The 55,655-nt window shown below is 63.1% G+C and carries 61 protein-coding genes and 1 tRNA gene (2 of these 62 running past the window's edge); 23 read left to right on the plus strand and 39 right to left on the minus strand.

Annotation, left to right across the window (positions count from 1 at the left end):
• The 16 genes from V8J83_RS14960 to V8J83_RS15035 all read right to left on the minus strand — a co-directional run.
• Positions 1-463, minus strand: partial view of an FAD-dependent oxidoreductase gene (locus V8J83_RS14960; RefSeq protein WP_339987236.1) — the 5' end (the start) only. Its footprint begins 1,598 nt before the window's first position; 463 of the gene's 2,061 nt are visible here — the first part of the coding sequence; it begins with the start codon at positions 461-463; its stop codon lies beyond the left edge, outside the window.
• A complete protein-coding gene (locus V8J83_RS14965; protein ID WP_339987237.1) occupies positions 460-1,356 on the minus strand; it encodes a helix-turn-helix transcriptional regulator in 897 nt (298 codons plus the stop codon). The genes V8J83_RS14960 and V8J83_RS14965 overlap by 4 nt, the downstream gene beginning before the upstream one ends.
• A gap of 1 nt (position 1,357) precedes the next feature.
• Entirely contained in the window at positions 1,358-1,789 is a 432-nt protein-coding gene (locus V8J83_RS14970; protein WP_339987238.1) for an acyl-CoA thioesterase, read from the minus strand.
• Complete coding sequence (locus V8J83_RS14975; RefSeq protein WP_339987239.1) at positions 1,790-2,248, minus strand: flavodoxin domain-containing protein; 459 nt, start codon at positions 2,246-2,248, stop codon at positions 1,790-1,792.
• Between the two features lie 47 nt (positions 2,249-2,295).
• Complete coding sequence (gene boxB / locus V8J83_RS14980; RefSeq protein ID WP_339987240.1) at positions 2,296-3,744, minus strand: benzoyl-CoA 2,3-epoxidase subunit BoxB; 1,449 nt, start codon at positions 3,742-3,744, stop codon at positions 2,296-2,298.
• 115 nt (positions 3,745-3,859) lie between these two features.
• Entirely contained in the window at positions 3,860-5,518 is a 1,659-nt protein-coding gene (gene boxC, locus V8J83_RS14985) for a 2,3-epoxybenzoyl-CoA dihydrolase (protein ID WP_339987241.1), read from the minus strand.
• 89 nt (positions 5,519-5,607) lie between these two features.
• The gene (locus tag V8J83_RS14990; protein ID WP_339987242.1) at positions 5,608-6,375 is read right to left on the minus strand and encodes an alpha/beta fold hydrolase; all 768 of its coding nucleotides are present in this window, start codon (positions 6,373-6,375) and stop codon (positions 5,608-5,610) included.
• Positions 6,375-7,889 (minus strand): benzoate-CoA ligase family protein, encoded by a 1,515-nt coding sequence (locus tag V8J83_RS14995; protein WP_339987243.1) that lies wholly within the window; start codon positions 7,887-7,889, stop codon positions 6,375-6,377. The genes V8J83_RS14990 and V8J83_RS14995 overlap by 1 nt, the downstream gene beginning before the upstream one ends.
• Positions 7,890-7,958: 69 nt before the next feature.
• A complete protein-coding gene (locus V8J83_RS15000; protein WP_339987244.1) occupies positions 7,959-9,146 on the minus strand; it encodes a thiolase family protein in 1,188 nt (395 codons plus the stop codon).
• A complete protein-coding gene (locus V8J83_RS15005) occupies positions 9,146-10,900 on the minus strand; it encodes a feruloyl-CoA synthase (protein WP_339987245.1) in 1,755 nt (584 codons plus the stop codon). The genes V8J83_RS15000 and V8J83_RS15005 overlap by 1 nt, the downstream gene beginning before the upstream one ends.
• Complete coding sequence (locus V8J83_RS15010; RefSeq protein WP_339987246.1) at positions 10,881-11,393, minus strand: MarR family winged helix-turn-helix transcriptional regulator; 513 nt, start codon at positions 11,391-11,393, stop codon at positions 10,881-10,883. The genes V8J83_RS15005 and V8J83_RS15010 overlap by 20 nt, the downstream gene beginning before the upstream one ends.
• A complete protein-coding gene (locus tag V8J83_RS15015) occupies positions 11,390-12,142 on the minus strand; it encodes a crotonase/enoyl-CoA hydratase family protein (RefSeq protein WP_339987247.1) in 753 nt (250 codons plus the stop codon). Before V8J83_RS15015 ends, V8J83_RS15010 begins: the two co-directional genes overlap by 4 nt.
• Positions 12,139-12,903: an SDR family oxidoreductase gene (locus V8J83_RS15020; protein WP_339987248.1), complete on the minus strand. Its 765-nt coding sequence runs from the start codon at positions 12,901-12,903 to the stop codon at positions 12,139-12,141. The genes V8J83_RS15015 and V8J83_RS15020 overlap by 4 nt, the downstream gene beginning before the upstream one ends.
• 62 nt (positions 12,904-12,965) lie before the next feature.
• Entirely contained in the window at positions 12,966-14,555 is a 1,590-nt protein-coding gene (locus V8J83_RS15025) for a TRAP transporter large permease (protein WP_439649795.1), read from the minus strand.
• Between the two features lie 8 nt (positions 14,556-14,563).
• Positions 14,564-15,148, minus strand: a complete 585-nt coding sequence (locus tag V8J83_RS15030) for a TRAP transporter small permease (RefSeq protein WP_339987250.1) — start codon at positions 15,146-15,148, stop codon at positions 14,564-14,566.
• 53 nt (positions 15,149-15,201) lie between these two features.
• A complete protein-coding gene (locus tag V8J83_RS15035; RefSeq protein WP_339987251.1) occupies positions 15,202-16,248 on the minus strand; it encodes a TRAP transporter substrate-binding protein in 1,047 nt (348 codons plus the stop codon).
• Between the two features lie 219 nt (positions 16,249-16,467).
• Between V8J83_RS15035 and V8J83_RS15040 the strand changes: the two genes are divergently transcribed.
• Complete coding sequence (locus V8J83_RS15040; RefSeq protein WP_339987252.1) at positions 16,468-16,947, plus strand: MarR family winged helix-turn-helix transcriptional regulator; 480 nt, start codon at positions 16,468-16,470, stop codon at positions 16,945-16,947.
• Here V8J83_RS15040 and V8J83_RS15045 read toward each other — a convergent pair.
• Positions 16,932-17,711 carry a hypothetical protein gene (locus tag V8J83_RS15045; RefSeq protein WP_339987253.1) on the minus strand — a complete coding sequence of 260 codons (780 nt, stop codon included), beginning with the start codon at positions 17,709-17,711 and terminating at the stop codon, positions 16,932-16,934. The two genes, V8J83_RS15040 and V8J83_RS15045, sit on opposite strands and share 16 nt — an antisense overlap.
• A gap of 5 nt (positions 17,712-17,716) precedes the next feature.
• Complete coding sequence (gene paaZ, locus V8J83_RS15050; protein WP_339987254.1) at positions 17,717-19,729, minus strand: phenylacetic acid degradation bifunctional protein PaaZ; 2,013 nt, start codon at positions 19,727-19,729, stop codon at positions 17,717-17,719.
• Between the two features lie 92 nt (positions 19,730-19,821).
• Here paaZ and paaI point away from each other — a divergent pair, with 92 nt between their 5' ends.
• The 8 genes from paaI to V8J83_RS15090 all read left to right on the plus strand — a co-directional run bounded on the left by paaI (position 19,822) and on the right by V8J83_RS15090 (position 25,778).
• Positions 19,822-20,247, plus strand: coding sequence for a hydroxyphenylacetyl-CoA thioesterase PaaI (gene paaI / locus V8J83_RS15055; protein WP_339987255.1), 426 nt, complete (start codon positions 19,822-19,824; stop codon positions 20,245-20,247).
• Between the two features lie 3 nt (positions 20,248-20,250).
• Positions 20,251-21,564: a phenylacetate--CoA ligase PaaK gene (paaK, locus tag V8J83_RS15060; protein ID WP_339987256.1), complete on the plus strand. Its 1,314-nt coding sequence runs from the start codon at positions 20,251-20,253 to the stop codon at positions 21,562-21,564.
• A 207-nt stretch (positions 21,565-21,771) separates the two neighbouring features.
• Positions 21,772-22,749 carry a 1,2-phenylacetyl-CoA epoxidase subunit PaaA gene (gene paaA, locus V8J83_RS15065; protein ID WP_339987257.1) on the plus strand — a complete coding sequence of 326 codons (978 nt, stop codon included), beginning with the start codon at positions 21,772-21,774 and terminating at the stop codon, positions 22,747-22,749.
• Positions 22,749-23,204: a DUF3291 domain-containing protein gene (locus tag V8J83_RS15070; protein WP_339987258.1), complete on the plus strand. Its 456-nt coding sequence runs from the start codon at positions 22,749-22,751 to the stop codon at positions 23,202-23,204. Before paaA ends, V8J83_RS15070 begins: the two co-directional genes overlap by 1 nt.
• The gene (gene paaB / locus V8J83_RS15075; protein WP_339987259.1) at positions 23,201-23,491 is read left to right on the plus strand and encodes a 1,2-phenylacetyl-CoA epoxidase subunit PaaB; all 291 of its coding nucleotides are present in this window, start codon (positions 23,201-23,203) and stop codon (positions 23,489-23,491) included. The genes V8J83_RS15070 and paaB overlap by 4 nt, the downstream gene beginning before the upstream one ends.
• A 35-nt stretch (positions 23,492-23,526) precedes the next feature.
• Positions 23,527-24,249: a 1,2-phenylacetyl-CoA epoxidase subunit PaaC gene (paaC, locus tag V8J83_RS15080; RefSeq protein WP_439649796.1), complete on the plus strand. Its 723-nt coding sequence runs from the start codon at positions 23,527-23,529 to the stop codon at positions 24,247-24,249.
• Positions 24,243-24,704 (plus strand): 1,2-phenylacetyl-CoA epoxidase subunit PaaD, encoded by a 462-nt coding sequence (gene paaD / locus V8J83_RS15085; protein ID WP_439649797.1) that lies wholly within the window; start codon positions 24,243-24,245, stop codon positions 24,702-24,704. Before paaC ends, paaD begins: the two co-directional genes overlap by 7 nt.
• 12 nt (positions 24,705-24,716) lie before the next feature.
• Positions 24,717-25,778, plus strand: a complete 1,062-nt coding sequence (locus tag V8J83_RS15090) for a 2Fe-2S iron-sulfur cluster-binding protein (protein ID WP_339987262.1) — start codon at positions 24,717-24,719, stop codon at positions 25,776-25,778.
• A gap of 137 nt (positions 25,779-25,915) precedes the next feature.
• On the opposite strand, the gene V8J83_RS15095 is transcribed toward V8J83_RS15090, so the two are convergent.
• The gene (locus V8J83_RS15095) at positions 25,916-26,269 is read right to left on the minus strand and encodes a hypothetical protein (protein ID WP_339987263.1); all 354 of its coding nucleotides are present in this window, start codon (positions 26,267-26,269) and stop codon (positions 25,916-25,918) included.
• A 109-nt stretch (positions 26,270-26,378) separates the two neighbouring features.
• Between V8J83_RS15095 and V8J83_RS15100 the strand changes: the two genes are divergently transcribed.
• Entirely contained in the window at positions 26,379-27,329 is a 951-nt protein-coding gene (locus V8J83_RS15100) for a LysR family transcriptional regulator (RefSeq protein ID WP_339987264.1), read from the plus strand.
• Positions 27,330-27,498: 169 nt separating this feature from the next.
• Here the strand turns inward: V8J83_RS15100 and pcaF are convergent, their stop codons facing one another.
• The 5 genes from pcaF to V8J83_RS15125 form a co-directional block, all read right to left on the minus strand.
• On the minus strand, positions 27,499-28,695 hold the full coding sequence (gene pcaF / locus V8J83_RS15105) for a 3-oxoadipyl-CoA thiolase (protein ID WP_339987265.1): 1,197 nt from the start codon (positions 28,693-28,695) through the stop codon (positions 27,499-27,501).
• Between the two features lie 108 nt (positions 28,696-28,803).
• Positions 28,804-28,880 (minus strand) — tRNA-Arg (locus tag V8J83_RS15110).
• Positions 28,881-28,926: 46 nt separating this feature from the next.
• On the minus strand, positions 28,927-30,312 hold the full coding sequence (locus tag V8J83_RS15115; protein ID WP_339987266.1) for a sensor histidine kinase: 1,386 nt from the start codon (positions 30,310-30,312) through the stop codon (positions 28,927-28,929).
• A gap of 54 nt (positions 30,313-30,366) precedes the next feature.
• Positions 30,367-31,785, minus strand: a complete 1,419-nt coding sequence (locus tag V8J83_RS15120) for a dihydrolipoyl dehydrogenase family protein (protein WP_339987267.1) — start codon at positions 31,783-31,785, stop codon at positions 30,367-30,369.
• A gap of 4 nt (positions 31,786-31,789) precedes the next feature.
• Positions 31,790-32,524, minus strand: coding sequence for a TVP38/TMEM64 family protein (locus tag V8J83_RS15125; protein WP_339987689.1), 735 nt, complete (start codon positions 32,522-32,524; stop codon positions 31,790-31,792).
• 149 nt (positions 32,525-32,673) lie between these two features.
• Here V8J83_RS15125 and V8J83_RS15130 point away from each other — a divergent pair, with 149 nt between their 5' ends.
• The 4 genes from V8J83_RS15130 to yidD all read left to right on the plus strand — a co-directional run bounded on the left by V8J83_RS15130 (position 32,674) and on the right by yidD (position 34,082).
• Positions 32,674-33,201 carry a 2-thiouracil desulfurase family protein gene (locus V8J83_RS15130; protein ID WP_339987268.1) on the plus strand — a complete coding sequence of 176 codons (528 nt, stop codon included), beginning with the start codon at positions 32,674-32,676 and terminating at the stop codon, positions 33,199-33,201.
• 119 nt (positions 33,202-33,320) lie between these two features.
• Positions 33,321-33,458: a 50S ribosomal protein L34 gene (rpmH, locus tag V8J83_RS15135; RefSeq protein ID WP_025311815.1), complete on the plus strand. Its 138-nt coding sequence runs from the start codon at positions 33,321-33,323 to the stop codon at positions 33,456-33,458.
• A gap of 22 nt (positions 33,459-33,480) precedes the next feature.
• Complete coding sequence (rnpA, locus tag V8J83_RS15140; RefSeq protein ID WP_339987269.1) at positions 33,481-33,864, plus strand: ribonuclease P protein component; 384 nt, start codon at positions 33,481-33,483, stop codon at positions 33,862-33,864.
• Positions 33,861-34,082 carry a membrane protein insertion efficiency factor YidD gene (yidD, locus tag V8J83_RS15145; protein ID WP_339987270.1) on the plus strand — a complete coding sequence of 74 codons (222 nt, stop codon included), beginning with the start codon at positions 33,861-33,863 and terminating at the stop codon, positions 34,080-34,082. Before rnpA ends, yidD begins: the two co-directional genes overlap by 4 nt.
• Before the next feature lie 8 nt (positions 34,083-34,090).
• Here yidD and V8J83_RS15150 read toward each other — a convergent pair whose 3' ends face one another.
• Both V8J83_RS15150 and V8J83_RS15155 read right to left on the minus strand, forming a co-directional pair.
• Positions 34,091-34,978 carry an alpha/beta hydrolase gene (locus V8J83_RS15150; protein ID WP_339987271.1) on the minus strand — a complete coding sequence of 296 codons (888 nt, stop codon included), beginning with the start codon at positions 34,976-34,978 and terminating at the stop codon, positions 34,091-34,093.
• Between the two features lie 72 nt (positions 34,979-35,050).
• Positions 35,051-35,581 carry a DUF3833 domain-containing protein gene (locus V8J83_RS15155; protein WP_339987272.1) on the minus strand — a complete coding sequence of 177 codons (531 nt, stop codon included), beginning with the start codon at positions 35,579-35,581 and terminating at the stop codon, positions 35,051-35,053.
• 76 nt (positions 35,582-35,657) lie between these two features.
• On the opposite strand from V8J83_RS15155, the gene ttcA reads away from it, so the two are divergent.
• The 8 genes from ttcA to V8J83_RS15195 all read left to right on the plus strand — a co-directional run bounded on the left by ttcA (position 35,658) and on the right by V8J83_RS15195 (position 43,694).
• The gene (gene ttcA / locus V8J83_RS15160) at positions 35,658-36,521 is read left to right on the plus strand and encodes a tRNA 2-thiocytidine(32) synthetase TtcA (RefSeq protein WP_339987273.1); all 864 of its coding nucleotides are present in this window, start codon (positions 35,658-35,660) and stop codon (positions 36,519-36,521) included.
• A 61-nt stretch (positions 36,522-36,582) separates the two neighbouring features.
• Complete coding sequence (locus V8J83_RS15165; protein WP_339987274.1) at positions 36,583-38,112, plus strand: EAL domain-containing protein; 1,530 nt, start codon at positions 36,583-36,585, stop codon at positions 38,110-38,112.
• A 176-nt stretch (positions 38,113-38,288) separates the two neighbouring features.
• Positions 38,289-40,178, plus strand: a complete 1,890-nt coding sequence (yidC, locus tag V8J83_RS15170) for a membrane protein insertase YidC (protein ID WP_339987275.1) — start codon at positions 38,289-38,291, stop codon at positions 40,176-40,178.
• Positions 40,175-40,912: an MOSC domain-containing protein gene (locus V8J83_RS15175; protein ID WP_339987276.1), complete on the plus strand. Its 738-nt coding sequence runs from the start codon at positions 40,175-40,177 to the stop codon at positions 40,910-40,912. The genes yidC and V8J83_RS15175 overlap by 4 nt, the downstream gene beginning before the upstream one ends.
• Positions 40,909-41,559: a ribosome biogenesis GTP-binding protein YihA/YsxC gene (yihA, locus tag V8J83_RS15180; RefSeq protein ID WP_339987277.1), complete on the plus strand. Its 651-nt coding sequence runs from the start codon at positions 40,909-40,911 to the stop codon at positions 41,557-41,559. The genes V8J83_RS15175 and yihA overlap by 4 nt, the downstream gene beginning before the upstream one ends.
• A 127-nt stretch (positions 41,560-41,686) precedes the next feature.
• Positions 41,687-42,544 carry an acetylglutamate kinase gene (gene argB, locus V8J83_RS15185; RefSeq protein WP_339987278.1) on the plus strand — a complete coding sequence of 286 codons (858 nt, stop codon included), beginning with the start codon at positions 41,687-41,689 and terminating at the stop codon, positions 42,542-42,544.
• A gap of 5 nt (positions 42,545-42,549) precedes the next feature.
• Positions 42,550-43,197, plus strand: coding sequence for a ferredoxin (locus tag V8J83_RS15190; RefSeq protein ID WP_339987279.1), 648 nt, complete (start codon positions 42,550-42,552; stop codon positions 43,195-43,197).
• Complete coding sequence (locus V8J83_RS15195; protein WP_339987280.1) at positions 43,194-43,694, plus strand: SixA phosphatase family protein; 501 nt, start codon at positions 43,194-43,196, stop codon at positions 43,692-43,694. Before V8J83_RS15190 ends, V8J83_RS15195 begins: the two co-directional genes overlap by 4 nt.
• 91 nt (positions 43,695-43,785) lie before the next feature.
• Here V8J83_RS15195 and V8J83_RS15200 read toward each other — a convergent pair whose 3' ends face one another.
• The 11 genes from V8J83_RS15200 to V8J83_RS15250 all read right to left on the minus strand — a co-directional run bounded on the left by V8J83_RS15200 (position 43,786) and on the right by V8J83_RS15250 (position 54,346).
• Positions 43,786-44,583 carry an amino acid ABC transporter ATP-binding protein gene (locus tag V8J83_RS15200; protein ID WP_339987281.1) on the minus strand — a complete coding sequence of 266 codons (798 nt, stop codon included), beginning with the start codon at positions 44,581-44,583 and terminating at the stop codon, positions 43,786-43,788.
• A 14-nt stretch (positions 44,584-44,597) separates the two neighbouring features.
• Positions 44,598-45,920 (minus strand): amino acid ABC transporter permease, encoded by a 1,323-nt coding sequence (locus V8J83_RS15205; protein WP_339987282.1) that lies wholly within the window; start codon positions 45,918-45,920, stop codon positions 44,598-44,600.
• Between the two features lies 1 nt (position 45,921).
• A complete protein-coding gene (locus tag V8J83_RS15210) occupies positions 45,922-47,199 on the minus strand; it encodes an amino acid ABC transporter permease (protein ID WP_339987283.1) in 1,278 nt (425 codons plus the stop codon).
• Between the two features lie 136 nt (positions 47,200-47,335).
• Positions 47,336-48,352, minus strand: coding sequence for an amino acid ABC transporter substrate-binding protein (locus tag V8J83_RS15215; protein WP_339987284.1), 1,017 nt, complete (start codon positions 48,350-48,352; stop codon positions 47,336-47,338).
• Positions 48,353-48,587: 235 nt separating this feature from the next.
• Entirely contained in the window at positions 48,588-49,304 is a 717-nt protein-coding gene (locus V8J83_RS15220; protein WP_339987285.1) for an ATP12 family chaperone protein, read from the minus strand.
• A complete protein-coding gene (locus tag V8J83_RS15225) occupies positions 49,301-49,978 on the minus strand; it encodes an HAD-IA family hydrolase (RefSeq protein WP_339987286.1) in 678 nt (225 codons plus the stop codon). The genes V8J83_RS15220 and V8J83_RS15225 overlap by 4 nt, the downstream gene beginning before the upstream one ends.
• Positions 49,975-51,021 carry an RluA family pseudouridine synthase gene (locus V8J83_RS15230; RefSeq protein WP_339987287.1) on the minus strand — a complete coding sequence of 349 codons (1,047 nt, stop codon included), beginning with the start codon at positions 51,019-51,021 and terminating at the stop codon, positions 49,975-49,977. Before V8J83_RS15230 ends, V8J83_RS15225 begins: the two co-directional genes overlap by 4 nt.
• On the minus strand, positions 51,018-51,395 hold the full coding sequence (crcB, locus tag V8J83_RS15235; RefSeq protein WP_339987288.1) for a fluoride efflux transporter CrcB: 378 nt from the start codon (positions 51,393-51,395) through the stop codon (positions 51,018-51,020). Before crcB ends, V8J83_RS15230 begins: the two co-directional genes overlap by 4 nt.
• Before the next feature lie 230 nt (positions 51,396-51,625).
• Positions 51,626-52,936: a replication-associated recombination protein A gene (locus V8J83_RS15240; protein ID WP_339987289.1), complete on the minus strand. Its 1,311-nt coding sequence runs from the start codon at positions 52,934-52,936 to the stop codon at positions 51,626-51,628.
• A gap of 132 nt (positions 52,937-53,068) precedes the next feature.
• Positions 53,069-53,656 carry an acyl-homoserine-lactone synthase gene (locus tag V8J83_RS15245; protein WP_339987290.1) on the minus strand — a complete coding sequence of 196 codons (588 nt, stop codon included), beginning with the start codon at positions 53,654-53,656 and terminating at the stop codon, positions 53,069-53,071.
• Between the two features lie 78 nt (positions 53,657-53,734).
• Positions 53,735-54,346: a helix-turn-helix transcriptional regulator gene (locus tag V8J83_RS15250; protein ID WP_339987291.1), complete on the minus strand. Its 612-nt coding sequence runs from the start codon at positions 54,344-54,346 to the stop codon at positions 53,735-53,737.
• A 90-nt stretch (positions 54,347-54,436) separates the two neighbouring features.
• On the opposite strand from V8J83_RS15250, the gene V8J83_RS15255 reads away from it, so the two are divergent.
• Positions 54,437-54,613, plus strand: coding sequence for a hypothetical protein (locus V8J83_RS15255; protein WP_339987292.1), 177 nt, complete (start codon positions 54,437-54,439; stop codon positions 54,611-54,613).
• A gap of 84 nt (positions 54,614-54,697) precedes the next feature.
• On the opposite strand, the gene rplQ is transcribed toward V8J83_RS15255, so the two are convergent.
• Positions 54,698-55,117: a 50S ribosomal protein L17 gene (rplQ, locus tag V8J83_RS15260; protein WP_339987293.1), complete on the minus strand. Its 420-nt coding sequence runs from the start codon at positions 55,115-55,117 to the stop codon at positions 54,698-54,700.
• Positions 55,118-55,257: 140 nt separating this feature from the next.
• Positions 55,258-55,655, minus strand: partial view of a DNA-directed RNA polymerase subunit alpha gene (locus V8J83_RS15265; RefSeq protein WP_339987294.1) — the end only. 619 nt of this gene lie beyond the right edge of the window; 398 of the gene's 1,017 nt are visible here — the last part of the coding sequence; the start codon falls outside the window, past its right edge — the gene reads right to left on this strand; the stop codon is at positions 55,258-55,260.

The raw sequence follows: 55,655 nt of genomic DNA on the forward strand, positions 1-55,655 counted from the left end.
GCCTGCCGAAAGCAATCATATCGAGAGCCTTTCCCAGACCGCACAGCCGCATCGCGCGTTGCGTGCCGCCCGCGCCGGGGATCACCCCAAGCGTCACCTCAGGCAGGCCGATCTGCGCCTTCGGCCCCGCGATCCGCATCCGGCAGGCCAGTGCGATTTCGGCACCACCGCCAAGCGCCACGCCGTTGATGGCCGCGATCCACGGCACGAAACTGCGCTCGATCGCGTCGCAAACATCGGGCAGGAATGGCTCCAACGCGGCACCATCAAATTCCTTCGCATCGGCGCCTGCGGCGAAGGCACGACCGGCCCCGGTTACGATGACGCGGTCGAAATTCTCGGCCTCGGCCCATTTCACCGCCTCCATCAGGCCGTCACGCATGGCTTTGCCGATGGCGTTGACGGGCGGGTTGTCGAGGGTGACGAACCCGGTCAGGCCGTCGGCGCGCATCGTGAGGCTCATGGGGTCTCCGGCTGTAGGAACGGGTTTTGGTCGATAAGGGCGAGCAGGTCGGCAAGCGACGTCTCAAGCGACGCGCCGGACGTATCAAGCACAGCATCGGCACGCGCGTAATCGGCCTCGCGCCCGGTCAGGATCAGGCGCAATTGCGCCATGGCTTGGGGATTGCCTTCCATCGGTCGCGTGTCGCCCTGGGCCTGCACGCGGGACATGTGTTCTTCGGGGCTGGCCTTGATCCAGATCGTATGGAAGCGGTCAAGCAACGCGTCAAACGTGCGCGCCTCATCCACGATGCCGCCGCCGACCGCGATGATGGCGCGATCCTGCTCGGCGATGATCGCATCGAGCGCATCGGCCTCAAGCTGGCGATAGCCCTGCGCGCCGTAAAGCGCCATGATCTCGGCGACCGGCATACCTCCCGCCGCCTCGATCGCGCGGTTCAACTCGATGAACGGCAGGCCCCGCGCCCGGGCAACAGCCGCACCAAGGGTGGATTTGCCCGCGCCACGCAACCCGATCAGGCAGATACGCCCGGCCTTCGCAGCGGTCCTTGGCGCAAGCAGGGCCCGAACCTCTTCCTGCGTGGTCGCGTCGGCGCGGGAGAACGCGCGGGCCAATTGCTGCGCTTCAGGGCAAAGCATCTGACGCGCGACAAGGGCGTCGATGGGCAGGTCAAGTGCCGAAGCCACCCGCAGCAGCAGGCCAATGGAGATATTGCCCTCGCCGGCCTCCAACTGCGCCAAATAACGTGGCGATACACCCGATACCTCGGACAATACGCGGCGCGACATTGCCTTAGTGGCGCGCGCGGCGCGCACACGGTCACCGACCTGAGCCTGAAGCTCGGCCACGGCGGCGTCATTGGCAATGGGTGGATGGGCGTTTTCGTGGGACATGTCAGGCCGGGATATGGGATTGGACAAGGGCGCGGATGTCATCCGGCGCGGGTTGCGATTTGAACTGATCAGCGATGATGAAGACGCTGGTGAACGCGCCTTCGAAACAGGTCACGCCATCCTGGACCCCGTCGACGCGGAAGGTGATCGACTTGGTGCCCAGAGCCTGCGGCCAGGTATGGCAGCGCAACATGTGGCGCGGTGTGACCGGGCTTCGGAAATCCATCTCCATCCGCACGAAAGGCGTGCCGATGTTGCGGTCCAGTTCCATCTCGAACCACCCGGCATCGGCGTAATGCGTGGCCCACCACGCGTTGATGGCATCCAACGCAAACCACGGCAGGCGCGCGGTATAGGCGATTTTCGCGGGGTCGCAATCGCCCCAGGTCACACGGATGTCGTGGACAAACGCCGTGTCGGGGCGAATGGGCATTCAGGCCGCCTGAGCTTTCGCGAGACCCATGATCTCCTGCGCCCATGGCACGGCCACATCTTCGGGCAAATCGGGCGACGAGGCGTCGTGGATCCCCCGCTCGCCGACCATCTTTGCGCCGCATTCGACCAGCTTTTCCATCAGGATCTTGGAGCCGAACGCGAAGGTTTCGGAAAACACCATGTCGCCCAGGCCAAAGATTGCGAATTTGACGTGGGTGAGGTCGGGCTTGTTGGCGTCGAGCTTGTCGAAGAACGGCTGCGCAGCCATGGGCAAATCGCCATTGCCATAGGTGGAAGTAACGACGAAATAGAACGTCTCGCCATCAAGATCAGACGGGTCGATATCGCCGATGGACGTGACCGTAGTGTCAAATCCGTCGCCCAGATCCGCCTCGATATCCTCGCACAGGATTTCGGCGGTGGAGGTTTCGGTGCCATAGAGAAAATGGATGTTCATCGCGCTTTTCCTTGTTGGGGCGCGGCCGAAACCGCGCCCGTCGGCCCTCAGGCCATATGCAATTTGACGTATTCGAAATCGCCGGGCTTGTTGTCGATGCCCTGCTTGGGCGGCGCGATCCAACCGGCAAACTCACCCGGCTCGTAGCAGGGCACCATCAGCGACTGGATATACGCGCCATCTTCCTTGGTCGGCAGCCATTTATCGACGTTGGCCTCCCACTCGGCCTGCCCAATCAGCGCGCCCTCGGGGTTGGCCTTGATCGCAGAGAACACGCCGATCTGACGGTGGAAGGCCTGATCCGGCAGCTTCAATTCGAAGTCGATGCCGGTGCGCTGGATCGTCTTGTTCCAGCGCCGCAAACCACCCGACGCATCGCGAATGTAATCATCGCGCAATCGCATGTTGATGGCCGTGAGCGCGGGCACCTCCTTGTCGAAGATCTTGCCATCTTCGAGCACTTTCACAACGTATGTCGCATCGGTCAACTTGTGATCGTCTTCGATCCGCGCCTCCATATAGCGCCCCTTGATGCCTGCGTTGAACGCGTTGGCCGCATTGGTGGAAACCTCCTGCCCAAACAGGTCCAGCGACAGCGAATAATGCAGGTTAAGCTTCTTCTGGATCGTCGGCAGGTCAATCACACCCAGATCGCGCACGCGCCCGATGTCGTAAGGGTCGGTGATCCCGGCCTCTTTCATCGCCTCGCAGGTACGTTGCACGATGCGGCTGACGCCGGTTTCGCCCACGAACATGTGGTGCGCTTCCTCGGTCAGCATGAAGCGGCAGGTGCGGCTGAGCGGATCGAAACCCGATTGCGCGAGGCTTTCGAGCTGCATCTTGCCGTCACGGTCTGTGAAGTAGGTGAACATGAAGAATGACAGCCAATCGGGCGTTTCCTCGTTGAACGCGCCAAGCATCCGCGGCGCTTCGTCAGACCCGGAGGAGCGGCGCAGCAGATCATCGGCTTCTTCGCGGCCATCCTTGCCGAAATATTTCTGCAAAAGGTAGACCATCGCCCAAAGGTGACGACCTTCTTCTACATTAACCTGGAACAGGTTGCGCATGTCATAAAGCGACGGCGCGGTGAGGCCGAGGAAGCGTTGTTGCTCAACCGAGCCCGGCTCGGTGTCGCCCTGGATCACGATCAGGCGCTTGAGCATGTTTCGGTATTCGCCGGGGACCTCCTGCCAGGCCGGCTGGCCGGCATGTTCGCCCATCGGAATGGTGCGGCCTTCCACCGGCGGGGCCAGCAACACGCCCCAGCGATATTCCGGCATTTTCACGTAGTCGAACTTGGCCCAACCCTTGGGATCGACGCTCACCGCCGTGCGCAGGTAGACCATGCTCTCCTGGAAATTCTGCGGGATCAGGCGGTTCCACCAATCCAGATAACCGGGGTGCCATTTCTCCAGCGCCTTCAAGACCTTGCGATCCTGCGAAAGGCCCACGTTGTTCGGGATCTTCGTGTCGTAGGAAATGTCGACTGCGGTCATGGTATCCTCCCAAATCAGAAACCTGCGGTTTCCCTATGCAATTTCGCGACTTGCCGGGCGCACCCCGGAAAACGCATCTTTCCGTTTGCGGCTTACACGGTCGCGCTTGCGGCCCTTAGACCCGCTTCATATTGAATTCTCCCCGGATACCGGAGCCATAGCGCTGCAGCGCGCCGTTTTCGCCGACCGCGTTCGGCCGGTTGAAGATCCAATTCTGCCACGCCGTCAGACGCCCGAAGATACGGGTTTCCATCGTCTCGGGCCCTGCAAACCTCAGGTTCGCTTCCATGCCGGTCATCGCGTCGGGGCTGAATGATGCGCGTTCTTCTATAATAATACGGATCTCATCTTCCCAATCGATGTCGTCCATGATCATCGTCACAAGCCCGTGGTCGTTCGCGTCCTCGGCCTCCATCGCGGTGCCGATCTCTTCGCGCAGGCCTTCCACCGTATCGGGCGTTGCCAAAAAGCGCGTTTGCAACCGCGTCAGGTCATTGCCCATCGGGTAGGTGCCGAAATTGTCCGGCGTCAGCGTGATCGTCGCCATCGGGCGATTGTCACCCTCGAATTCGTCTTCCATCATGTAAGACCGGTCGGCGGCCCAGATCAGTTCGGCCAGCACACCCGCAAAGCAGGACCCGTGTTCAACCAACGTCACAAGGCTGCGCGACGTCACGTCGAGGCGTTTGAGCGTGCGCTTCCAGTAGTGGCGCGTCTCATTTGCAAGCCAGTGATCGGCATTGTCGCGCAAGACCGCTTCGTGGGCGGCGACGCCTTCGGGATCGCCCTGCGTGCGCAGGGTCCAAAGGCCGCATTCCATCTCGTTCAGGCGCAAATGCAAGATCGCGTCTTCGAATTCGCGCGCCAGGCGCAACATGTAGGATTGATCGCCCTGCGCGTGGACCGCGTCCATGTCCGCGGGCGCGTCCTCAGACGGGCCGCTGAGCGTAATGGTGGCGGTGCGCGCGGCGCGGTCGACCTGAACCTCGACCAGCGAATAGGACAGTGACCCATCCTCCGCGACGGCCTTTTGCAACGGCGTCAAGGCGATACCCGTCGCGTCGGGCTTGGCGCTGGCGGCGGCAAATTCCCGGGCGCGCTCGGCCACGACCTCGTCGAACGTGGAGTTCGGCACGGCTTCGTCCACCAGACGCCATTCGACGGCGCGCTTGCCCTTCACGCCCTCTTCCGTGGCGCAAAAGACATCGGCCAGATCGCGGCGGACCATGCGCTTGTCGGTCACCCGGGTCAGCCCGCCGGTGCCGGGCAACACGGCAAGCAACGGCACTTCGGGCAACGACACAGAGGACGTCGCATCATCGACCAGCATGAGGTGATTGCACGCCAACGCCAGCTCATACCCGCCGCCCGCACAGGCACCCTTGATGGCGGCGATATATTTCTGCCCGGATTCCGCTTCAGCGGCCTCGTAGGAATTGCGCGTTTCATTGGTGAACTTGCAAAAGTTGACCTTGTGCGCATGGGCTGCGCCGCCAAGCATGCGGATGTTAGCCCCCGCGCAGAACACCTTGTCCTTGCCCGATTGCATCACGACGACCTTCACCTCGGGATGCTCGAACCGCATCCGCTGGACGACGTCGTTCAGCTCAATATCGACGCCCAGATCATAGGAATTCAGTTTCAGCTCGTACCCGTCAAAGAGCCCCCCGGTCTCATCAACATCCATGGTGAGCGTCGCAACGGGGCCATCATAGTCCACCCGCCAGTGGCGATATTTTGACGGATCGGTCTGGAATTCGATGACCTTGGACATGGGATTCTCCTGTTACGCGTGTGCAGAATAGCGCCAGAGATCAACGTTTCAAGCGCAATAATGCAGAAATGTTGCAGCTTTGCGCAATGCTATGCAATTTGTTGCATAAACCTGAGCAGCGCCGCGAGAGTCCGCTCGGGCTGCTCCAGATGCGGCACGTGCTGGCAATCGTCCAAAACCAGCGTCTGCGCAGACGCCACGTTGCGGCGCACGGCTTCGATCTGTGCGAGCGTGCCGTATTGGTCCTGCCGTCCCTGCAACGCCAGGATCGGACAGGTGATCTTGGGAAGCGCCGCCTCGATCGTCCAGGCCCGGAACTCCGGGTCCAACCAAGCATCGGCCCACCCCCGAAACGTGGCGGTCGGATCGCGGTGGTATTTCGCCATGCGCGTCGCCATGTCGGACCTGCGAAACTGCGTGTCGGCGCGGGCGATCTCGGCAATACCGACATCCTCGGTAAAGAAATGCGGGGCCATCAGAACGGCGGCCCGGGTTTCGGGCTGCACACTGGCGGCCAGGGCAGCGATGCTGGCCCCGTCGGAATGGCCGACGAGCGTCGGGCGGGTGATCGCAAAAGCGGAAAGAACCCGCGGCAGGATCTCAACCGCCTCGCGCGTCATCCAATTCAGTGGGCGCGGCAGGTCATCGGCATCGGATTGGCCATACCCCGCGCGACTATAGGCCAGAACGGGCTGGCTGGTCGCGGCCTGCAAACGCTCCGGAAAATCGCGCCACAGGGCCACGCAGCCGAGACCTTCATGGAGCAACACAATCGCGCGTCCGTCCGTCGGGGCCGGCCCCCAGCCGCGGTATTCCAACCGCTTGCCATCGGCCTCAACACTGCCCTCACCCCACATCAGCCGCGCAGCTTGAAACGCTGGATCTTGCCCGTCGCGGTCTTCGGCAAATCGGCGACAAAATCCACCCAACGCGGGTATTTCCACATCCCGATCTTGTCCTTGACGAAGGCCTTCAAAGCCTCCGCGTCAGGGGGTTCCGCATCGTCTTTCAACACGACGAAAGCGGCGGGCTTGTCCAATCCGGCGTCATCGGCGCGCGCCACAACCGCAGCCTCCAGAACCGCAGGATGGTCGATCAGCGCGCTCTCCACCTCGAACGGGCTGACCCAGATGCCTGACACCTTGAACATGTCATCGGTGCGCCCGCAGTAGATGAACCGTCCCTCCTTGCGCTCGTACTTGTCACCGGTCCGCGTCCATGCCCCCTCGAACGTGGCCTGCGACTTGCTGCGGCGGTTCCAATAGCCCTCGGCACTCGACGGCCCGCGCACCAGCAATTCGCCGACCTCCCCCTCCGGCACGTCAAAATCATGCTCATCGACAAGCCGAAGCTCGTAGCCTGGCACCGCCGTGCCGCTCGTCCCATAGACGCAGTCGCCGGGCCGGTTCGACAGGAAGATATGCAGCATCTCGGTGGAGCCCACCCCGTCCACGATCTCGGTCGCGGTCAGGCGTTGCCACCCTTCGCCCACTTCGCGCGGAAGCGCCTCCCCCGCCGATGTGCACAGCCGCAGGTGATGCTCCGGCGCGCTCGGCGCCGCCTGCACCATCGCCGCAAAAAGCGTCGGCACCGCGCACAGGATCGTGGGCTCAAGTTCTGCCATGATCCGATAGACCGCGTCGGGCGTGGGCCGGCCGCCGAACAAAACCGTCGTTGCCCCCACAGACATCGGAAACGACATGCCGTTGCCAAGCCCATAGGCAAAGAAAAGCTTCGCCACCGAATAGACGACGTCGTCTTCACGGATGCCCAGAACCTGATCCCCGAACGTGTCGCAGGTGGCTTTCAGCGCACCATGCACATGTCGCACCCCTTTGGGTTGCCCCGTCGAGCCCGACGAGTACAGCCAGAACGCCAGCTCGTCTTCATGCGCATCGACCGTGTCCACCGGCTCGGCTCCGTCGATGAAATCGCGGTAGCTTTCGGTCATCTCGGGCGCGTCGCCGATCACAAGGATCGCACGCAGGAACCGGTTGTCGCGGGTGGCGGGCTCGACCACTTCCCACATCTCTTCGGAAACCACGAGGATGGAGGCGCGGCTGTCACTCAGGATGGCCTCGTAGACATCTGCGGACAGCAACGTGTTGAGCGGCACCGGGATCGCCCCGGCCTTGAGCGCGCCCCAGAACACCACCGGAAACTCGATCTGATCGCGGACGATCATCGCAATACGTTCCTCGCGTCGGACACCGTGACGCCCCAACGCCCCGCCAAAACGCGCGGCATGATCGAACAGCGCACCATAGGTCAGTGACCGCTTCGCGCCATCGGCCTCGATAAAAGCCACCTTGTCCCCACGCCCTTCGGCAATGTGGCGATCCACGAAATACGCGGCGGCATTCCCGGTCATGTCATCTCCTCCCATCTCTCCCCTGACCCGGCGTCTCCCGCGCCCGGTCGCGGTATTCTTTGTGAACTCTCATTTGACCCGCAGGAGCACGGCCATCGCAGAATCCCCGGCCGCACAGCCCTGAAACAGGCCGGTGCCACCGCCCCGGATCGTAAGCTCTTCTATAAGTTCAATCATTGCGCGCAGACCCGTCGGCCCCTGCGGATGACCCCAGATCAACGAGCTCCCATAATTGTTCATATCCCGCCAATCGACGCCGAAGGCGCGGGCAAAAGCGATGTCGTTGACCGCAAACGGGTTGTGGGACTTGATCACATCGACCTGCGTAATCAAAAGCCGCGCGCGGTCCAATGCCGCGATACTCGCCTTGATCGGCGCGGCAGGCATGAAGCCCTTCTCTTCGCGGGCCTGCGCAATGGCAAGCACCTCGACCAGCGGATGATCGACCCCGCCGATCTCCTTCGCACGGCCCGGATCACCCACCACAACCATGCCAGCATTGCCATCGGCCGGATGCGTCTGGCTGGCAAACGTGATCGTGCCGTCGCGCATCACCGGGCGCAGGCCAGCAATCTTGTCGGCATCGGCGGGCTCAACGCCTTCGTCGGTCTCAAGCCGCCCGACACTCTTGCGAAACCTGGCATCCGGCACGTCGAGCACCGGCATAAAGCGACGTTGAAAAGCGCAGTTCTCGGCCAAGGCCGCATCGTATTGTGCGCGGCGATGCAGGGTCAGGTCATGCTGTTCCTCGGTCGTGATCCCCTCGCGTGCGGCGACGTTTTCGCCGGTCTGAATCATGGCGTTGCAGGCCCATGGATCATGGCCGAAATTGTCCATCACCACATCTTCATGCGCCCCGGTGCCTCCCGGTCCATGGGGTGCCGGAAAATAGACATGCGGGCCGTTCGACGTCCGGTCGCCCGACACGATCAACGCCTGCTGCGCGCCCTGCAAAACCTCGCCCACCGCAGTCGACAAAAGCCGTGCCCCCGTGGCGCAGGCCTGGCTCACCATCGGTGCAGCCAGCCCTTTGGCCCCTATCATCGCGGTAAACCATGGCCCGCCGAAAAAGCTGCCCTTCTGGATCACGGTCTGCCCGAATGCGGCAAAATCGAAGCTGCCAGGGGCAAGGTCCAACCGCCCAATCTGCGCGCGGGCGACATGGGCGGCGAATTCGACGGAATTCAGATGCGCAAGGCTGCCCTGCCAACGGGCAAAGGGCGTACACCAATAGGCACCATAGGGGATATAGGCCATCACGTGCCTCCGATCATCATGGTCGCGGGGTCCGCATCGTCATAGAGCCGTTCAATCAGGTCAGCGCGACCCGCCTTGATCCGGGCGAAGTTCAGGTTGCCCTTGGCAGTGATCTCGCCCTCGGCAATCGATGGCGGCTCCGCAAGGATCATGGCGCGGGTAAGCCTCTGCGCCGAGCCGCCGGTGAAGCCCGACAACGCCGCCTGGAACGGCAGCGGGTCGCAGATCAACGCTGCACCATCCTGTTCGGCGACCTCGCGCAACGTGGCGGCTGGTACAATCAAAAGGCCCACCTCATCGCGCCCCTCTCCGGTCAAGATGACATCCTGCGCCAACCCCTTCAGCACCGACAGGATCTCCAACCGCAACGTCGCCGCCCGCACCCAGATACCGGTGCCCAGTTTGAAATCCTCTGACATGCGCCCATCGAAGGCCAGGCCAAGGGTTGCATCCTCCGGGTCGACGAAGCGCATCGCGTCGCCGGTGATGAAATATCCTTCCGCATCGAAAGCCTCCGCCGTTTTGTCCGGCGCGTTCAGGTAGCTGTTGAAGATCGAGGGGCCCTTCACCCGCACCTCAAGCCGATCCTCCGCAGGGACCAGTTTCACATCGATCCCGGGCAACGGCACCCCAACCACGCCCGAGCGTTCGGTGGGTTCATGTTGCAGCAAAGCGGCGGGCGCGGTCTCCGTCAGCCCCCAGGACGAGGTGAAAAACGGCTGCGTCCCGGCATCCTCGGCCATCGCCCAAAGGTCAGCCCAGACATCCTGCGGAAGGCTCGCACCCGCATAAAACAGCATGTCGAGGTCTTCGAAAAACGCCCGAGCAAATCCCGGATCGGCCTTCATCGCATCGCGCAGAGCGGCAAAGCCCACCGGCACGTTGAAGCTGATCGTGCCCTGTTTGATCCGGTTGTTCTCGATCGTCTTTCCGATCAGCGCCGGAATGGGCTTGCCGCCGTCGATGTAAAGCGACCCGCCATTGGCCAGCACAAGGTTGAAATTGTGCGAGCCGCCAAACACGTGGTTCCACGGCAGCCAATCGACCAAGACCGGGGGCCTGTCGCGCAGAAACGGCAGGCAGGCGGCAATCTGCGCCTGATTGGTGCAGAGCATCCGATGCGTGGTCAGCACGCCTTTCGGGGCCGATGTGCTGCCCGACGTCATGAGGATCTTTGCAACGCTGTCCGGCGTCACCGCGACATCCAGCGCGCCGCCCTGCCGCGTCAGATCTTCCAGCGTCAGGCCGGGGCCGTGGGCCATGATCGGGCGGGCGTCGCGAAACGCATCACGCTCGAACACATCGGCCAGCGCAAATCCATCCTCTGCGAAGACAGCCGCAGGCTGAAGGAGCGTCGCGATCTCATCGAGCCGCACACGCGCCGCGGGGATGGCGGCGTATTGTTCGGCCACCGGGCAGAACGGCACACCGGCATATTGCGCCGCCAGGGCCAGCAGCCCATGGGCCACCGAATTGCCGGTCAGGATCATCAAAGGCCGGTCCGGCCCAAGCCCCAGTGACCGCAAGCCCGCGGCAATGCCTCGCGCCGTATCCCGCGCTTCACCGTAGCTGACCTCGCGCCAACCCTCCCCGCTGCGCTCGGCCAGAAACACGGCATCCGGAGTCGCATCGGCCCAATGCTCCAGCCAGTCGGTCGTGCGATCCGCGACATCGCCCAACCCGTCCCGCGCCTGCAGAAGGATCGTACCGTCGGGCCGGTTCTCGCAGATCACATCATGGGGTTTGAACGCCACGGCGCGCCTCCTCCTTGTCCTCCGCCTCAGCCTCCGGCCCGGCCGCCTCGACCGCGTTGAGCCCATCGATCAGCGCCCAGACCGCCGGCTCATCCAGCCCCGCGGTCAGCTTGCCGTCGAACGCGACAAGGGCCCCGCGCGCTTCGGTGTAGTGCGCCCGTCCCGCCAGCGTCGGATGCAGCTCATAGGCGCGCCCGTCATCTTCCGCGCGGCGCCGCGTGATCCAGCCTGCGCGCTCCAACGCATCCACGATCTGCACCAGATTGGGCCGCTCGATGGCCAGCACATCGGCCACATCCGCCTGCCGCAGGCCCGGCGTTTCCACCACAACCGACAGCACGGAATACGACGCCCGGCGCAGCCCGAAGGGCGTCAACACCCGGTTCACCGCCCCCATCACCGCGCTATGGGCGCGCTGGATATTGTAACCCACAAGACGGCGAAGCTCGCTGTCGCACATCGCGGGAGAGGTATCGGGCGCGGCTTGTCTCATTCGAAATTCGGCGTGCGTTTTTCAAGGAAGGCGCGAAATCCTTCCTCGGCGTCAGGCGAGGTTTGCGCCAAGGCGGTGCACAAGGCCTCGGTGAAAAGTCCTTCTTCCGGGGCCATCGCGTTGATCCGCGCCACACCTTGGATGGCAAAGTAATTCGAAAGCCGCGCGTTGGAGGCGATCTGCCCGGCCAATTCGCGCGCCGTCTCCATCGGATCCTCGTCGACGTAGTGGCACAGGCCCAGAAGCGCGCCTTCATCCGCGCCGTATATGCGCCCGGTCAGCATCATCTCGGTCAACCGATCCGGCCCGATGATCCGCCCGACGCGCACGGTCGCACCACCGCCTACGAAGAAGCCCCGCTTGCCTTCAGGCAGTTGGAATTGCACATCCGGCGCCGCGACGCGCACATGGCAGGCCGAGGCAATCTCAAGCCCACCCCCGATGACCGCACCGCGCATTGCCGCAATCATCGGCAGGCCGCCAAACTGCACCTTGTTGAGTTGGTCGTGCCACATGCGCGAATGGGCCATCGCGGCGTCGCTGGATCGCTCCGCCTGTTCCGACAGATCGAGACCGGCGCAGAAATGCGCGCCCTCGCCAGTCAGGACCGCAACCTTCACCCCCTCCGGCGGCGCGGCGCAGAACCCCGCCAGCTCCGCAAGCAGTGCGTCGTTCATCGCATTGCGCTTTTCGGGCCGGTTCAGCGTCAGAATGGCAAGCGGGCCATCAATCTCGATCAAAAGGCTCATCTCGGGGGCAACCTCGTGGCTCCATCAAGGCGAATGACCTCGCCGTTCAGGTAAGTGTTTTCGACAATCGCCGCGACCATCTGCCCAAACTCGGACGGGTCGCCCAAACGGTGTGGAAACGGCACATTGGCCACAATGGCCTGCGTCGTCTCCTCCGGCAGGCCTTCCATCATCGGCGTGTTGAACAGGCCGGGTGCTATCGCGTTCACCCGGATGCCCGGCTTGGCCAGTTCGCGCGCCAGCGGCAGGCACATCGACGCGATCGCCCCCTTGGACGCCGCATAGGCCGATTGCCCGACCTGCCCGTCCTGATACGCCGCAGAGGCCGTGTTGATCACCACCCCGCGTTCCCCGGTGTCAAGCGGCGGCAGGTCCATCATCGCCTGTACCGCGTAGGTCATCACGTTGTAGGTGCCGATCAGGTTGACCTCGATCACCCGGCGGAACAGGTCGAGCGAGGTCTTTCCCTCGCGCCCCACGATCCGCGCCGCATGGCCGATGCCCGCGCAATTGACGCAAATACGCGCCGCCTGCCCGAACCGTGCCATGGTGGAGGTCACGGCGGTCGCGGCATGTTCCGCGTCGGTGACATCGCATTGCTGGGAATATCCGCCGATCTCGGCAGCGACCTCACGCGCGCGGTCGCCGTCCATGTCGAGCACCGCAACATCCGCACCCCGCTCGGCCAGGTAGCGCGCCGTGGCCTCGCCCAATCCGCTGGCCCCACCGGTGACGATGGCGACTTGTCCGTCGAGTTGCATCCGGTCTCCCTTCCGTCCGCATCCAGATTGATATCGTTATACTACATAACTATCTTCGAGTCTCACCACGTGATGAACACCAGCGTGATCACCGGGAACGCCACGAGGAGAACCACCCGCAGCAGGTCCGAGGCGATGAAATACAACACCGCGCGGTAGGTCGCCGTCATCTTCGTCGTCTTCTCCATTGCGTTGATGATGAACAGGTTCATCCCCACCGGCGGAGTGATCAACCCGACCTCCACCACGATCAGCACGAGGATCCCGAACCAGATCGCAACCATTTCTGTGTTGATACGATTGAGCGCACCTTGGTTGACCCGCCGCAGTTCCAGCGCGCGGGTTTGATCGCGGGTCATCTCCGCTCCATCGGCCAGGGCCCGCAGCGCCCCGTCGAGCGGCACGATGTCGGCCCCGAAATGCGCCTGGATCGTGTCGAATTGCACCGTCTGCGCAAGGCTGAGCTGCGCCCCCTCGCGGTAAGCGGCCAAAAGCGCGTCGATGCTGTCTCGCGTCAGATCCGGCACCGCAAGCAACGCCTCCATCGCACGGTCGGCATGCAATTCGGCCATCGTCACAAACCCGAAATCGAGCCCCTGCATCACCGGCCAGAAGATCGGGATGGTCAGAAGGATCATCGACAGGCTGTCCATGAAACAGCCCAGGATCAGGTAGAAGATCAGGATCAGGATCAGCACGGTGTAGGGGCTGAAACCACTGCTGCCGACCCATTCCGCGATGCCCTGCGGCACCTGGGTCAGCGCCAGGAACCCGTTGTAGAACGCCGCGCCGAGGATGATGAAAAAGATCATCGCCGTGGACCGGCCCACCACCAGAAAACTCTCCCCGAGGGATTTCATGCCTAGCCCGCCGTTGGCCCAGGCGATCAACCCGGTGCCAAGCGCACCCACGGCCGCGCCTTCGGTCGGCGTGAACCACCCCGCGTAGATGCCGCCGACCACTGCGGCGAAAACCAGAAGCACGGGCCAGATCTTGGCCATCGCCACCATCCGCTCGCCCCACGGAATGCGCGGCCCGACCCCTGCGCTTTCGGGGTTAAGCGCCACGTAAACCCGGATCGCGATGATATATCCCAACGCCGCGATGATGCCGGGGATGAAGGCCGCAAGGAACAGCTTGGCAATGTTCTGTTCGGTCAGGATTGCGTAGATCACCAGCACGATGGACGGCGGAATGAGGATGCCCAACGTGCCCCCCGCCGCAAGTGCCGCGGTCGAGAACCCGCCGTCATAGCCATAGCGGCGCAGCTCCGGCAGGGCCACACGCCCCATCGTGGCCGCCGTCGCCAGCGAGCTTCCGCAAATCGCCCCGAACCCCGCGCAGGCACCCACGGCGGCCATGGCCACACCGCCCTTGCGATGGCCCAAAAACCCCTCCGCCGCCTTGAACAGGGCCTGCGACATGCCACCAAGCGTCGCGAAATGCCCCATCAACAGGAACATCGGGATGATCGTCAGCGAGTAGCTGGAAAAGGTTGTGAATGTCTCGGACTTGAGCCGTCCGAACGGCACCTGCGTGTCGCCCGTCACCATGATCAGGCCGACAAGGCCGGTGAAGAACATCGACAGGCCAATCGGCACCCGCAGGAAAATCAGCGTCAGAAGGAAGGGAAACGACAAGATCCCGATCATTTGGTCGGTCAATGTTCCGCCCCCAGATCAGGGGGCAGGATCATGCGGCCCGATACCATTTCAACGACGCGCACAACCGCAAGATAAACCGCAACGACAGACGTCAGCGCCGCGCCGACAAAGCCGATGGCGTAGGAATACCAAACCGGCAATTGCAGCTCCAACGTCGTCTGGCCGGAGTTGAACTTGGTCAACAACCCGCCGAACAGCTGCGTTGCGATCAACACCATGACTCCGGCGAAAACCACCTCCGTCACGCCGCGCAGCACCCGGTTGGCGCGCAGCGACATCCCCGAGGTGAACACATCCACCGTCGCATGCCCGCCGGTGATCTGGCAGATCGGCAGGAAGGCAAAGATCACAAAGGCCACGCCGGCCTCGATCAATTCGAATGTGCCAAGAATCGGACCCACGCCCGCGTCGATCATCCATTGGCCAAGCCCGGCCATGACCTCGGCCTCGACCATCCAGTGAAACAGCCGGTCCACCAGCCGCCCAAGGATCGCAAAGACCGTCAGAAGGATAAGCACCGACAGCATGATCCCGCCAAGGATCGCCATCAGGCGCGACAATAGCAAAAGCGCGCGGTACATGTGTGTCCCTTAGAAAGAAGGGGCCGCGTGATGTCGCGGCCCCTCCGTTTGCCTTACTGGCCAGCGCCGGCGCAATCGCCCGACATCAGCTCCCGCGCGCGGTCGATCAGGGCCTGACCGTCCAACCCGCTGCCCGAGACATCCTCGATCCAGCTTTGGTAGATCGGCTCGACAACCGGCATCCAGACCTCTTGGGCCGTGGCCTCATCGATCATGATGATGTTGTTGCCCGCCTCCACGGCCAGCTCGCGCGCCGGGCCGTCGGCATCCGCCTGCGTGCCGCCGGCGAAGATCGAGAACTCCAGCCCCGAGTTCTCGTCGAGGATCTGCTGCAGATCTTCCGGCATGTTGTTGTAGGCGTCGTTGTTCATCGCCAGCACGAAGGTCAGCGTATAAAGCCCGTTGCCCTCGAACCCGGTGTGGTTCTCGACCAGTTCCGGCACGCGCAGCGCGGCGGTGACCTCCCACGGGATTGTCGTGCCGTCGATCGTGCCGCGCGACAAACCCTCAGGCACCGCAGGCACGGGCATGCCAACTGGCGTCGCACCCGTCAGCTCAAGCAGCTGGTTCACAAGCCGCGAACCGCCCCGGATCTGCATGCCCTGCAAATCTTCAGGCGTCTCGACCGGATCTGCGGTGTGGAACATCCCCGGCCCATGGACCCAGGTGCCAAGCAGGTGAACGTCACTGAACTGCTCCTGCATGCCCTCTTCATACATCGTCCAATAGGCACAGGACGCGGCCCGCGCATCGGCAACCATGAACGGCAGCTCGAAGACTTCCGTCGACGGGAACCGGCCCGGCGTATAGCCCACAACCGTCCACACGATGTCGGCCACGCCGTCAATCGCCTGGTCCATCAGCTCTGGCGGGGTACCGCCCAACTGCATCGACGGATAGCGCTCGATCTCGATGCGCCCGCCCGAAGCTTCCTCCACTTGATCGGCCCAGACATCCAGAACCAGCGCGGGCACATTCGCCTGCGCTGGCAGGAATTGATGCAGCTTCAGCGTGACTTCCGCCTGCGCAAACGCACCGCTGGCCGCCATCGCGCCAGCCGCAACGCCGCCCAATGCCGTCATTAGGGTTTTGGTTTTCATGTATCGTCCTCCCTTAAGGTTGATGTCCGCGCAGGTTGGCCTGCGTCTTGGTCGGCCCCGGTTACACCGCGGTCCTGATAATTAGGTATGATGCATAACTATCTGCGTCTGTCACCATATTCGATTGATCTGCCCTATCTTTTGTCGCTTCTCCCGCAAAAGGAAAGCGCGCTTATCATCGTGCTTGGCGCTCTGCGTCCGAGCCGGTAGAATCACGCCATGTCTGAAATCTACACGATGCCCGGCCATCTGATACGGCGTTTGCAACAAATCTCGATCAGCGTGTTCACCGACCGTATGAAGGCGCTTGGCCATGATTTGACCGCGCCGCAATTCGCCACCCTGGCCGTCCTGTCGGAATCGCCCGGCATCGACCAGGCAACGCTGGCGGGCCGCATCGCCCATGACCGCCCCACCATCGGCGGCGTGGTTGAACGACTTGAAGCCAAGGGCCTTCTGACCCGTCGCCGCAATGCCAGCGACCGCCGCGCGATGGTGCTTGATCTCACGTCGGCCGGGGCCGACATGCTGGCCGCGCTGGTGCCCGAGGTGCGCGCGCTCCAGGTGGATATCCTGCCCGGCCTGACCGAGGCCGAGCGCTCTGAATTCATTCGTCTCGCCACCAAGGTCGCCACGATCGGCAACGCCAGTGCCCGCGCGCCGTTGGTGATGCCGGACCCCGCTCAAGACAGCGCCTGATCGGAGTGCACGGGACCAAGCGTGTCCAACAAGCGGGCCACCTGCGCCCGGCATCTCGCCTCGGCCCGGTCGGAGCCCAAAGCTGCCTCCGCCGCCGGGTTCGACCGCAACACCAGTCGTCGCCACCCATGCAGCACCAGAACCCGCAGCGCGAAGCGATCCAACTGGTTCTGCGGCAAAAGACTGTGCGACGGCAACGCATTCGACAGCGCGGTGAACGCCGCCTCACATGCGGCCTCATCCAACACATCCCGCACCCAGGCGGGCCAGCCCCGCGCCTCCGGCAAGGCCACCAGCCAGTCGTCCGGCACCTCGTCCTCCGGCCCGCACACCAGCGCAAAGCTGCGCGAGATCGGAACCGCCGAGAGCGCCTCGGGCAACAGTGAAAGCGCGTCGGGCGCATCCGGCGGGAAGCCCACCAACCGACATGGCCCGCCCGCGACCGCCGGGCCATAGATGCGCCCGGCCACCGCGCGGCTTTGCACCTGTCCGCTTTCGGTCAACCGGTGGAACCCAACCCGCCCTTCGCGGCGGCTGTCCACCCATCCGTCCCGCTTGAGCCGGTGCAACGCCACGCGCATCGCCTGTGGCTGCAAACCGATCCGCTCGACCATTGCCGACAGCACACGGCCCGACACCTCCGCCTCGCCGGCCTGCGCGCAATCGCCCAGGCAGGACACGATCACCGACCAGAGCTTCAGGGGGCTCGCCTCCGACAACGCCGCCGCCAGATCCGCCACCGGATCACCGGGATGAAGCGCCACGACGCTCACTTCGCCACCATCGTCAGAAGCTCGTATTCCGCCACCGCCTCGTCATCCTGATTGCGCACATCGGCGTGCCACCGGACCTCTCCATAATCCGCAGTCCGCGACTTTCGATCCAGCACCGTCAAATGCACCTTGATCGCATCACCCGGCGAAACCGGCTTCAAGAACCGCAAACCGTCCAACCCGGTATTTGCCAGAACCGGCCCTTCGCTCGGCTCCACAAACAAACCTGCCGCAAAGCTCAAGATCAGATAGCCATGGGCCACGCGCCCCGGGAAAAACGGGTTCCGCTTGGCCGCCGCCTCGTCCATATGCGCGTAAAACGTGTCGCCTGTGAAATGCGCAAAGTGCTCGATATCGTCGAGCGTGATCTCCCGTGCCTCGGTGGTGAGCGTCCGTCCGATCTCCAGCTCTCCGAACCGCATCTGGAACGGATGCGTGCCACTTTCGACCTTCGACGCCCCCGGAACAAACCGCCCCGTAACCGCAGACAGGATGTCGGGCGAGCCCTGCACCGCGACGCGCTGCATGTAATGCTTCACCGCGCGGATCCCGCCAAGCTCTTCGCCGCCGCCCGCGCGCCCCGGCCCGCCATGGGTCAGATGCGGCATCGGCGCGCCGTGGCCCGTGGCCTCCTTCGCGCTGTCGCGATTGTTCACGTAAACCCGCCCATGCCACGCTCCAATGCCGGTCACGACCTCGCGCGCCACATGGCCCGAATGGGTGATGAGCGAGGCCACAAGCGACCCCTCGCCCCGATTGGCCAAGTCGCAGGCATGACCCAGATCGCGATACGGCATCAGCGTGCTGACCGGCCCGAAGGCCTCCGTCTCGTGTAGGCTCCGCGCGGCATCCGGGTCGCTGCAGACGAACAGATGCGGCGCGACGAACGCGCCCTTTTCCATGTCTCCGCGCGGCGCAAACCCCTCCTGCCCGCCGAAGACCAACTCCGCCTCTCCGGCAATCACCCCGGCCTTCTCCAACACGTCCCGCCGCTGGCTCAACGACACGACCGACCCCATCCGGACGCCATCCGCCCTCGGATCACCCACCACGACCTTGCCAAGCTCCGCCGAAAGACGGTCCGCCAGAGGTTGAAGCAGGCTTTCGGGCACCATCACCCGCCGGATCGCGGTGCATTTCTGCCCCGCCTTCGTCGTCATTTCGCGCAGGATTTCCTGCGTCGCAATGTCGAATTCCGGGCTTTCCACCGTCACATCCGGCCCCAGAATGCTCGTGTTCAGCGAATCCTGCTCTGCCGTGAACGGCACTCCGCGCGGCAATCCATCGCCCACCGTCGCCGCGGTCGCCGCAGAGCCCGTGAACGTCACCGCATCCTGCGGCCCGAGCGCGTTAAGCCCGTCGCCAACGCCGCCTGTCACCAATTGCAACGCGCCGTCGGGCAGCACCCCCGCCTCCAGCATCAGACGCACGCACAGCTCCGTCACATGCGCCGTCGCCGTCGCCGGTTTCACGATGGAGGGCACACCCGCCAGGAACGCCGGGGCGATCTTTTCCAACATGCCCCAGACCGGGAAATTGAACGCATTGATATGGAATGCCACACCCAATCGCGGCGTGTAGATATGTTGCCCCCCGAACGCGCCCGTCTTGCCCAAGGGCTCCCATGGCCCGTCGATCAGGACATGGCCCTCCGGCATCTCGCGCCGCCCTTTGGACGCGAACACAAACAGCGTCCCGATGCCACCGTCGATGTCAAACGCATGGTCCCGCAGCGTCGCGCCGGTCGTGAACGACAGGTCATAAAGCGCCTGCTTGTGCTCGCTCAGATGCAGCGCCAGCGCCTTGAGCATCCGCGCCCGGTCGTGGAAATCCATAGCGCGCAAAGCCGGTCCTCCGACCTCGCGCGCATAGTCCACCATGCCCGCCACATCGAGCGTCTCATTGCCCGCCTCGGCGATGATCTCGCCCGTGGACGCATCGGCAATCGGTCGCGCACCCGGCCCGGCCGCGATCCACGCACCTTTTGCGAAGCTGCCAATACGTTGCATGATTTCCCCCTCCCGAAAAATCTTGTAACACTTTGCGAGATGCGGCAGGCTGACGCAAGGCCTGTGTTCAAGGCCACATCCGGGAGGGACAGATGACGCCGAAAGAGCGCGCGGAAAAAAGCGCCGCCGCCATGTGGGCGGGCGACCGCGCCTCGGCCTGGGTCGGCATGGAGATCGCCGCGGTGGATGAAGGCCACGCCGTCCTGACCCTCGAGATCCGCGAAGATCATTGCAACGGCCATGGCATCGGCCACGGTGGCATCACCTTCATGCTGGCCGACAGCGCCTTTGCCTTCGCCTGCAATTCCCGCAACGTCGCCACCGTCGCACAGCACAACACGATTAGCTTCCTTGCCCCGGTCCGCCTCGGCGATACGCTCACCGCCACGGCGACCGAGACCACGCTCAAAGGCCGCTCAGGCATCACCGACGTGACCGTCACCAACCAATCGGGCGACATCATCGCCCAGTTCCGCGGCGCCTCCCGCGCGCTCGGCCATCCCATCTTCGAGGACTAGGATATGCGCGACCTCACCCCGCCCCGGGACACGCTCGACCCGATCGAAATCGCCTCCCACGACGCAATCATGGCGCTCCAGCTTGAGCGAATGAAATGGTCGTTGAAGCATGCCTACGACAACGTCCCGTTCTACCGCGCGCAATTCGACGCCCACGGCGTACATCCCGACGATCTGCACAGCCTTTCGGACCTTGCGAAGTTTCCGTTCACCGTGAAATCCGACCTGCGCGACAATTACCCCTTCGGCCTCTTCGCCGTCCCCCGCGAACAGATCGCGCGCATCCATGCCTCGTCGGGCACGACCGGCAAGCCCACTGTCGTCGGCTACACCAAGGCCGATCTGGCGATGTGGGGCAACATGGTCGCCCGCTCGATGCGCGCCTCCGGCACGAAGCCTGGCGACATGATCCACAACGCCTATGGCTATGGCCTGTTCACCGGCGGGCTTGGCGCGCATTACGGAGGCGAGGCCTTGGGGTGTACCATCGTGCCCGTCTCCGGAGGCATGACCGCACGACAGGTCACTCTTATAGAAGATTTTCAACCGACCACGATCATGGTCACACCGTCCTACATGCTCAATATTCTGGAGGAATATCACCGCCAGGGCCTCGATCCGCGCTCCAGCAGCCTGGAGGTCGGCATCTTCGGCGCGGAGCCCTGGACCAACAAAATGCGCGCCGAAGTCGAAGCCGCCTTCGACATGCATGCCGTCGATATCTATGGCCTGTCGGAGGTGATGGGGCCGGGCGTCGCCAACGAATGCGTGGAAACCAAGGACGGGCTACATATCTGGGAAGACCATTTCTATCCCGAGATCATCGACCCCCAAACGGGCGAGGTTCTGCCCGATGGCGAGATGGGCGAACTGGTCTTCACCACGCTAACCAAGGAGGGCCTCCCGATCATCCGCTACCGCACGCGCGACCTGACCCGGCTTCTGCCCGGCACCGCGCGGTCGATGCGGCGGATGGAAAAGATCACCGGGCGCTCCGACGACATGATCATTCTGCGCGGCGTGAACGTCTTCCCGAGCCAAGTCGAAGAGCAGGTTCTGACCATCGACGAGCTCGCGCCCTATTATCAGATCGAGCTGGTGAAAGACGGGCGCATGGATGCGATGAAGATCCATGTCGAAAGCCTGCCGGGCAGCGCCGACGGCGAAGCCCAGGCCGTGCAGGCCGCAACGCTGGCCCATCGCATCAAGGAAGTGGTGGGCGTCACTGCGGAGGTGATCGTGGCCGACCCGGGCTCTGTCGAACGCAGTCAGGGCAAGGCGCGGCGCGTTGTAGACAATCGCGGTAAGCGCGAGTGAACGACGTCTGCGCCAAGTCGCAGGCCGCTGGGGAGGGCGATGCCTCCCCCAGACCCACACCCCAGACCCACACCGAGGTATCTTTGACCAATGGAAGTCAGGGCGCGTCACGTTACCGTTTTTTGCGATACTGGGTCGAGGTGTAACATTTTGTTGGACGCGATGGGGCAGTCTTGATATCATCGGCGCGCGAACGGGAGGTCCGCCATGTATGCTCAAATGATCAAATCCGAAGCGACGCAGGACGATCCCGCGCAGCTTGACGCGTTTCAGGCCCGCATCGATGCGGGCGACAAGATCGAGCCCAAGGACTGGATGCCGGAGGGTTATCGCAAGACCCTGATCCGACAGATCGGGCAGCATGCGCATTCCGAGATTGTCGGCCAATTGCCCGAGGGCAACTGGATCACCCGCGCGCCGAGCCTTGAGCGCAAGGCGATCCTTCTGGCCAAGGTGCAGGATGAGGCCGGCCATGGCCTCTACCTCTATTGTGCCGCTGAAACGCTTGGCGTGAGCCGCGATGAGATGACGGAAATGCTTCTCGATGGGCGGATGAAATATTCGTCGATCTTCGCCTATCCCACGCTGACCTGGGCCGATATGGGCGCGGTCGGTTGGCTTGTGGACGGGGCCGCGATCATGAACCAGGTGCCGCTGCAGCGGACGTCGTTCGGCCCCTATGCCCGCGCGATGATCCGCATCTGCAAAGAGGAGTCCTTTCACCAGCGGCAGGGCTTCGACATCATGATGAAGATGTGCGCAGGCACCGCCGCGCAGAAACGCATGGCGCAGGACGCCTTGAACCGGTTCTGGTTCCCGGCGCTGATGATGTTCGGGCCGTCCGATGCCGAAAGCACCCATTCCGCGCAGAGCATGGCGTGGAAGATCAAGATGAACACCAATGACGAGCTGCGCCAGAAATTCGTCGATCAGACCGTGCCGCAGGCGGAATATCTGGGCCTCACCGTGCCGGACGAGACGCTCGCGTGGAACGAAGAAAAGGGCGGCTACGATTTCGCCGAGCCCGATTGGGACGAATTCTTCGAGGTCCTCAAAGGCAACGGCCCCTGCTCAGTGGAACGGATCGCCACGCGCCGGAAGGCCTGGGACGACGGCCAATGGGTGCGCGAGGGGCTTATGGCGCACGCGGCCAAGAAAGCTGCGGCGCAAATGGCGGCGGAGTGATGCATCTCGCCGAGATCAACATTGCCCGCCTAAAGCACGATATTGACGATCCTCGTGTGGCCGAATTTGCGGACAATATCGCGCGCATCAACGCTCTCGCCGAGCGCGCCGATGGGTTTGTCTGGCGTAACGAGGCCGAAACCTCCGATCCGATACAGGGGGACACGCAGATGATTGCGACGATCTCTGTGTGGGAAACGATCAAACAGCTTGATCGTTTCGTGTTCGGCACTTTGCACCGCCGCTTCTTCGACAAACGCCATGCGTGGTTCGAGGTCCTTGACGGGATAGGTGTGGCGATGTGGTGGGTCGCGCTTGGAACACAGCCCAGTCTGGCCATGGCATTGGATCGGCTCGAACATCTCGCCAAGCATGGCGCATCGGATGATGCGTTCGGTTGGGACTATGTGGCCCCGCTACCGTTCCGGGCCAAGGTTATGGAGGCCGCACAATGACCGACCAACAAGAATGGCCCCTTTGGGAAATCTTCATCCGCGGACAACACGGCGCCTCGCACCGCCATGTCGGATCACTCCACGCGCCCGATGCGGAAATGGCGATCAAGCATGCGCGCGACGTCTATACCCGCCGCAAGGAAGGCGTCTCGATCTGGGCTGTACCGTCGGCGCAAATCGCCGCCTCCAGCCCGTCCAAGAAGGGCCCGATGTATGACCCGGCGGAGGACAAGACCTACCGGCACCCGACCTTCTTCGACATCCCCAAAGACGTGGGCCCGATGTGAGCCAGCCTGATCCGCTTTTCGAATTCCTGCTGCGGATGGGTGACAACGCCCTGATCCTTGGCCATCGCCTGTCGGAATGGTGTGGCAAGGGACCGGTGTTGGAGGAAGACATCGCGCTCGCCAATACCGCGCTCGATCTGATCGGGCAGACACAGATGTGGCTTGGCCTCGCCGGGGAAGTCGAAGACGCGGGCCGCTCCGCCGATGATCTCGCCTATTTCCGTGACGCCTACGATTTCCGCTGCTGCCTGCTGGTGCAGCAGCCCAACGGCGACTTTGGCCAAACGATCATGCGGCAGTTTCTGTTCGACCAATGGCACCTGATCGCGCTTGGCGATCTAAGGCATTCCGCCCATGACCAGATCGCCGCCATCGCTGCCAAGGCCGAAAAGGAAGCCCTCTATCATGTTGAACGTTCGGCCGAGCTGGTGATTGGGCTTGGCGACGGGACAGAAGAAAGCCACGCCCGCATGCAGGCCGCGCTGGGTCTGCTCTACCCGTATGTGGGCGAGCTCTTCGATCCCGACGCCGCGGATCACGCCGTGGTTGCCGAAGGCATCGCCTGTGATCCTGCGAGTTGGCGCGAGCTCTTCGACACCCAGGCCGGGCGCGTCTTTGCCGAGGCAAAGCTCACCCCACCCGAAAGCCGTTTCTTCCACAAAGGCGGACGCACGGGCGCGCGCCATTCCGAACATCTGGGCCACCTTCTGGCTGTAATGCAAAGCCTGCCCCGCAGCCACCCGGACGCGACCTGGTGACGCCCGCCACCGAGCAGATCTGGGGTTGGCTCGATGCGGTCCCCGACCCGGAAATCCCGGTGATCTCAGTGGTCGACCTGGGCATCATCCGCGATGTGCGATGGAAGGGCGAGACGCTGGAAGTTACCCTGACGCCCACTTATTCCGGCTGCCCCGCCACCTCCGTCATCGAGATCAGCGTCGAACAGGCGCTCCGCGACCATGGCCTCGACAATGTCACCCTCAAGCGCCAGATCGCGCCGCCCTGGACCACCGAATGGCTGTCCGACAAAGGCCGCGCCAAGCTTGAAGCCTATGGCATCGCCCCCCCCAACCCCGCAGGCGGCCCCACCCGTTGCCCGCGCTGCCAATCCACCAACGTCAAACGCATCAGCCAATTCGGCTCCACCCCCTGCAAGGCGCAATGGCAATGCCGCGATTGCCTGGAACCCTTCGACTATTTCAAGTGCATCTAAGGATACGCCCCCGTGGCCAAGTTCATCCCCCTCAAAGTGACCTCGGTCCACCGCACCACGCCTGACGCCATCGCCCTGCGCCTCGCGCCCGCCGACGGCTCCACCCTGCCGTTCACGCAGGGCCAATACCTCACCTTCCGCACGACCATCGATGGCACCGAAATCCGTCGCGCCTATTCCATCTCCGCCGGTGTCACCGACGAAACCATTGAGGTCGGCATCAAACGGGTCAAAGGCGGCGCGTTTTCCACCTGGGCCCATGCCCATCTCAAACCCGGCGATACGATCGATGCGCTCTCGCCGATGGGGGCCTTCCACACGCCGCTCGCGCCCGACAACGCCAAACATTACCTGGGCTTTGCCATCGGCTCCGGGATCACGCCAATCCTGTCGATCCTGCGTTCGGTCCTTGCGGTCGAGCCGCACTCCCGCTTCACGCTGATCTACGCCAACCGCGCCGCGCGTGACGTGATGTTCCGCGAGGAACTCGAAGACCTCAAAAACGAACACCTCACGCGCCTGAACATCGTCCATATCCTCAAGAACGACCCGCAAGGCATCGACCTTTTCACCGGCCGCATCGACGCCGAAAAACTCGACGCCATGTTCAAAACATGGGTTCCCGTCGCCCGCGCCGACGCCGCCTTCATCTGCGGGCCGGAACCTGCGATGGAGACCATCGCCGACCGACTGCACGCCCACGGCATGGCCAAAGACGCGATCAAATACGAACTGTTCGCCAGCGCGCAGCCCGGCCAGCTCCCGCAACGCGCCACGCCCGATGACACTGCCAAGGGCACCCGGGCCACCGTGATCCTCGACGGCACCGCGCAAGAGATCGACGTGGCCCCCGGCGAAACCCTCCTCGCCGCCGCCCTGCGCGCGGGCCTTGATGCGCCCTACGCTTGCCGCGCCGGGGTCTGCTCCACCTGCATGTGCACCATCCGCGAAGGCGAAGCCGACATGCTCACCAACCACGCGCTGGAAGACTACGAAGTCGCCCGCGGCGTGGTGCTCAGCTGTCAGGCCGTGCCAACCTCCGACAAAATCACCGTCGAATACGTGGATCACTAGTCCCCGACAAACGAAACGCCACCCTCACAGGGGCAGCGTTTCGCCTTTCAGATCGGCCTTGGGTCGTCGCTTGACCGGAAGAGGTCACAACCGTCACGTGCGCCACTCAAAGGCCAGACCAAAATCACTCAACCGGCTTAGCTCACGCAAAACTCGCATTCGATGGCTTGCAAAAACCCAAGCCTTTGCGCCGGGGAAAGATGCTGCATCGTGGGGTTCGTCCAATCCGCTGCCAACACGCTCAACGCAACGGCATCGCGGTTGATTGCCAGAATGAACGCCTCGACATAGGCCACTCCCGGCGCATCGATCACCACATAATGCGCTCCGTTTTCGGTGAAGCGCTCCAAAAGTGTGACATGGAGCGTCTGCATCAATCGCGGGTTTGCATCTTGATAGGCCTCGTCGATCCGCACGGCGAATTGTTCGGCGGCGGCTGGGGCCGCGATCATCGTTGCAAGGGCGGCGGCGGCCATCAGGGAGTGTTTCATGGGGTGTTCCTTCGCATCTTCCGGGTTTCGATGAACAAAACCTGCGGCTCAACCACCCCTGTGACAAACGAGATTGCTTTCCCACTTGGGCAAGTTCACCTTGTGTCAAATGAACCGACGCCTGCCATCGCTCACCTCACTGCGCACGTTCGAGGCCGCGGCACGACATCTGAGTTTCGCCCGCGCCGCCGATGAGCTTTTCGTAACACCCGCAGCCGTCGGCTTTCAAATCAAGCAGTTGGAACAGGAATTGGGCGGCGCGCTGTTCACCCGCAAACACCGAGCCGTCGAGTTGACCGACAAGGGCCAGCTTCTCCAAAAACGCCTCGGACCGGTGTTTGAAACCCTGCAAACCGCGTGGGACGAGGCGCACGAACCGCTCACTGAAACTGTCCTAAAGGTGAGTGGTCCGGCCAAGGCCGTGCACAGCTGGGTGATACCCGCACTGACCCAAGCCAAGGACCAGCGACCCGATATCCGCATCTCATGGGATCTCAGCAAACAGAACCGCGATCTCTCCAACAGCGATTTTGACATGGGCTTGCGATGGGCGCGCGAGCCCGAGGGCGATTTGCATTGGGAACCTCTCCTGCGGACATGGTTCACCCCCCTTATGCGCGCGGATGTCGCCCGCTTCGTGCGCACCCCTGCTGACCTGCACAAACAGGGATTGATTGACGTCGAATACAAAGTCGATGCCGATCGCCGCGACACGATGTGGAACGCATGGCACCGCGTCAGCGGGCTCGATGCGCCCGCTTCCTACACCATCAGTTGCACAGACACGGCCAGCGCCATCGAAACCGCAGTGGCCACCGGTCATGTCGCCATCGGCGGCTCGTTTCTTGCAGCTGAGCAGCTCAAATCCGGTACGCTCGTTACACCATTCAACACCGCAATCGCCCCCTATTCGCGCTTCTGGCTGGTTTGTCGCGATGGCGTGCAGGATACGTCGGAATATCAATGGTTCCTGACGGCTGTGCGTCAAGGCGCGCGGACATTCGATGCCGCAAATGCAGAGATGCAATTGTTCTTTCCCAACGGCGACGCGGTCGGGTGAAGATCGAGTTCGAAATGCGCTTTCTCATGGGCAACGCGTCGAGACTGAATATGGCCATATGATGAACCGGACATTTCTACAATCATAGAAATGTTATGAGCTCTAAACCGTTGATTTTATTTAATTCTATGCTTGAGGCACGGCCTGTGCACGCGTGCACTGCCCCCCCTCAAACCGCCTCCAACGCCACCGCGATGCCCTGGCCCACGCCGATACACATCGTGGCCAGCGCCCGTTTTCCGCCCCGCAGTTTCATCTCCAACGCCGCTGTACCGGTGATCCGCGCGCCGCTCATCCCCAACGGATGGCCCAGCGCAATCGCGCCCCCATTCGGATTCACCCGCGGGTCGTCATCCGCCACACCCAGCTCCCGCAAAACCGCCAGCCCCTGCGCCGCGAAGGCCTCGTTCAACTCGATCACGTCAAACTCCTCGATGCCCAGCCCCAGCCGCGCCATCAGCTTGCTCGACGCAGGCGATGGCCCCATCCCCATGATCCGAGGTGGCACGCCCGCAACCGCCCCGCCAAGAACGCGCGCGATCGGGGTTAGCCCATGCTTCACCGCCGCCGCTTCTGAGGCCACGATCAACGCCGCCGCCCCGTCGTTCACCCCGCTCGCATTGCCCGCCGTCACGCTGCCGCCATCGCGAAACGGCGCGCGCAATCCGGCCAGTTTCTCCAATGTCGTCGCCCGCGGATGCTCGTCCGCCGAGACCACCACATCCTCGCCCTTGCGCTGCGGGATCGACACCGGCGTGATCTCCTGCGCCAACCGGTCCCCCGCGCCCGCCGCCTTCTCCTGCGAGCGTAGCGCGAAGGCATCCTGATCGGCGCGCGACACGCCGTAATCCTCGGCCACATTCTCCGCCGTCTCGGGCATGGAATCGATTCCGTATTGCGCCTTCATCACCGGATTCACAAAGCGCCAGCCGATCGTCGTGTCGAAGATTTCCGCCTTGCGCGAAAACGCCGCTTCGGCCTTCGGCATCACGAACGGTGCCCGCGACATCGACTCGACTCCGCCCGCGATCATCATCTCCGCCTCGCCCGCCTTCACCGCGCGCGCGGCCGCGATCACCGCGTCCATGCCAGACCCGCAAAGCCGGTTGATCGTCGTGCCCGGCACGCCCTCCGGCAGCCCCGCCAGAAGCGCCGACATCCGCGCCACATTCCGATTGTCCTCGCCCGCCTGATTGGCGCAGCCCAACCAGACATCTTCAACGGCCTCCCAATCCACGCCCGCGTTGCGCGTCCTCAATGCGCGCAATGCAACCGCCCCCAGATCATCCGCCCGGACCGAGGCCAGCGCCCCGCCGAACCGGCCGATCGGTGTACGTATGTAATCGCAGATGAATGCTTCCGGCATGAACGTCTCCCCTCGCTTCACGTCACGCTAACAGGGCTCAATCAACGAGGAAACGCAGAATGGACCCGCGCATGACCAGCTGGACATCAAAGCGTTTGGAAGGAGGAATGGCGCGCTGGGGAGGATTCGAACCCCCGACCCCTTGATTCGTAGTCAAGTACTCTATCCAACTGAGCTACCAGCGCACGATGCGGTCGTTTAACCCCCGCACAAGAGCAGTGCAAGGGGCAATCAGGCGGTCATCCCACCGGGCAGGAACAGGGTGAAGGTTGTGCCATCCGCGTCGCTTTTCTTCAGGTCCAGCTTACCGCCATGGCCGCGCACGATTTCCGAACAGATCGCCAGCCCAAGGCCGGTCCCGCCCGCTTTCTGGGCCGAGGAAAACGGTTTGAACAGGTTCTCGCGCGCCTTTTGCGGCAGGCCCGGACCGGTATCGCAGATCTCGATACACCAACCCTTGTCCATCGCATGGGCCGAAATGCGCACTTCGCCGGGCTGATGCGTCGCGGCGATGGCCTGTCGCGCGTTGCGCACAAGGTTCGACAGCACGCGGTGCAGCTGCTCGCCATCGGCGCGGACGACGATGTCGCGCGGCACATCTGCCATGTAGCTCACATCGCCGTCGCCTTGCGCAAGGTTGTCGTTGTCGAGCACATCATCCACCAGCGGCTCCAACGGCACCCGGTCGAGCTTGGGCGCGGGCTCTTCGGCGCGACCAAACGCCAGCGTCGCCTCCGTCAGGTTGATCGCGCGGTTGAGCGAATTGATCAGCTTCGGCGCGATGCGCTGCACCGTCGGGTCGGGCACCGTCTCAAGCCGGTCGGCCACAAGCGTCGCCACCGACAACATGTTGCGCAGGTCATGGCTGATCTTCGCGACCGCCTCGCCCAGTTGCGCCAGACGCTCGCGTTGCCGCAGCAGCGAGGTCAACTGCGTCTGCATCCCGTGCAACGCCTCTTCGGCATTGCGCAACTCCCTCACCGAGCCGCGCGGCTGTATGATTCGCCCCGCGTCATCGGGGGCTTCGGCATAACTCATCATTGATCCGACAACGCGCTTGATCGGGTTCACCATCAGGATGCGCACCGCCACAAACAACAATAGCGCCGTGAACACCGAAATCGCCGCCGACAGCACCAGGATGCGCCGCCCGTAGTCGATCATCGCCATGCGCATCGGCGCGGTTTCCATCGTCACTTCGATCAACAGACCAGCCTCGCGCACCGGCTCCCCGATGACGCGAATATTCTGATCCTCGCGCTCCAGAAGCCGCTTCGTGGCATCGCGGATCAGGTCCCACGCCGGGGCATCACGCAAATCAAAACTGCCGGACACCGGCTCCATCTGATCGGTCGACAGGATCAACTGGCGCACGGCATCGCGCCGCAGCACGACGTTGAGAACCTCGGCATTTTCCAGAAGCTCCGCTTCCAGATCGTCATCGATCATGCCGTCGGTCGCCAGCAACGCCAGCGACGCAATCTGCGCCCGCTCCAGACGCGCGAGAAGATAATCCTCCCGGAATCGCGCAATGGACGGCACGAAAATGAAAATCTCGGCCAGCATCACGAAGATGATGGTGAGGATCAGAAACCGACCTGACAGTGAGTTGGCCAAACGCCGCCCCCCAAGATGGACCCTGTGGTCCTGTTATGCGCCGACCGCCCCCGATCAGGGGCGACCAAACTTCTGTACGAACCGCACGACCGTCTTGACCGTCTTGCTTTCGAACAACTTGGGGGAGAAATAAGCGCTCGCGACGCGTTTGTTAATCTCTCCGAGCGTCGGGTAGGGCGCAATCATGCCCGCCACCGCACTCATCTTCATCTTGCTGGCGATGGCAAGCGACCAGATTTGGATCAATTCACCGGCCTGTGGTCCAACAATCGTTGCGCCGACGGGCTTGCCCTTGACCACCATGACCTTCGCAAAGCCCCGGGTCTGGCCCGTGGCGATGCCGCGATCGTTGTGGTGGAATTCCGCCTTTGCCACGAACACCTTGTCGCCGTGCTGCGCCTTGGCCTGCGCTTCGGTCTGGCCGACCTGTGCAATTTCGGGCGCGGTATACGTGGCCCAGGGGATGTGATCAGTGCGCGCCTTTGCGGGCAGGCCAAACAACATCGGGCGGATGATCACACCGGCATGGTAGCCCGCGACATGGGTGAACTGATATCCTCCGGCCACGTCGCCCACGGCATAGACCCGCTTGTTGGTGGACCGCAGGCCCGCATCGACCGTGACGCCGCGCCGATCGTAATCGACCTTCGCCTTTTCGAGGTCCAGCTTGTCGACATTCACCTGCCGACCGACCGCCACCAGAAGATGCGTGCCCTCGAAGCTCTGCCCATCTTCGGTTTCGACCTTGATCGCGCCCTCGGTGCCGCTGATCTGGCTGGCCTTGGCACCTTCGACAATCGCAATGCCCTCGGCGCGCAGGGTCTCAAGAACGATGGCTGCGGCCTCCGGGTCATCCTTGCCCATCGCCTTGTCGCCTTCCAGCACGGTTACCTGACTGCCCAGTCGTTGATGCGCTTGCGCCATTTCAAGCCCGATGGGGCCGCCGCCGATCACGATCAGATGCCCAGGACGCTCACGCAGATCGAAAATCGTCTCGTTGGTGTGGTGCGGCACACCGTCCAGGCCGGGGATGGGCGGCACAAACGGGCGCGATCCGGTGGCTATCACAAAGCGACGCGCCGTGATGGTGTCGTCGCCCGCTTGAACCTCGGTCTCAGAGATAAACCGCCCGAACTCGCGGATCACATGGACCCCGAGGCCCTCGAAACGGTCCTGACTGTCGGCCGGCGCAATCTCGGCGATCACGCCATGCACATGGTCCTTCGCGGCGGCGTAGTCGGCAGCCGAAGGGTGACCCGCGACGCCGAACGCGGCCTGTTCGGTTTCATGGGCCTTGTGCCCGGCCGCCAGCAGCGCCTTTGACGGAACGCAGCCGTAGTTCAGGCAATCACCGCCCATTTTGTGGCCTTCCAGAAGCACAACCTTGGCGCCCATCTGGACCGCGCCCGCAGCAACGGATAGCCCGCCAGAGCCGGCGCCAATGACGCAGATGTCCGTTTCAATCGCGGCCATGGGATCAAACCCCTTTCTTGCCGCGGATGGCTTTCAGCGCGACGGGCAGAGCGGCCAACGCACACAGGCCAAGGATCGGCAAAAGCACATGCGGCTCGAAAATGATGCCGAGGTTGGGCGTCTCACCGCGTGCGAACACGTCGCCAAGACCTGCCCCTACGGATGTATAGACCACCGCACCGGGCATGATACCCAGAAACGTGGTGATCATGTAGCGGCGCAGCGGCACCTCGAACAACGCGGGCAAGACATTGGCCACAAAGAACGGCACCGCAGGCACAAGGCGCAAAAGGAACAGGGCGGACCACTGGTTCTCGTCAATCGCATCCTTGAACCGCTTGGTGATGCCTTCCGAACCTTCCAGCCGCGCGCCGATCCGGGCGCCGAAACTGGTCTGGGCCGCAAGAAAAATCGCCGTTGCACCGATCGTGGCGCCGGTGATGTTGTAAAGCGCGCCGGGGAATGTCGCGAACAGGAAACCACCGGTCAGTGTCGCAATCGTCGCGCCCGGAAGCGAGAAGGCCACGATCAGCGCATAGGCCACCACAAAAATACCAACCGTCAGCAGGTAATTCGCATCGCGGAAGGCGATCAGCGCCTCGCGATTGTCGGCCAATGCCTGAAAGCTCAGGTAATCGCGGAAGAAGTAATACCCCACGCCCGCGCCAATAAGCACAGCAACAAGCGGCACATAGCGGCCAAGTCCCGAGATTTGCATTTGTGGCACGCTGTCCGACATGTCGATGGTTCCTTGTCCCATGAGTTGCACGCTTGATGCGACATTGCACGCAACGGCGATATCCCTCCTCACGCGGCAGTGATGGCCCGTGACGCGAAGCTGGGTTTTCGTGACCTTCTCGGCGCATTCCAGTAACAACCCGGCATGTGATGTTTCAGTTCCCGGGGGGCGAGGTGGAAAAGATTCTGGTCAGTGCCTGCCTTCTGGGCGCGCCTGTGCGCTACGATGGACGGGCCAAGACGCTGGATGATGTGCTCTTGAGCACCTGGAGGGCCGAGGGTCGATTGATCAGCCTCTGCCCCGAGATCGCCGCAGGTCTGCCCACCCCGCGCGCGCCTGCCGAGATTGCGCCAGGCGCCACCGCCGACGATGTTCTGCGCGGGCGCCGGTCGATCTATGATTGCGATGGCGTGGATATGACGGCCGATTTCATCAACGGTGCCGCCCTTGCCCTGCAGGTCGCGCAGGACCATTCCTGTCGCTTTGCGCTTCTGACCGATGGCAGCCCGTCCTGCGGGTCCACCCGCGTCTATTCCGGCGATTTCAACGGCCAGTCGCATGCTGGCGAAGGCGTCGTCGCTGCGCGCCTCCGGGCTGCGGGCGTGCGTGTCTTTGCGCAGCACCAGATCAGCGCCCTGGCCCGCGCCCTCGAAGACGCGGAAAATTCCGCATCTTAAGCGCTGTGCTTTGTTGACTCCGCCCCGACCATTGCCTATTGGCGGGGCTTCAAACGTTTTCACGCCGTTCGAGGGCCGCATCCGGCGCCCTCCGGCCCCAACACTTCGGAGCGAGACCCATGTCCAAACGCACGTTCCAGCCGTCGAACCTCGTACGCAAGCGTCGTCACGGGTTCCGTGCGCGCATGGCCACGAAAGCCGGCCGCAAGATCCTGAACGCCCGCCGCGCTCGCGGCCGGAAGTCGCTCAGCGCCTGATTGGCCTGACATGTCAGATGTGATGCCTCCGCCGAGCGCTGCCTCGCCGGAGGCTTTTTCTGTTGAAACGCTGCGCAAACGCGCCGATTTCCTGCGTGCCGCCTCCGCCCGCCGCGTGCCCGCCCCCGCTTTTCTGCTGCAGGCGCGCGAACGCACACCTGACGAGCTTGCCAACACGAAAACCGGCATCCGCATCGGCTACACCTGCTCCAAGAAGGTCGGCAATGCCGTCGCCCGCAACCGCGCCAAACGCCGCCTGCGCGAGATCGCCCGGGCGATCCTGCCCACCCATGGCAAGCCCGGCTGGGATTACGTTTTGATCGGCCGCCGCGACGCCACGGCAACGCGCCCCTTTACCGAGCTTCAGGCAGACCTCGTCCGCGCACTGCGCAAGGTGCACGGATGAGCCCGCTGGCATTTGTCATCTCGCTGCCGATCCGCCTCTACCGCGCCGCGATCAGCCCCTGGCTCGGCTCCAACTGCCGCTTCCACCCAACCTGCTCCACCTATGCGATGGAGGCCCTGCGCAAACACGGCGCGATCAAAGGCACATGGCTCGCCGCCCGCCGCATTGCCCGCTGCCACCCCTGGGGCGGCTCGGGCATCGACAACGTGCCGGATTGATCGGCATCTCACGGGATCAACGCATGATCCGGCGGGCTGGGGGCAACGCCGCGTTTGTCCGATGGCTTGCCCTGCAGCGTCAGCGACAAATCCCTCAAGAACGATTGATCGGCAAAGTAGAACCGGTGACTGGCGTTGGTTAAGGTCATGCCACTGTTGACGAAATCCCAATAACGGCTGGTGCAATCCACATCCGTGAAGCCGTTCGCCGTTGGGTGCGGCAATCCCGTCTTGCCAATCCGCGATCCGACCCGCTTGATCAGCGCCGCCAGACCAAGAGGACCATCCTCGATATTGTAGTAATTTGTGAAATGGCTCGACCATGCGCCGAACAATTCACTCGATCCTTGTCCGGGCACGAACCCATCCCGGCGCACGTCCCCGGCAAAGGTACAAATACGATCGAAAGGCCGCCCGCCCAACCCGTTCAGACAGGTTTTCAACGCATAAGCCCCCATGGAATGGCAAATCGCGTGCACCCTCTGCTGACCCGGAAGTTCACGGATCGGTTCCGCCCCATCGTCATAGATAGAGCGTGCCGTGCGCCGCACCTTGTCGTGATCCTCGATATACTTCTTGAGCGGCCCGCCCTGCCCCGTGGGCCATGCAAATCCAACGACGTCGCCCTTGAACCCATGCGCCTTCAAACCGGCCTTCAGCTTGCGCAGCGACCACAACATCCGCGTGACCGGGGTGTTGAACCCGTGAACGAAAATCGCCACGCCATGCGGACCAATCTGCGGCTTCAACATGTCCAGCCACATCGCCTGATCGACCGGCGTGACCGCATTGCGGCCCTCATGCTTCAAAACGAAATAACTGCTATGCGGCGCGACATCGTTGCCAAACGTTCCCTTTGCGGCGTTGAACGGGCGGCGCGTAAAAAAGAAATGCATCGAAAAACTCCTCTTAAAAAAGAAGCTCAGTCTACCGCATCTCCATCCATTCCCAAAATCGTCGCCAAAACCTCAATGCCGCTCGAATGTGATGATCACTTCGCCAATCGGCACCCCGAACCGGCTCATGTAGGCGCGGTTCAGCAAACGGTCGTCGGTCAACAGCCACATCCAGTCGTCAAACGTCACCCTCAGCGTCTCGTTGCCCGGGATCGGCAGATCGATGGTGTATTGCCAGTTGAACGCATCGCCGCGCTCCTGTCCCGTCGCGGTGCCGATCACGCCGGGGGCGGTGCCCTGCCACGTATCGGGCGAGGTCTGGCGCAGGGTCCAGATCCGTTGCTCCGTTGATCCGTCTTCATAGACGAAATCTTCCACCAGCCGCAGCGTCTCGCCGTCCCAGCTGCCTTCGATCTCGACGACAAACCGCCGGCGCACCTCGCCGAAGACATCCTGAAACTGCCCGTGGGCGGTCAGGTTTCCGTCAAAGAACTCCTCAAGGTGCAACACCCGATCGCTCAACGGCGGATCGGTCAGGGACGGGCGGCCACAGGCGGCAAGTGCCACCAGACCAAGGATCAGAAACAGTCGCTTTATCTTCATGGTCCGGCACCTAATGCGGCGCGCCGAGGGGGCAAGTCACCTTGACGCTGGCCACCTCCGCCGCATAGCTGCATCCATGCTCGATTCAGATACCGATGACATTCATCCGCTCTTTCACGGCGCCCCCGCAACAACGGAATTCAAGAAGCTGCGCAAGCGGTTGATCCGCGACACCCGTGAAGCGATCGAGCGCTACGCCATGGTGCGCAAACAGGACCGCTGGCTTGTCTGCCTGTCCGGCGGCAAGGACAGCTATACGTTGCTCGCCGTCCTGACCGAGCTGCAATGGCGCGGGCTTCTGCCGGTCGACATCCTCGCCTGCAACCTCGATCAGGGACAGCCGGGCTTCCCTGCGACCGTGCTGCCGGAATTCCTCGAACGCATGGGTGTGCCGCACCGGATCGAGTATCAGGACACCTATTCCATCGTGGTCGACAAGGTCCCTGCGGGCCGGACCTATTGTGCTTTGTGCTCACGGTTGCGGCGTGGCAATCTCTACCGCATCGCACGCGAGGAGGGGTGTTGCGCCGTTGTGCTTGGCCATCACCGCGATGACATTCTCGAGACCTTCTTTCTCAACCTGTTTCACGGTGGAAAACTCGCAACCATGCCGCCGAAGCTCGTCAATGACGAGGGCGATCTAATGGTGCTGCGCCCGTTGGCCCATGTCGCCGAAGCCGATTGCGAACGGTTCGCCCGGGCGATGAACTACCCGATCATTCCCTGTGACCTGTGCGGCTCGCAAGACGGGCTGCAACGTCAGCAAATCAAGGGGATGCTCGATGAATGGGAAACGCGCAGCCCCGGTCGGCGCGGCAAGATGTTCTCGGCCCTGATGAACGCGCGGCCGTCGCACCTTCTGGATCCTGATCTGTTCAATTTCGAGGGCCTTTCGCCGCGGTCCGGTGGCCCTGATCCTGACGGCGTACCGCGCCTTTAACGTCGCTGAAACCTTCGCGCGCTAGGCCTGCACAAAAACCGGCCTCAGCGGGAGAAGACCTATGGCGCGACCACAGATCGCGATAACGCAGTGGATCGGCCAGCGCGCGCAATCGGGGCTTGGCCGGATCGAGGTGTTGGCGCTGTTTCCGTTGATCGTGCTGACCGCCGATTGGTTCGGGTTCGACAATATCGCGCTTGTAACCGCCGTGGGGCTCTCGGCTCTGCTGGCTTGCGCGGTGATCCTTCCCGCCCGGCGCACGGTTCCCGCCGCGAAGGCCGATACGCGCATTGGCAAGGCCGGCCTGCAAGAGGCGCTCGACGCTGTCACCGCCGCCGATGGACGCGACACCGTCTGCCTGATGGTCGAAATTGACGCCTGGGCCGATATCATCAGCACCTGGGGGTTCGATGCCGCGCTCGGCATCGCGCAACGCACCGAGGATCGGCTCAGGACGGCGCTTCGATCCGCCGATATCCTTTGCAAACTGGGGGACGCGCGATTCGGCATTGTCCTGGCCAGCATGCCCGCCGCGCGCCTCGGCATTCGCGACACGATCACCGAGCGCCTGTCTCAGGTCACGCAGGACCCATTGCCAGTGAACGGTGCGGTCCTCCGGATTAGTGTCGGGATCGGCCATTCCTCCCTGCGCCGCCGCGCAGCGAACCCCGCCGACGCCACGCTGAAGGCCGCCGAAGCCGCCTTGACGGAGGCGCAATGTCACGGACCCGGCTCCATACGCGCCTATGCGGATGGCATGGGGCGCGCGCGCAGTGCCGCATCGCAATTGAGCACCGAGGTGGAAGATGCCCTGCAATCCGGCGCGATAGACATCTGGTATCAACCGCAGATCTGCGCCCAAACCGAGGCTGTCACCGGGGTTGCCGCCATCCCGTTCTGGGATCACCCCAAGCATGGGCGCCTGTCTCCCGCCGAGATGGAGGCTGCCCTCAGAGCATCCGGCCAGATGGGGCAGCTCGGTCGCACCATGATCCACTGCGCCACCAAGGCGCTTGGCGGCTTCGATGCGGCCGGCGCCCGTGTCCCCGCTGTGTCGATCGGCCTGTCGCGGGACGATCTGCAGGATGCACAACTCATCGACACTTTGAACGCCGAAGCGGTCCGATATGGGCTCGCACACAACCGCATTGCCATCGAAGTCACTGCCGAAACCATCGCACATAACGCCGACGATACAACCGTGGCCAATCTGGCAGCCCTGAAGGCCAACGGGCACCGGATTGATCTCACCACACCAAATTCCGCGGCCGTGCCCCTTCTGGCCCTGCAACGCTTCCGCGTGGATCGTCTCAAGATCGACCATGCCCTTGTCCTGGGCCTTCAAACCGACCCAAAGAAGGACCAAGCCTTGCGCGCCACGATCGCACTCGCGTCGGCCATGACCATGCAAACCATCGCAACCGGCGTCGAAACGCGCGACGAAACAGCCCATTTGGCGAGGCTCGGATGCGATCACGTGCAGGGCTTCGGCGTGGCACGCCCGATGCGCGCCGATCAGCTCGCCGACTGGGTGCGCGCGCGCGACGCGGCCGGCAAACCGATCCGCCTCGACGACCGGCGCATGGGCTGACCCAACTGCGCCATTGAACCCGCATCACCGCGGCCCAAAGCCCCCCGCCGCGCCGATTTCGCCCCTTGACCTTCCGCCGCCCCTTCTGTTGAACCGCGTGGGATTGGCCCATTCCGTCTTGGATGGGCCCAAAAGCCTTCTAAGTAAGGACAAACGCGCGGAGAGGTGTCGCCGAAATGGACGATCAGAACAGAAACCTGATCCTCGCCACGGGCTTGAGCTTTGTGGTGATCCTTGTGTGGTTCCTGCTGTTCCCACCACCCGAGCCGCCACTTGACGATCCCAACGCCATCCCGCCATCGGCGGAAACCGGAACCGGCACTGCACCCGCCGATACCGGAATCGCGCTCACACCCCCCTCCGAAGAGGCGACGACAGCCGCCGCAGGAACCGGTGAAACCCCGGTCGAAGTTGCGCTTGCAGAGGCGGACCGCATCCAGATCGAAACGCCCGCCGTCGAAGGCTCCATCTCGCTTCTGGGCGGACGCATCGACGACCTGTCGCTGCGCAATTACTTCACCGAAGTCGATGGCGACGAAATCGTCCGCCTGCTTGCCCCCGTCGGAAGCGACGACCCCTATTACGCGCTCTACGGCTGGCGCCCCTCGTCGGGCATGACCTACGACGACGTGCCCACCTCGAACACCCCATGGGAAGTCGAGAGCGGCGCGACTTTGACCCCCGACAGCCCCCTCACGCTGAGCTGGGACAATGGCAGCGGCCTGATCTTCCGCCGCACCATCGAGATCGACGAAAACTACATGTTCCAGGTCACCCAATCGGTCGAAAACACGACCGACACCGAGGTGAACCTTGCCCCCTACGGCATTGTCGCCCGCCATGGCCTGCCCTCTGATCTGCAGAATTTCTTCATCCTGCACGAAGGCGTCGTGCGCAAAGTGGACGGCCAGCTCGACGAAATCGGCTATGACGATCTGCCCGACCTCGACCAGATCGCCCGCGAAGGCGCTCCTGCCGAACTCGTCGACGTGGAGGCCAACGGCTGGATCGGCTTCACCGACAAATACTGGATGACCACACTCATCCCCGAAGATGGCCAGGGCTTCACCACCGTCATCAAATACGTCCCCTCCGCCGACATCTACCAGACCGAGGCGCGCCTGCCGTTCATGGCCATCGCGCCCGGTCAAAGCGCCGAGGTGACCACGCAGCTCTTCGCAGGCGCGAAAGAGGCCGAGGTGATCCGCGATTATGAAAACGCCGAGCCGGGCTTTTTCGCCTCCCTCTTCGGCGCCGAACAGGAGGCTGACCGCCCGCAGGTCGCGCGCTTCATCGATTCCATCGACTGGGGCTGGTTCTACTTCCTGACCAAGCCGATTTTCTGGCTGCTGCATTGGCTCAACGGTCTGATCGGGAACATGGGCGTAGCGATCATCGCGCTCACGTTCATCATCAAGGCGATCCTCTTCCCGCTGGCCTACCGCTCCTACGTGTCGATGGCCAAGATGAAAGAGCTTCAACCCGAGATGGAAAAGCTCAAGGAAAGCGCCGGCGATGACCGCGAGAAGCTCCAGAAAGGCATGATGGAGCTCTACAAGAAGAACAAGGTGAACCCCGCCGGTGGCTGCCTGCCGATCCTGCTGCAGATCCCGATCTTCTTCTCGCTCTACAAGGTGATTTTCGTCACGCTGGAACTGCGCCACGCGCCGTTCTTCGGCTGGCTCAATGACCTCAGCGCGCCGGACAGCTCGTCGATCATCAACCTCTTCGGCCTGCTTCCGAACGCCGCGCCCAACCCCGAAAGCATCCTTGCCCTGATCTTCATCGGCATTCTCCCGATCCTTCTGGGCATCACCATGTGGCTGCAACAAAAGTTGAACCCGGCGCCCACCGACCCGACGCAGGCGATGATCTTCGCCTGGCTGCCCTGGGTGTTCATGTTCATGTTGGGTGGTTTCGCCTCGGGCCTGCTGGTCTACTGGATCGCCAACAACACGCTGACCTTCATGCAGCAATACGCGATCATGAAAAGTCAGGGCTACACGCCCGATATCTTCGGCAACATCCGCTCCAGCTTCAAAAAGAAGCCGAAAGACGGGGCATGACCTGGACCCTCGACCGGATCTGGCGGCACCCGATCAAGGGTATTGGCGCCGAGCCGCTGGACCGCGTCGATCTGGCCGCAAACCGTCCCGTGCCCGGTGATCGTGCCTGGGCGGTGCTGGAAAGTGGCGGCGATGCGTCCGACGGCTGGCGGTCGTGCCGCAACTTCCTGCGCGGCGCCAAGGGTCCGTCGCTGATGGCGGTCATGGCCCGGTCGGAGGGGGAGGTCTTCCACTTCTCCCACCCCGACCGCCCCGACATCACCGTCGACCCGACCCGCGACCATGCGGCCCTGTTCGACTGGCTCGCTCCGATCTACCCCGCCGAGCGCCCCGCGCCTGCGGCCCTTGTTCCCGCACCGCCCGAAGGCATGAGCGATGCGCCCTTCGCCTCGATCTCCATCCTCAACGCCGCCTCCCTGCGCGCGCTCGGCCAGAAGCTTGGCCAAAGCCTCGATCCGCGCAGGTTTCGCGGCAACCTTCTCGTCGAAGGCCTCGCGCCGTGGGAAGAATTCGACCTCGTGGGCAAGACCCTGTCGATCGGGGATGCCCGGCTGGAGGTGATCGAACCCATCACCCGCTGCCGCGCGACCGAGGCCAACCCCGAAACCGGCCGCCGCGATGCCAACACCCTGCGCGGTCTCGAAGACGGATGGGGCCATCAGGATCTCGGCGTCTACGCCATGGTGCGCAGCGCCGGCACCATCGCGACCGGTGACACGGTGACCCGCACATGAACGCGCTGCCCTTCCCCCTCGCCGATGCGCCCGATGACGCCACCGCCGAACGGGGCCGCAAACTCTTTGCTGCCGGGGCCGAGTTCCTCAAAGGCGTCGTCGCCATGGACGGCCTGCCCCCTGCCGACCGCACGGAAGTCTGCTTTGCCGGGCGCTCCAATGTCGGAAAATCGACCCTGATCAACGCGCTCACCAACCGTAAGGGCCTTGCGCGCGCCTCCAATACGCCGGGCCGCACGCAGGAAATCAACTATTTCACCCTCACCGACAGCCACTACCTCGTCGATCTCCCTGGCTACGGCTATGCCGAAGCGCCCCTGCCCGTCGTCAAGCAATGGCAGGCCCTGCTGAAAGCCTACCTGCAAGGCCGGGCCACCCTGCGCCGTGCCTTTGTGCTGATCGACGCGCGCCACGGCGCGAAATCCGTGGATGACGAAATCATGTCGCTCCTCGATGTGGCCGCCGTCCCGTTTCAGGTCGTCCTGACCAAGGCCGACAAGGTCAAGGGCAAGGACCTCGACACCTCGCTTGCCCGCACCCGCACGGCGCTGGCCAAACACCCCGCCGCCTTCCCCGAACTGATCCTGACCTCGTCGGAAAAAAGCGACGGCATCGCCACCCTGCGCGCCACCATCGCCACATTGTAACCCACGCATCAGGTCCGCGCGCGCGCGCCCTCTTTGCTTCCCAAACACCTCGGGGGCTTTGGGGGCTGGCCCCCAAGTCGTCGCCACAATACCCTCACGCCCGACCCGACGCGATTCCGGCCTCCGCATGAGAAAACAAATGACCCGCGACTACCTCGCCACCGCCCGCACCCTTTCCGAGGCGCTGCCCTACCTGCAACGCTTCAACGATGCGACCATCGTCGTCAAATTCGGCGGCAATGCCATGGGCGACGATGCCGAAATGGCCAGTTTCGCCCGCGATATCGTGCTGCTGCGGCAGGTCGGCGTGAACCCCGTCGTGGTCCATGGCGGTGGACCGATGATCAACGACATGCTCGCCAAGCTCGGCATTGAAAGCCGGTTCAAGGACGGCAAGCGCATCACCGACGCCGCCACCGTCGAGGTCGTCGAAATGGTCCTCTCGGGCCGCGTCAACAAACGCATCGTGCAGGCGATCAACGCCGAAGGCGGCCGCGCCGTGGGCCTTTCGGGCAAAGACGCCAACCTGATCCTCTGCACACCCGCCGATCCCGATCTCGGCTTCGTGGGCGAGCCCGCCGATGTCGATCCCGCCGTGCTCAACAACCTCTTCGAAGACGACATGATCCCCGTCGTGGCCCCCCTCGGCATCGGCCAGAACGGCGAGACGTTCAACATCAACGGCGACACTGCCGCCGGTGCGATTGCCGCCGCCCTGCAAGCCGATCGCCTGCTTCTGCTGACCAATGTCGCGGGCGTGAAGAACGCCGACGGCGACGTCGTCACCGAACTCAGCGCGGCGGATGTCGACGCCATGACCGCCGATGGCACCATCGCGGGCGGCATGATCCCCAAAACCGAAACCGCGCTCAAGGCCGTGCGCGCGGGCGTGCGCGCCTGCACCATCGTCGATGGCCGCGTGCCCAATGCCGTCCTGCTGGAGCTGTTCACCGAACACGGCGCCGGCTCCATGATCCGGGCGTGACGCACATGGATTACGACAACATCGCCCGCGCCGCCGCGCCCCATCACCTGACGATTGTGGGCGCGTTCCATCCCACCTCCGACGACGCCGTACCCCACGGCACCGGTACGCTTGTGCTGCTGGCCCCGTCCGAACCCGGCTTCTGGCCACATTTCAACACCGAACCCGAAGCGCGCGATGGCGAACCCGACCCGATGAACCGCTGGTCGACCCGCGTGATCACCGGCATCGCCGAGACGCTCGACGCCGCCGCCCTGTTCCCCTTCGGTGGCCCGCCGTGGCATCCGTTCATCTCCTGGGCGCTCAAATCGGGCTCCATCCATGCCAGCCCGGTCTCGCTTCTGGTGCACAACGACCAGGGCCTGATGATCTCGTTCCGGGGCGCGCTGGCCCTGCGCGAAACCATCGACCTTACGCCGCCGCGCCTCACCCCGTGCCTGATGTGCCACGCCCCTTGCGAAACCGCCTGCCCGGTCGATGCGCTGAGCGAAGATGGCTACGACACCGCCGCCTGCCACGCGTTTCTCGACACGCCCGAAGGGGCCGATTGCATGGAAAACGGCTGCAAGGCGCGCCGCGTCTGCCCGATCAGCCAGGACTTCGCCCGCAACACGGACCAATCGGCCTACCACATGCGGCAGTTCCACAAATGACCCGGACCCTCATCCTGATCCGGCATTGCAAATCCGACTGGTCCGCCAATCAGAACGACCATGACCGCCCCCTGAACCCGCGGGGGCGCCGCGCCGCCCCTCGGCTCGGCGCGTTTCTGGCTCAACACGACCTCTGCCCGGATCAGGTGCTCTGCTCCGACGCCATGCGCACCCGCGAAACCTACGCCGGCATCGCCACCAGCCTGCTCGACGCGCCCGCGCCCACGCTCTCCCGCGCCCTCTACCTCGGAGAGCCGGATATCATGCTTGGCGCCTTGCGGGCCGCCACCGGCTCCTGCGTCGCCCTTATCGGCCACAATCCCGGCATCGCCACGCTCGCATGGCAACTGGCCGAGACGCCCGCCAATGACGAACGCTTCGCGATGTATCCGACCGGCGCCACCACGGTCCTGACCATCGACACGCCCTGGACCAAACTGTCCACCGGCACGCTCACCCACTTCACCACGCCGCGCGACCTGCCTGATCCGGGCTGATCGCCGACCATCCTTGTTCCCTAAACATGCAATGAAAAACGCCCGCCTCCTCTCGGAAACGGACGCCTCTGATCTCGCGTGATGTGGCGCGTCAGTGACCCAGGATCTGGCTCAGGAACAGCTGCGTACGCTCGCTTTGCGGGTTGGTGAAGAACGGCTCTGGCTCGTTCTGCTCCACGATCTGACCCGCGTCCATAAAGATCACGCGGTTCGCGACCTGCCGGGCAAAGCCCATCTCGTGGGTCACACACAGCATCGTCATGCCTTCCTCGGCCAACTGGATCATCGTATCCAGCACCTCCTTGATCATCTCCGGGTCAAGCGCCGAGGTCGGCTCATCGAACAACATGATCCGCGGCCGCATGCACAGGCTGCGCGCGATGGCCACGCGCTGCTGCTGACCACCGGAAAGCTGGCCGGGGTATTTGTCGGCCTGCTCGGGGATCTTTACCTTCTCAAGGAAATACATGGCCGTTTCTTCGGCTTCCTTCTTGGGCGTCTTGCGCACCCAGATCGGGGCCAGCGTGCAATTTTCAAGGATCGTCAGATGCGGAAACAGGTTGAAGTGCTGGAAGCACATGCCAACCTCCGACCGGATCTTGTCGATGTTCTTCAGGTCGTTGGACAAAAGCGTGCCATCGACTGTGATCGACCCCTGCTGATGTTCCTCCAGCGCGTTGATGCATCGGATCAGCGTCGACTTGCCCGACCCCGACGGCCCGCAGATCACGATCCGCTCACCGCGCTGCACCGTCAGGTTGATGTCGCGCAGGACGTGGAACGTCCCGTACCACTTGTTCATCCCCTGGATATCAATGGCCACCTCATCGGAGACCTTCATTTGCGAGCGGTCGATTGTGCGCTCTTCTGCCATGTTCGTATCAGCCATGGATCAGGCCTCCTTTAACGATGATCGGTGCGAAGCTTGCGCTCCAGCCACTGCGAATAGCGGGACATGCCGTAGCAACAGATGAAGAAGCACAGCCCGATGAAGATGAAGAGTTCCCAGTAAATCCCGTTCCAATCGGTTGTGGCCCGGATCAGGTTGGAGAACCCGATGGGATCGCTGAGGCCCACGAACACCACCAGAACGGTGTCCTTGAACAGGCCGATGAACGACGACACGATACCGGGGATGGAGATTTTCAGCGCCTGCGGCAGGATGATCAGCTGCATGGACTGCCAGTAGTTGAGGCCAAGACTGTCGGCCCCCTCGTACTGCCCCCGCGGCAGGGCGGCGAGCCCCCCCCGGATCACCTCGGCGATGTAGGCCGAGGAGAATAGCGTCACCATGATGATCACCCGCAGCATCAGGTCGAAATTGGTCCCCGGCGGCAGGAAGTAGTTCAACAGAAGCGACGCCGTGAACAGCCACACGATAAGCGGCACGCCCCGGATCACCTCGATGAAGATCACCGAGAACTTGTTGATGATGAACAGATCCGATTGCCGACCCAGCGCCAGGATGATCCCCAAAGGCATCGACAGGATGATCCCCGATGCGCCAATCACAAAGGCCAGGAGGAAGCCGCCGAAATCATCCGACGGCACCGCTTCGATCCCGATGGGCAGGATACCCGACAATCCGCCGGCCACTGGCCCGGCCACGAAAAGCCAGTACAGGATCGGCACCACGATGGCCCCGATGGTCGCCCCCAGCGTTCCGATTGCCGGCACACCGAATTTGTAGACCGCCCACCCGATGACAAAGCCAAGCGCAATCGCGATCGGGCCCCAGATGGTCCCACCCCACAACAGCCACGCGCAAACGAACGGCGCGGCAGCGGTCAGGATGAACATCTTGCGCGGCAGCGTGTCGAACAGCACCGGCGCAAGTGCCAAAAGGAAGATCGCAAACGACAGGATCGGCCGCCAATAAAGCTCCGACGGATAGAACCCGAACATCAACTGATGCCACCGGTCCCCCAGCACCGCCCAACAGGCAACACCTTCGCCATGTTCGCCACTGCCGCCGCGCGCATCGCGGATTTCGCGACATTCGCTCAGGCTGCCTGCGTCCCAGATGCCATTCACCATCCAAGGCAGGATCCCGCTCAGGACGTAGTAGATCACGAAAACCGACACGATGGTCAGGATCGCGTTCAGCCACGAGGAAAACAGGTTCTCCCGCATCCATTTGACCGGCCCCGCCGCCGTGATTGGTGGCGTCTGCTCGGGCAACATCTCGGTGCGGACATAGGCGGTTTCTGCGTGAATTTCACTCATATCACCGCTCCTGCAACTTGACGGAATTGTTGTAGATGTTCATCGCGCCCGAAATGATCAGCGACGTGATCAGGTAGAACACCCCCAACAGAAGCATCCCCTCCAACTCGCGACCCGTCTGGTTGATCGTGATCCCCCCAAGCGTCGAGCGCACATCCATGTAGCCCACGGCAATCGCCAGCGACGAGTTTTTGGTCAGGTTCAGGAATTGCGAAATCAGCGGCGGAATGATCACCCGCAAAGCCTGCGGCAGGATCACAAGGTTCATCGTCCAGCTTGGACGCATGCCAAGCGCGAATGCGGCCTCGGTCTGCCCCTTGCTCACGGCCAGAATGCCAGCGCGCACGATCTCGGCGATGAAAGCACCGGTATAAAGGGAAAGAGCAAACCACAGCGCGATCAGAGAATTGCGCATATGGATGCCGCCGCTGAAGTTGAACCCGGTCAACTCGGGATAATCTAGCGTCGCACCCAGCGCAAAGAGCACGATGATGGCGGGCACGAATATCGCCCCCAATCGCATCCAGAACGTCCCAGGCGGCCTGACCCCCGTGCTTTCCTGGATCGCCTTGGCCCGGCGTCCGATGTACCCCGACGCGACAAACCCGGCGATGATCACCGCCAGAAGCAGAAGGATATCGCCGGTGCTGGCCGATGCCACGACCGCACCGGTCTCGGCGTCGACCTCATTGCCGCCAAGCGAGCGATTGAACACAAGGTTCGGAATGTAGATGCCGCGGTTCGTGATCGCGACCGACTCGCCAAGGATCATCGACGCTTCCGGGTTCTCGCCCCGGAAATCGCGCGGCTGCGGGGTGCCTTCGGTCATCACCGCGAAGATCACCAGGATCCACAAAAGCAGCGGGATGTTGCGGAACCCTTCCACGTAGACCGACATCAGCTGTGACACGATCCAGTTCTTCGACAGGCGCAGGACACCGGCAATCACGCCAAGGATCGTCGCCGCGATACAGCCCAGAACCGCAACCAGAAGCGTGTTCAGGATGCCCACAACAGCCGCACGGCCGTGGGTGGAATCGTTGGAATATTCGATAAGACGCTGGTTGATATCGTATCCGGCACGGTTGCCAAGGAACCCGAAATCGAAATCCTTGCCAAGCGCCTGAAGGTTGCTGACGACATTGTTCGCCAACCAAACCAGACCCAACATGATCAATAAGAACGCCACCACCTGAATGGTCATCGATCGGTAGCGGGTGTCGTAGATAAGCTGGCTGAGCCGGAACCCCTCTGCCGGCGGGTCGGAAATCGATGCCATCGTCTGGCCCCCTGTCGTTGGTGGCGCCCGCCGCGGCTCGAACCGTCTTGTGCGGTTCCTGTGGTGCCTGAGCGTGGCGTGGGTCCTTAAGTGAGAAGGGCGCGAGCTTTGTGCCCGCGCCCTTCGCTATTGGATCTTACCGGAACGGCGGGCTGTAGAGCAGGCCGCCATCGGTCCACTGAGCGTTCAGGCCACGGGCCAGACCGATCGGGGTGGATTCGCCGATGTTGCCTTCGAACAGCTCACCGTAGTTGCCGACAGCCGCGATGGCATTGGCCGCCCAGTCAGCTTCGAGGCCAAGCATTGCGCCCAGTTCACCTTCGGTGCCCAGAAGACGCTTGATCTCGGGGTTCTCGGTGGAACCGCCGATTTCGCCGACATTGGCCGAGGTCACGCCCAGCTCTTCTGCCGTGATCAGCGCATTCAGCGTCCAGCGGACGATGTCGCCCCACTCGTGGTCGCCGTGGCGAACCAGCGGGCCGAGCGGCTCTTTCGAGACGATCTCAGGCAGAACGACATGTGCCGCCGGATCTTCGAACGTGGCGCGCGTCGCGGCCAGGCCGGAGGCGTCGGTGGTGTAGACGTCACATGCACCGGCCAGGTACTGCTGCTGAGCTTCGGCGTTGGTCTCGATCGGCACGGGCTCGTAGCTCATGTTGTTCGAGGCAAAGAAGTCAGCCAGGTTCAGCTCGGTCGTGGTGCCGGTCTGGATGCAGACGGTTGCGCCGTCCAGTTCCAGTGCCGAGGACACGCCCAATTCGCGCGGAACCATGAAGCCCTGACCATCATAGTAGTTGATGCCGGTGAATTCGAACGCCAGATCGACGTCGCGCGAGAAGGTCCACGTGGTGTTGCGAGCCAGCATGTCGACTTCGCCCGATGCCAGCGCGGTGAAGCGGGTCTGGCCAGTGGTCGGAACGAATTCAACGGCGCTCGGATCGCCAAGAACAGCCGCGGCAACCGCGCGGCAGACGCCGACGTCGAAGCCTTCCCACTCGCCTTCGGCGTTGGGAGCTGCGAAGCCGGTCAGACCGGTGGTCACGCCACAGTTCAGCGAACCACGCTCCTGAACCTCAGCAAGTGTTTGGGCCGAGACAGCACCGGCAAGCAGTGCGCTGGCCGCAAGCGTGCCGAGAAATACGGATTTTTTCATTGTTTACCTCTTCCTGTGGAAACGCCCTACGGGATCATTTTGGTCGCCCGTCGGGCCTTGGCATATGCCGGGAGGGCCTTGTCCACCCTCGCCACCCCCAAAATGGGCAAATCCTGTGCATAAGGTCAAGGGTAAGGCGGTCCAAAAGCAACCCGGAAACAGTTCTTTCCCAAGGCGTTTTGCGGCTCATGCCTGCAATTTATGCAACCAGTGCTGGACGGTGCATCGCTCGGCATCACTCGGCGAAGCACAGGCTCCAGAACGATGCCGCATGCACAAGTTGGGCGCGTTTGGCATCCGCCATGCGCTGCTCTTCGTCATCTTCGCCCCATTGGGAGATCTGCCACTGCTCATCGATTCGGCTCAAATCCCAACCTTTATTGACCGAAATATGCCCTTCCGCGACCGCGAGGCCCACCACCAGCGACCCGGTCAACGTGATCAGGTCATGCAGCGCCGTCAGCGGGAATGCCTCGATCCGGTGCACCTCCGCCCGCAACGCAGCCAGAGCGGCGGGGGCCTGATCGACCGGCAGAACTCCGGCGATGCTCACAAGCCGCGCTCCATACCGTGACTCCGCCCAATCAAGCAGCGGATCCCACGCTTCAGCCTGACTTCGCGTCAAGGCCTCCGGACCCGGCGCACGGTAGCACAGAAGGTCGGTCTCGCCGTAGGCGGCCAGCATATCGCAGACCTCCGCATGCTGCGGCATCACCCGCTCCACCGCCGAATTGGCCGAGCGCGTGTTGGGCATCGTCAGCGGCTGAAGCTCCCCCTCCTGCGCGCGCCATTCCGCGGCCACCGCCTCGGCCAGCGCCCGCGTCGGCAACACCAGCGGCAGCTTGCCCGGCGTGCTTACAACCCGTCCGTCAAGCAGCACGGAATATCCACCGCGCTCGCTCGGCACCACATCCACCGCATCCCAGAACCGTTTCGCTTTCCATTCCGTCATGCCAGCGCCCAAACCTCTTCTATCGCCTCGGGCAAGTCGTCGAACCGCGACAGGTTCCGCGCCGCCCCCGCCGCCGCCAGATCCTCCGCCGGGTGATAGCCCCATTCAACGCCCAGCGCCGCAATGCCCGCCGCGCGCGCCATCTCGATATCGAACGTCGTATCGCCCACCATCACGGCCGCGCCCGCCGCCACGCCCGTTTCCGCAAGGCAGGCCTCCACCATCGACGGATGCGGCTTGGACGGATGGAAATCCGCCACCTGTACCGTCTGGAACACCCGCGCCCAGCCGTGCAGGTCGATCAAATGATCCAACCCCCGCTTCGACTTCCCCGTCGCCACCCCCAACAGCAGATCATCGCGCTCTGCCAAGGCGCGCAGCACCGCCTCTGCACCGGGGAACAACGGCGACAACACCGCCGCATCGCCCGACATCCGCAGCCCCGCGAACGTGTCCTTGTAGGCCGCGGTCAGCCCCTCCCACAGATCCCCGCGCTCCGGCACCAGCCGCGCAAAGGCCTGCGGCAGCGACAGGCCCACGACCCCCAGCACCGCTTCGCGACCCGGCACCGCCAGGCCATGCGCCGCGAACGCGCCCTCCATCGACGCCAGGATATGCGCCTGGCTGTCCACCAACGTCCCGTCCACGTCGAAAATCACCAGCCTCAGGCTCAAAACGGCTCCTCCGCGAAGGGATCGGCGGGCACATCCGACGCATGCCAGCCCAACGTGTCCCACGTCTTCGCCATATGCTCGGACAACGGCGCGACAAGGTTCACCATCGCCCCCGAAAACGGATGCTTGAACGACAACGACCGCGCATGCAGATGCAGCTTGCGACTGATCTCTCCGCCCAATTGCGCGCCCCAACCGTCGCCCAGATTCTCCTGCCCGGACCCGCCGTATTTGCCGTCGCCGATGATCGGATGCCCGATCTCGGCCATATGCGCACGCAGCTGATGCGTCCGCCCCGTGATCGGCACCAACGCGCACCAACTCACCCGGCCGCCAAGGTTCGACAGAACCGCGTAATCCGTCTCGGCGCGCTTGGCACCTTCAACGTCGCGCACCTCGTCGGGCATCACCGCGCGCATCTTCTCGTTCTCTCCGCCGCGCCCATGCCCCGGCACCTTGACCAGCCCGTATTTGATCGTGCCCATCTTCGGCAACGGCGTCCCCGCCACGGCGGCCCAGTAGATCTTGCGCGTCTCCCGCGCCCGGAACGCATCGGTCAACGCCTTGGCCGACACCCGCGTGCGCGCCATCAACAACACCCCCGACGTGTCCTTATCAAGCCGATGCACCAGCCTCGGCTTGTCCTCCAATCCAAAGCGCAGCACCTCGGCCAATCCATCCACATGGCGGCTCTGCCCGCTCCCGCCCTGGCTCGGCAAACCGGCCGGCTTGTTCAGCGCAATGATATGATCGTCGCGGTAGATCACCGCGCGACGCATCATCTCCGTGTCCGCATCGCTGATCTTGGGCGCGCGATGCACCACCGGCGCGGCGCCATCGGGCAACGGCGGCACGCGCACGCTTTGCCCGGCCTCGACGCGCGTAGCACTCTTCACCCGGCCACCGTCGACGCGGATCTCGCCCTTGCGGCACATCTTCTCGATCCGCCCCTGTGGCACATGCGGGAACCGCTTGCGGAACCACCGGTCCAACCGCTGGTCGCCCTCGTCCGCGCCCACTTCAACCGTCTGAACACCACTCATGCGAAGATCCCCCGCGCCAGCCAAAGGCCCGCCATCAAACCACCAATCGACAACACCACCGACGCCGCCACATAGGCCGCCGCCTGCCCCACATCGCCCCGCTCATACAGCGTCACCGCCTCCAGCGAGAAGGCCGAGAAGGTCGTGAACCCACCCAGAAGCCCCGTCATCACCAGCGGCGACAAATGCGTCAGCCCGCGCTGCGCCGCGACCACCACAAACACCCCCATCAGGAACGATCCGATGATGTTCACCGTCAGGATCGGCAACGGAAACGCCCCCGCCCCGAACAGGCGGATCATCCCGACACCCGTCAGGTATCGAAGCACCGCGCCAATGGCGCCGCCGAGGGCAACTTGCAGGATCGCTGTCATAGAGGCGGGATGGGGCGCGCCGCGCGGGATGTCAACGGCAGCCCCGCTGTCGCCGACCCGGCGGGATGGCGATCCAACAGTGATTCAAGGCACTTTATGAATGCCAGATCAGGACTCCGCCCGTACGAGGCACCAAGCCCAACCAAATCGCCAACCCGGTGGGACGGGTCGGCAATAGCGGGGCGGGCCTTCAGCCCGCTGCTAACCCGCTGGGGCGCAAAGCCGCCCCATCACCCCTTCCGCTTCTTCCGCAACCCGTCAAACCACTCCACCCGCTTTTTCAACTCGCGCTCGAACCCGCGCTCCTTCGGCTCATAGAACCGGGCGCGTGACATCGTATCGGGGAAGTAATTCGCCCCTGAAAACCCATCCTCCGCGTCGTGGTCATAGGCATAGCCTTCGCCATAGCCCTGATCCTTCATCATCGACGTTGGCGCATTCAGGATATGTTTGGGCGGCATCGCCGACCCAGTCGACTTCGCGCTTGCCCGCGCCGCCTTGTAGGCCACGTAATTCGCGTTCGATTTCGGGGCGAGCGCCAGATAGATGATCGCCTGAGACAGCGCCAATTCCCCCTCCGGGCTGCCCAACCGCTCGTAGGTTTCCCATGCATCAAGGCACACGCGCTGCGCCTGCGGGTCGGCCAATCCGATATCCTCCACCGCCATCCGCACCATGCGCCGCGCCAGATATCTTGGGTCCTCGCCCCCCTCCAACATCCGCGCGAACCAGTACAGACACGCATCCGGGTCACTCCCGCGCATCGATTTGTGCAGCGCCGAAATCAGGTTGTAATGCGCATCGCCCGACTTGTCGTATTGCGCCGCGCGCCGTTGCAACCGCGCGCCCAGCGCCTTGGTATCGAGCGGTTCGACCTTCCACGCGGCGACCTGCTCCACCAGATTCAACAACGCGCGCCCGTCCCCATCGGCCATCTCGCGCAACGACACCCGCGCCTCGGGCAGCAGCGGCAGCTTGCGGTCCAACTCCGCCTCCGCCCGCGCCAGAAGCGCCTCAAGATCGTCGTCGCTCAACCGTTCCAGCACCATGACCTGAGACCGCGACATGACGGCGGCGTTCAACTCAAAGCTTGGGTTCTCCGTCGTCGCCCCCACCAAAAGGATCGTTCCATCCTCCATATGCGGCAGGAAACTGTCCTGCTGCGCTTTGTTGAAGCGGTGGATTTCGTCAACGAACAACAATGTGCCGCGCCCGTTCTCGCGCCGCATCTTCGCGCCTTCGAACACCTTCCGCAGATCCGGCACGCCCGTGAAAATCGCGCTGATCTGCACGAAATGCAGATCGGTTTCATCTGCCAGCAGCCGCGCAATGGTCGTTTTGCCAACGCCCGGCGGTCCCCAGAAGATCAGGCTCGAAAGCGATCCACTGTCGAGCATCACCCGCAGGCTGCCCTCCGGCCCAAGCAGGCGGCTCTGCCCGATCACGTCCGAAAGCGCGGCAGGCCGCAACCTGTCGGCCAAAGGGCGCGGCCCCTTCGGCGCGTCTTGCGCCGCCGCAGATGTATCGAACAGATCCGCCATGATGCGCGAGGCTACGCCCGTGCTTGCGGGGCAGCAAGGGTTAAGAAAGTGTAAACAAGATGGAATTTATCTCATTATATCTGTTGGTTAGGTGGGGGTTGCAACCTTGCAACCCCCATCAACCACGCGCCGTCAGTGCATTTTCGACGCCATCGAGACGAAGTAGCACCGATGCGCCACGCCGCCGATCTTCATCGTCGGCCCACCGGCCTCCATATCAATGCCCAGCCGACGACCCAACCGCGGGATCCCGATCGGCAACAGCCCCAGAAGCGTCGTCGCCCCCAGTTCCCGCGCCGAGCGCACCATATGCCCCATCAGCGACATCTGAACATCGCGCCGGATCTCCGTCTCCACGCCCTCGGCCACAAACAATCGGTTCGCGTCCCAGATATGCTCCGCAACCGGCGCTGGCTCATCGAGAAGGTTCGCCGGGATCGAGTCGAGCAACCCCCTCTGCGCATCCCGCACCATATAGCTGTAGATCCCGCAAGATGCCGTCGTCGGCGTCAACCGCACCCCCGCCAGAACCCGCAGGCCATCATGGACACAAACCCACCGGCTCTGCGCGGTGTCGTATTGATCGAACTCCATCCCGTCTTCTGACGGAATTTCCCAGCCCATCTCCTCGATGAATGTCCGATGGCGGGCCTTGAGCATGTTCGTGAACAGCGGCCCGTGCCGGTGGAAGTTCTCGAACGAGAGTGTGGTCATTTGCATGTGCGCCTCCGTGAGGTGAATCGTAATCAACGACGCACCGCGCAGATGGCTCTCATGCACGACTGCTGCCCGTTCGGCTCAAATCAATCCGTATTCCTTGGCCCTTTGCACGGCTTCCGCCGTCGTCCGGGCCATCAGTTTCTGACGTGCGGACGTCAGGCGCGCCTTGAACGCGCTTTCGGATATGCCGAGCTTGGCGGCTGCAGCGGCATGGCGGTCCCCCTCCGCGATGCGTTTTAGTGCGTCGGCTTGCGCCTTGGACAGGCGGGCCGGCGGTTCGGACAGATCGTGCATGCGCTGCACGATCCGATGTACAAGCTCCATTTCATCTTCGGTGAATTCGCGGTCGTCCCGGCTGGCCCCGGCAATCGTGCGCGATGACATCGGACCGATGGATGCGATCATCCCGTATCTCAGTCCGTATTCGGCCCCTTCTTCCAGTATGCCGAACGGGTCCGGAAGGCCGATCTGGCTCCACCGTCGCGTTCCGGTATGGCTCAAGCCCCAGGCAAGTGTCGGATCCCTCAGCCCGTAGAGCTTGGAGGTGTAAACCTCCTGCCAGGCATCGGGGTATGTGTTGACCATGATTAGCGGCGAGACGTAGCGAATGTGTAAACCGACTGCGAAGCCTGCGGGCGCCGCTAACGATAGCTCGTGCAGCAAAAGGTCTAGAACCGGCGCTTTAGTCATCTAACCCACCAAATGGACATGTCCATTTAGATAGGTTGCTCGAAACGCGGTCAAGCGGGATCATTAAGCCTTAGTTTAAAGGTGAGACGAATGATCAAAAGGATCGAACCCGGTCTTTTCGCGCGTCTCATGAAGATGTCTTCTGAACCGCGCCGCGACCTTCTGGAATTCCTCGGCGAAACGCCGGTGGAAACCGATGACATCGTGCCGCGCAGGCCCGGTGGCGACGACGCCGAACCTGCAGCGATGAATCCGTCCGAGCGTTAGGCCGACCGCATCCGAACCATTGCCCAAACGAAAAACCCTCCGACAAGGCCGGAGGGTTGTGACTTTTGGCGCTGGTGCGGTGTATCAGTCTTCGGCGACTTCTTCCGCTTCGACACGAGCGCGGTCGCCGGCACCTTTGGCATCGACATCGCGGTCAACGAATTCGATGATCGCCATCGGGGCCATATCGCCATAGCGGAAGCCCGCCTTCATGATGCGGACATAACCGCCCGAGCGGTCAGCGTAGCGGGGGCCGAGAACGTCAAAAAGCTTGGCGACGAACGGATCCTGCTTTAACTGCGATGCTGCCTGGCGGCGCGCGTGCAGATCGCCGCGCTTGGCCAGCGTGATCAACTTCTCAACGATCGGACGCAGTTCCTTTGCCTTGGGCAACGTCGTCTTGATCTGTTCATGTTCGATAAGCGAGCCGGCCATGTTCGAGAACATCGCCTTGCGATGTTCGTGGGTCCGGTTCAGGCGGCGGTATCCGCGAGCGTGACGCATTGTATATCTCCAAATTCGGTGCCCTCTACGGGCGTTTTTGCTTTGTCCGGGGCCCCATGCGTGCGGGGCCCTCTCCTTGGGCCAGCGGCCTAAGCCGCAAGCCATATTTTCCCCGGATCAGCCGGGCATTTTACATTGGATCAGAAGTTGTCTTCGTACTTCTTCGCCAGCTCTTCGATGTTGTCGGGCGGCCAATCCACGATATCCATACCGAGGTGCAGGCCCATGCCGGACAGCACTTCCTTGATCTCGTTGAGCGACTTGCGCCCAAAGTTCGGCGTGCGCAGCATCTCCGCTTCGGTTTTTTGAATCAAATCACCGATATAGACGATGTTGTCGTTCTTCAGGCAGTTCGCGGACCGCACCGAAAGCTCCAGCTCATCAACCTTCTTCAGCAGAAGCGGGTTGAATTCCAGATCGTCTTCGTCGTCCTGACGTGTGGCCGATTCCGGCTCGTCGAAGTTCACGAAGATCGAAAGCTGATCTTGCAGGATGCGCGCGCCATAGGCCACGGCATCATCCGGCGTCACGGAGCCGT

Source organism: Gymnodinialimonas ulvae (assembly GCF_037543845.1).
Classification (GTDB): domain Bacteria; phylum Pseudomonadota; class Alphaproteobacteria; order Rhodobacterales; family Rhodobacteraceae; genus Gymnodinialimonas; species Gymnodinialimonas ulvae.

Coding starts and splice junctions, on each gene's coding strand:
- V8J83_RS14965 (WP_339987237.1), bottom strand. CDS start 1,356: ATGTCCCACGAAAACGCCCATCCACCCATTGCCAATGACGCCGCCGTG.
- V8J83_RS14970 (WP_339987238.1), bottom strand. CDS start 1,789: ATGCCCATTCGCCCCGACACGGCGTTTGTCCACGACATCCGTGTGACC.
- V8J83_RS14975 (WP_339987239.1), bottom strand. CDS start 2,248: ATGAACATCCATTTTCTCTATGGCACCGAAACCTCCACCGCCGAAATC.
- boxB (WP_339987240.1), bottom strand. CDS start 3,744: ATGACCGCAGTCGACATTTCCTACGACACGAAGATCCCGAACAACGTG.
- boxC (WP_339987241.1), bottom strand. CDS start 5,518: ATGTCCAAGGTCATCGAATTCCAGACCGATCCGTCAAAATATCGCCAC.
- V8J83_RS14990 (WP_339987242.1), bottom strand. CDS start 6,375: ATGTGGGGTGAGGGCAGTGTTGAGGCCGATGGCAAGCGGTTGGAATAC.
- V8J83_RS14995 (WP_339987243.1), bottom strand. CDS start 7,889: ATGACCGGGAATGCCGCCGCGTATTTCGTGGATCGCCACATTGCCGAA.
- V8J83_RS15000 (WP_339987244.1), bottom strand. CDS start 9,146: ATGGCCTATATCCCCTATGGTGCCTATTGGTGTACGCCCTTTGCCCGT.
- V8J83_RS15010 (WP_339987246.1), bottom strand. CDS start 11,393: ATGAGACAAGCCGCGCCCGATACCTCTCCCGCGATGTGCGACAGCGAG.
- V8J83_RS15015 (WP_339987247.1), bottom strand. CDS start 12,142: ATGAGCCTTTTGATCGAGATTGATGGCCCGCTTGCCATTCTGACGCTG.
- V8J83_RS15020 (WP_339987248.1), bottom strand. CDS start 12,903: ATGCAACTCGACGGACAAGTCGCCATCGTCACCGGTGGGGCCAGCGGA.
- V8J83_RS15025 (WP_439649795.1), bottom strand. CDS start 14,555: ATGATCGGGATCTTGTCGTTTCCCTTCCTTCTGACGCTGATTTTCCTG.
- V8J83_RS15030 (WP_339987250.1), bottom strand. CDS start 15,148: ATGTACCGCGCGCTTTTGCTATTGTCGCGCCTGATGGCGATCCTTGGC.
- V8J83_RS15035 (WP_339987251.1), bottom strand. CDS start 16,248: ATGAAAACCAAAACCCTAATGACGGCATTGGGCGGCGTTGCGGCTGGC.
- V8J83_RS15040 (WP_339987252.1), top strand. CDS start 16,468: ATGTCTGAAATCTACACGATGCCCGGCCATCTGATACGGCGTTTGCAA.
- paaZ (WP_339987254.1), bottom strand. CDS start 19,729: ATGCAACGTATTGGCAGCTTCGCAAAAGGTGCGTGGATCGCGGCCGGG.
- paaI (WP_339987255.1), top strand. CDS start 19,822: ATGACGCCGAAAGAGCGCGCGGAAAAAAGCGCCGCCGCCATGTGGGCG.
- paaK (WP_339987256.1), top strand. CDS start 20,251: ATGCGCGACCTCACCCCGCCCCGGGACACGCTCGACCCGATCGAAATC.
- paaA (WP_339987257.1), top strand. CDS start 21,772: ATGTATGCTCAAATGATCAAATCCGAAGCGACGCAGGACGATCCCGCG.
- V8J83_RS15070 (WP_339987258.1), top strand. CDS start 22,749: ATGCATCTCGCCGAGATCAACATTGCCCGCCTAAAGCACGATATTGAC.
- paaB (WP_339987259.1), top strand. CDS start 23,201: ATGACCGACCAACAAGAATGGCCCCTTTGGGAAATCTTCATCCGCGGA.
- paaC (WP_439649796.1), top strand. CDS start 23,527: ATGGGTGACAACGCCCTGATCCTTGGCCATCGCCTGTCGGAATGGTGT.
- V8J83_RS15095 (WP_339987263.1), bottom strand. CDS start 26,269: ATGAAACACTCCCTGATGGCCGCCGCCGCCCTTGCAACGATGATCGCG.
- V8J83_RS15100 (WP_339987264.1), top strand. CDS start 26,379: ATGAACCGACGCCTGCCATCGCTCACCTCACTGCGCACGTTCGAGGCC.
- pcaF (WP_339987265.1), bottom strand. CDS start 28,695: ATGCCGGAAGCATTCATCTGCGATTACATACGTACACCGATCGGCCGG.
- V8J83_RS15120 (WP_339987267.1), bottom strand. CDS start 31,785: ATGGCCGCGATTGAAACGGACATCTGCGTCATTGGCGCCGGCTCTGGC.
- V8J83_RS15125 (WP_339987689.1), bottom strand. CDS start 32,524: ATGTCGGACAGCGTGCCACAAATGCAAATCTCGGGACTTGGCCGCTAT.
- V8J83_RS15130 (WP_339987268.1), top strand. CDS start 32,674: ATGTTTCAGTTCCCGGGGGGCGAGGTGGAAAAGATTCTGGTCAGTGCC.
- rpmH (WP_025311815.1), top strand. CDS start 33,321: ATGTCCAAACGCACGTTCCAGCCGTCGAACCTCGTACGCAAGCGTCGT.
- rnpA (WP_339987269.1), top strand. CDS start 33,481: ATGCCTCCGCCGAGCGCTGCCTCGCCGGAGGCTTTTTCTGTTGAAACG.
- yidD (WP_339987270.1), top strand. CDS start 33,861: ATGAGCCCGCTGGCATTTGTCATCTCGCTGCCGATCCGCCTCTACCGC.
- V8J83_RS15150 (WP_339987271.1), bottom strand. CDS start 34,978: ATGCATTTCTTTTTTACGCGCCGCCCGTTCAACGCCGCAAAGGGAACG.
- V8J83_RS15155 (WP_339987272.1), bottom strand. CDS start 35,581: ATGAAGATAAAGCGACTGTTTCTGATCCTTGGTCTGGTGGCACTTGCC.
- ttcA (WP_339987273.1), top strand. CDS start 35,658: ATGCTCGATTCAGATACCGATGACATTCATCCGCTCTTTCACGGCGCC.
- V8J83_RS15165 (WP_339987274.1), top strand. CDS start 36,583: ATGGCGCGACCACAGATCGCGATAACGCAGTGGATCGGCCAGCGCGCG.
- yidC (WP_339987275.1), top strand. CDS start 38,289: ATGGACGATCAGAACAGAAACCTGATCCTCGCCACGGGCTTGAGCTTT.
- V8J83_RS15175 (WP_339987276.1), top strand. CDS start 40,175: ATGACCTGGACCCTCGACCGGATCTGGCGGCACCCGATCAAGGGTATT.
- yihA (WP_339987277.1), top strand. CDS start 40,909: ATGAACGCGCTGCCCTTCCCCCTCGCCGATGCGCCCGATGACGCCACC.
- argB (WP_339987278.1), top strand. CDS start 41,687: ATGAGAAAACAAATGACCCGCGACTACCTCGCCACCGCCCGCACCCTT.
- V8J83_RS15190 (WP_339987279.1), top strand. CDS start 42,550: ATGGATTACGACAACATCGCCCGCGCCGCCGCGCCCCATCACCTGACG.
- V8J83_RS15195 (WP_339987280.1), top strand. CDS start 43,194: ATGACCCGGACCCTCATCCTGATCCGGCATTGCAAATCCGACTGGTCC.
- V8J83_RS15200 (WP_339987281.1), bottom strand. CDS start 44,583: ATGGCTGATACGAACATGGCAGAAGAGCGCACAATCGACCGCTCGCAA.
- V8J83_RS15205 (WP_339987282.1), bottom strand. CDS start 45,920: ATGAGTGAAATTCACGCAGAAACCGCCTATGTCCGCACCGAGATGTTG.
- V8J83_RS15210 (WP_339987283.1), bottom strand. CDS start 47,199: ATGGCATCGATTTCCGACCCGCCGGCAGAGGGGTTCCGGCTCAGCCAG.
- V8J83_RS15215 (WP_339987284.1), bottom strand. CDS start 48,352: ATGAAAAAATCCGTATTTCTCGGCACGCTTGCGGCCAGCGCACTGCTT.
- V8J83_RS15220 (WP_339987285.1), bottom strand. CDS start 49,304: ATGACGGAATGGAAAGCGAAACGGTTCTGGGATGCGGTGGATGTGGTG.
- V8J83_RS15230 (WP_339987287.1), bottom strand. CDS start 51,021: ATGAGTGGTGTTCAGACGGTTGAAGTGGGCGCGGACGAGGGCGACCAG.
- crcB (WP_339987288.1), bottom strand. CDS start 51,395: ATGACAGCGATCCTGCAAGTTGCCCTCGGCGGCGCCATTGGCGCGGTG.
- V8J83_RS15240 (WP_339987289.1), bottom strand. CDS start 52,936: ATGGCGGATCTGTTCGATACATCTGCGGCGGCGCAAGACGCGCCGAAG.
- V8J83_RS15245 (WP_339987290.1), bottom strand. CDS start 53,656: ATGCAAATGACCACACTCTCGTTCGAGAACTTCCACCGGCACGGGCCG.
- V8J83_RS15250 (WP_339987291.1), bottom strand. CDS start 54,346: ATGACTAAAGCGCCGGTTCTAGACCTTTTGCTGCACGAGCTATCGTTA.
- V8J83_RS15255 (WP_339987292.1), top strand. CDS start 54,437: ATGATCAAAAGGATCGAACCCGGTCTTTTCGCGCGTCTCATGAAGATG.
- rplQ (WP_339987293.1), bottom strand. CDS start 55,117: ATGCGTCACGCTCGCGGATACCGCCGCCTGAACCGGACCCACGAACAT.